Raw genomic sequence first — 52,453 nt, 5'->3', positions numbered from 1 at the left:
CAACACGACACTCCCATCGGGTCGAGTACGCCGGACAGCACGGCGACCGCGACGCTGCCCGCGAAGACGTACGCGTCCACCGCCGCCGCGGCGGTGCCGGGGATGGCGGCGTGTAACAGCGGGGGCGCGCGCGCCGGGGGCGCGGGGGGGGCTTCGGCGCTGGGGGGGCGGGGTGTGGTCCCTCTGGTGCGGCCCGGCCCCCCCGGGCCCGTCACCGTGGTGCTCGAAGGCGGCGAGACGCTGGAGGGCGACGAGCTGCTGATGGCGACCGGCCGCTCGCCGCGCACCGAGGACATCGGCCTGGACACCGTCGGCCTCACGCCGGGCGGGTGGATCGAGGTGGACGACAGCTGCCGGGTCCCGGGAATCGACTGGCTGTACGCGGTCGGCGACGTCAACCACCGGGCGCTCCTCACCCATCAGGGGAAGTACCAGGCCCGGATCGCGGGGGCCGCCATCGCCGCCCGGGCGGCGGGCAACGGGCAGCTGGACACCGGTCGTTGGGGCGCGCACGCGGCGACCGCCGATACCGAAGCCCTTCCGCAGGCCGTCTTCACCGACCCGGAGGCCGCGTCGGTCGGGCTGACCTTCGCCGAGGCGGAACGGGCGGGCCACCGGGTCCGGGCGGTCGACTACGACCTCGGCAAGGTCTCCGGGGCCGGCCTGTACGCCGACGGGTACCGGGGCCGGGCCCGCATGGTGGTGGACCTGGACCGCGAGATCCTGCTCGGGGCGACCTTCGTGGGGCCGGGCGCGGCCGAGCTGCTGCACGCGGCGACGATCGCGGTCGCGGCGCAGGTGCCGATCGACCGGCTGTGGCACGCGGTCCCGGCGTTTCCGACGATCAGCGAGATCTGGCTCCGGCTGCTGGAGACGTACCGCGGGTAGGGCCAAGGGCAAGGAGAAGGGCAAGGCCAAGGCCAAGGACAAGCCTCGGCCGGCCGAGGCGTCGCGGTCCGGCCGGGTCAGGGCTGCCGGATCGCGGAGACCTCGAACTCCAGCACCACCTTGTCGCCCACCAGGACGCCGCCGCCCTCCAGCGCGGCGTTCCAGGTGATGCCGTACTCCTTGCGGCTGATGGGCACCGAACCCTCGAACCCGACGCGCAGATTGCCGTACGGGTCGACGGCGCTTCCCTGGAACTCGAAGTCGATGCTGAGCGGCTGGGTGACGTCCTTGATGGTGAGGTCGCCGGACACCCGGAAATTGCTGCTGTCGAGCTGCTGCACCCCGGTGGAGACGAAGGTGATGTCCGGGAAGTTCGGTGCGTCCAGGAAGTCGTTGGTGCGCAGGTGTCCGTCGCGCTGCTCGTTGCGGGTGTCGATGCTCGCGGCCTTGATGGTGACCGACAGGGTGGACTTGGCGGGGTCCTCGCCGTCGAGGTGCCCGGTGCCTTCGAACTCCTTGAACGCGCCGCGGACCTTGGTGACCATGGCGTGACGGGCCACGAACCCGATCTGGGTGTGAGCCGGGTCGACGACGTAGTTCCCGGTCAGCGAGGTGAAGGGGGTGGTGGTCATGAGACCTGCTCCATGGTGGCTCGGGGGCGGGAAGGGGAGGCGCTCGCCCACGCTAGCCAGGCCCGCCGTGGCGGAGGTCCGAGCGCGCCCGTACGTCACCCGATCGGCCAGGTCGGGCCCGCGGAGATGGTCCGAACAGGCCTACGCGCGGGCGTACCTTCCCTCGCGGACGGGACCGGCTACCGGCAGCCCGCGAGGGAGCCTTGACAGCGAAAGTGATTAGCCGCCATATTACTTACATGACGAGGGACGGTATCGACGGCGAGGCGCCCACGCTGGACCAGGCCAGGCGGCAGGTCGAGCACTACGGCCTGGAGGTCGATCCGCAGGCCGTGCTGGTCGCGGTGCGGCTGATCTCGGCGGGCGCGAGGGTCGGCCGGGCGGCCGAGGCGCACTTCGCCAGGTTCGGACTGTCGACGGGGCGCTACCGCCTGCTCGCCGACCTCGAAGACCACGGCGGGGAGAAATCCCCGTCGCACCTCGCCGCTGACCTCGACGTCTCCAGGGCCACGGTCACGGGCCTGCTCGACGGCCTCGAACGCGAAGGCCTGATCGCCCGGCGCCCGTCCACGGAGGACGGCCGGGGCACGGTGGCCATCCTGACCGCGCGCGGAGCGCAGCGCCTGCGTGACATGGCGCCCGAGCATTTCGGGCGGCTTGAGGCGATGGTGGGCGGGCTTTCCGTGGAGGAGCGTGCGGTGTTCCTCGACCTGCTCGCCCGCGTCGTGCGCGGCAGCGCGGCCCTGGCCGCCGACTGACCCGGCTCTCGGCCGGTTTGGCCCCGCCCTCGGGCAGGGCCCTTTTTTCGAGCCAATAGTTAGCTCCCTAATTAAAGCTCCCCAATTAAAGAGGTCGGCATGCCCGCAACGAAGGACAGAAGGACCAGCCGAAACCGGTCAGCCTCCCGGCCGTCCCGGCCATCCAAGCCGTCCAGGCCGTTCACCCTGTGGCGCGAGGTGCTGACCGCCTACGCCGCCCCCGCGCTGATGGCCGGTACCGCCGGCATCGTCACCGGGCAGCAGGATCTTGCCGTAGCCGCCTGCACCTCCATCGCCGGCACCTCCGCCGTGGTGGCGTTCCTGGTCGGGGCCTGGCTGCGGCACGGCGGGCAGCCCCGGCGGTGGACCACGACCACGCCGCGCGCCGCCCTGACCGGCGCACTCGTCATCACCGCCGCCGGGGCGGCGGCCCTGCTGGGATGGGTCGCCGCCCCATGGCTACCCGCCCACACCCCGGTCCCGGCCACCCCGTGGCTGGAGCGCCTGCGCATCGACCTGCCCGTCTCCGCGGCGCTCGCGACCACCATCGTCACCCTGCGCTGGCGGAGCGCCATCGCGGCGGCCCGGCCGTAACCGGCCGGGCCCACCCCGGCCCACCCCGACGGCGCCCGCCACCGGGGAAGTCACCAAGGAATGAGCGCACGATGATCGTTGTCATGGGAGCCACCGGAGCCACCGGGAACGCCCTGCTCCACAGCCTCCTCGCACTCGGCGCACCCGTCCGCGCGCTGACCCGTACCCCGGACCGGCCGATCCCCGGCACAACCGGCGCACATCGACCGCCCGTCGAGGTCCAGTACGCCGACGCCACCGACCCCCACTCCCTGCGCACCGCCTTCAAGGGCGCCGGCCGGCTCTTCCTCGCCATGGCCAACAGCCCCGTACAGGTCGAACTCGAAACCCGCGTCATCGACATCGCCGCCGAAGCCGGCATCGGACACATCGTCAAGATCTCCGCACCCGCCGCCGAAGCCGACTCCCCGGTCGCCGTCTCCCGCGGACACCACGCCGTCGAGGAACACCTACGCGCCTCCCGCCTCACCCACACCATCCTGCGCCCCTACGCGTTCATGCAGAACCTCCTGCGCCTGGCCCCCGCCGTCGCCCAGGGCGTCATCCTCGGCACGATGGGCGAAGCGCCCTGCAACTACATCGACTGCCGCGACATCGGCGATGTCGCCGCCGCCGCTCTCACCAGGCCGGACATCGCCGGCGGCACTTACACGCTGACCGGCCCCGAAGCCGTCTCCCACCCCGAACTCGCCTCACGGCTGACCGCCCTGACCGGCCATCGGATCCGCTACGTCGACCTCACTCCGGACGAACTGCGTGAGAGCCTCATCCGCAACGCCCACATGCCCGCCTGGCTCGCCGACCACGTGACGGAGATCCAGCGACTCGCCGTCGCCCGACCCGAAACCCCCACCGCCGCCGTCACCGACATCCTCGGCCGCCCGCCCCGCACCCTCGACGCCTTCCTGCGCGAACACCAAGGCCACTTCCGCCGTTAGGCGCACCGGCCCGTCCGGCCCGCGCAGGGGCGCTGTCCGCAATCCGTTCGGCGCAGTCCTGCGCGACCGGCAGGTCCGTGACGTCTTGACTGACGGGATGGACGCCACGTCGACGTCGCGGCCCTCGGGCGCCGCGTACCGCAATCTGGTTCTGGCGACGCTCGGGTTCACGCTCACCTTCTGGGCGTGGGACCTGATCGCGCCGCTGGCCGGTGACTACAAGGACCGGCTCCACCTCTCCTCCTTCCAGCAGTCGCTGCTCGTCGCGGTGCCGGTGCTGGTCGGGTCGCTGGGGCGGATTCCGGTGGGTGCGCTGACCGACCGCTACGGGGCGAGGCTGATGTTCCCGGTGGTGTCCGCGCTCACCATCGTGCCCGTGCTGCTGCTGATCCCCGCGCGCGGAAGCTACGGTCCGACCCTCGCGGTCGGCTTCCTGCTGGGTCTGGGCGGCACCACGTTCGCGATCGGCATCCCGCTGGTCAACTCCTGGTTCCCGCCCGACCGGCGGGGCTTCGCGCTGGGGGTCTTCGGCATGGGCATGGGCGGTGTCGCGCTGTCCGGGTACGTCACGCCGCGCATCGCCAAGCACGACCCCGACCTGCCCTTCCTCGTGGTGGCACTGGCACTCGCCGCCTACGCCGTCCTCGCCGCCCTGCTGCTCAGGGACCGGCCCGACCGGCCCGTGCCGACGGCCTCGCTCGCCTCCCGACTGCGCGGGGCGGGGCGTCTGCGGGTGACGTGGGAGCTGGCCGCGCTGTACGCGATCGGGTTCGGCGGGATCGTCGCGTTCGGGGTGTACCTGCCGACGTACCTGAAGACCTGGTACGGGCTGTCGGCGACCGACGCCGGCACCAAGGCGGCGGGCTTCGCCCTGGTCACGGTGGTCTTCCGGCCGATCGGCGGCTGGCTGTCGGACCGGATCCACCCGGCGCGGGTCACGTCCGGGGCCCTCGGCCTGGTGGCCCTCCTCGCGATCGTGCAGGCCTTCGACCCGGCGATGAACCCCGTCGGCACCCTCGCCCTGCTGCTGATGGCGGCCGGACTCGGGACCGCCAGCGGCAGCGTCTTCGCCCTGGTCTCACAGGTCACCCCGCAGCCGCAGGTGGGCAGCGTGACGGGCATCGTCGGAGCGATGGGCGGCCTCGGCGGCTTCGTGCCCCCGCTGGTGATGGGTGCGATCTACAGCGCGAAGGACTCGTACTCGATCGGATTCATGCTGCTGTCGGACCTCGCGCTCGCCGGATGCGTCTACGCCTTCGGTCGGATGCGGACCGATCGCGGCGGCGGCACGGCCGCTAGTCCGGGCGACGAACTCGCCGCCGATCCGCGGCGCCAGTAGGTAGGTTCGTACCCTCTGGACCGAAGGAGCCACTGCCCGTGATCGTCATAGCCCACCTGAGCGACGTCCACCTCGACGGCGGCGGGGGCAGGGCCGCCGAGCGGACCCGCGCCGTCGTGGAGTACCTGGAGGAACTCCCCTACGCGCTCGACGCGGTGCTGGTCAGCGGGGACATCGCCGATCACGCGACCGCTGCGGAGTACAAGGAGGCGCGCGAGGTGCTCGGCTCCCGGCACCCACTGGTCATCTGCCCCGGCAACCACGACGACCGCGCCGCCTTCCGGCGCGGTCTCCTCGGCGAGGAGCGGCCGACCGCGGCCCCGGTCGACCAAGTGCTGCGCGGCGAGGGCTTCGTCCTCGCGGTGTGCGATTCCTCCGTCCCCGGTGAACACCGGGGATACCTGGAGGACCGGACGATCGACTGGCTGGACGGGGTGCTCGCCGCCACCCCGCGCGAGGTGCCCGTACTCGTGGCCTTCCACCACCCGCCCGTACCGCTGCACATCCCGTACGTGGACGGGATCCGGCAGTTCGGCGAGGAACGGCTGGCGGCGCTCGCCGAACGGCATCCGCACCTGACCGCTTTCCTGTGCGGGCACGCGCACACGGGCGCGGCCACCACCTTCGCGGGGCGGCCGCTGCTGGTGGCGCCCGGGGTGGTGTCCACGACCAGGCTCCCGTGGGAGGCGGCGTCCGGGGAGAACGAGTACGTCCACCTCGACGAGCCGCCCGCCCTCGCCTTCCACGTCATCGGCGAGGACGGACGGCTGACCACCCACTACCGGGTGGTCGTGGCCCGCCGGTAGCCGGAGCCGTCGCGGGTCCGGGTGAGGTGCCCGGCGATGACCAGGTACCGCCGCAGTGCCGCGCAGTCCTCGTGGACGGTGCGCAGCGCCCCGTTCACCTCGGACTCCGTGTAGTCGCGGTCCGTCGCGAACAGGGTCTCGGTGAGGTGGACGAGCAGCTGCTCGCGGCGGGCCGGCTTGCGCGGGATGACCGCGAGGCGGCCGGCGGCGGTGAAGAGGTCGGTGACGCCCCGCTGGGTGCGCGCGGCGGGTTCCTCCGTGTTCTGGGACATATGGCCGAGCATCACCCGTCGGCCCGCCGCGCGGCAACGGATTTTCCGCCGCCGCCGCACTCATCGCCCACCGGCGGAAGCCGGCGGGCCTTCGTACGGTGGTGGCCCGGTCAGGGGCCGACGGTGATCTGCTGCGCCGGGTCGGTGGTGTCGGCCACCTTGTACACGGCGTTGAAGGTGGACGAGGTCGCGCTCGTCGGGCAGCCGAAGCCGCCGGTGACGGTGACCGGCACCGAGGCGTTGGTGAAGGTCAGGCTCGGCGGGGCGCCGTTCGTCCAGGTTCCGGCGACGCCGGCGGGACCGGAGGGCGCGGCGGTGACCGTACAGACCGCCAGTCCCGTGGTGTGCACGACGAGCCCGCCCGTCGGCACGGTCATGGTGGCGGTGACGGGGGAGCCGTTCTGCATCGACACCGACCAGGCGCCGCTCGTGGTGACCGTGGGGGTCACACCCGGGATGCTGGAGGTGCAGGAGCTGTACGTGGGCGGCGAGATCGGGGAGGAGACGGGACCCGAGGCGTTCTGGTTGCCGGGGGCGGCCGGCACCGCGCCGGTGGAGACGGAGACCGTGCAAGTCACCGTGACCGAACCGGCTTTGAGGGTGGCCTTGCCGCTGAGCGTGGCCTTGAAAGCGTGTCCGGCCGGAGTGACGGTGGTCGACCCGGCCAGGGGTAACGGCGCGGCGGTGGCGGAGATCGGGGCCAGGGACAGCGCTCCGGCCGCGGCGGCCGCGGCGAGCGTGAGGGTGGTGCGCGTACGGCTCATGGCTGTGCTCCTTGGGGATCGTGGTGCTGTGGAGGAGCGGGGGCGGGGGCGGGTGCGGGGGTGGCGGCGGGCGTCGGGCGCTTGGCGGCGTACGGCTGCCAGGCGAACATCAGGCCGCCGGCGATGATGCCGAGCACGGTGCCGATCAGGAACCCGCCGAGGTTCGACAGGACCAGCGCGGCGGTGGCGATGAGGGTGGTCAGGACACCGGCCAGGCTGCGCTGCGCCGGTGAGAACCAGGCGGTGAGACCGAGCACGATCATGACGATGCCCATCAGGACGGACGGGATCCCCGCCACTCCCTGCTGGAGCATGATCTTCAACGGTGCGAGCGGGAGGGCGCAGATCTCGGCGCCGGCGATGATGGCGAAGACTCCGCCCCAGAACGGCCGGCCGCGCCGCCACCGCCGCCAGCGCTTCAGAAGCATTCCTTCTTGCCCTTGCTGATGTTCATGTTCAGCCCGGAGAGCTTGAAGGTGCCCGCGTTGGTGGCCCAGGCGGTCTGGTGGAGATCGGAGATGGTGACGCTGTCCGCCTGCTGGGCGAACAGGTCCTGCATGCCGACCGCCTCCGTCGGGCCCTTGTCGAGGGTGGAGGCGTCCCGGCCGATCTCGATGTTGGTGAAGACCGCGTCGCCGGAGAGCTGGGTGGCGTCCACGAAGAGGTTGCTCGCCTCGACGGGGGCCTTCTGGCCGGCGGTGAGGTTGAGCGAGATGTCACCGATGAGCGGCAGGGTGGTGACCACCGACTGGCAGAGGCTGTGGAGCTTGGCCTCCTTGATGGCGGTGATCGCCACCGGGATGAGCTCCTGGCGGGCGTTGACGTCCACACTGCCGTACTGCGCGAAGCCCTCGCCCTCCAGGCTCGTCGCCGAGACCTTGAACTGCTGTCCCGATACGGCGAAGGAGGCGGCGAGCGCGCCCTGTGCGAGGGCGATGCCGAGGCCCGCGGTCACGGCGATGGCGGGGACGGTCAGTACGGCGAACCGGTGCCAGCGGACCCGGCCCTCGTCACCGGGCATGCCGTCGGTCTCGTCGCCGGGGGGATCGGATAAGTTCGGGGAATCTGCCATGAGATCGACCCTTATCTTCGGCTGTGCACCGTTGTTACCGACGAGTTGAATGTAAGAGTGCCAATGGGGGTTGGCAAGGTTGCTCGGGCATACCTTTTCGGCCGAGTCTTGCCCTCCGGCCGAGCCGGTTACGGCTCCGTGCGCAGCAGCTCGGAGACCTCTGCGTCCACCCGCCGGGCCATCGCCCGCGCGAACTCGGCGGCCACGACCTCGCCCGCCAGCGGACGCAGGGCCGCGACCGCCTCCGTGATCTGCCGCAGCCGCGTGGCCGAAAGCTGCTCCAGCCCCTCCGTGCCGATCACGTGCGTCCGGAACAGGGCGACGAACCGGTCTGCCACGGCGGCCGCCTGCGTCTGTACGAAGCCCCCCGCGTCCAGGACTTCCCCGAGCGGCACCCCCGCCCGCACCAGCGTCAGCGTCGCGTGCAGCAGCCGCGCGCTGCGGTGCGTGACCAGGTCCCCGGCGATCGTCACGTAGCCCAGCTCGGCCGCCCGCCGGGTGTCCTCGGCGGAGGCGGTCGGGCCGAACAGCTCGCGCAGTTCGGCCCGGGACATGACCACCGGCTCCTCCTGCTCCCAGTTGCGGGTCATCTCCCGCTCCAGGCCCAGCAGTTGGGAGATCCCGCCGCCCTGCTCCCAGGCGGCCAGCAGCTCCGCGATGCCGTTGACGGTGTAGCCGCGCCCCAACAGGTCGCTGATCAGCCGCAGTCGGGTGAGGTGGTCGTCGGAGTACCAGGCGATCCGGCCCTCGCGGCGCGGCGGCGGGAGCAGCCCGCGCTCCTGGTAGTAGCGCAGGTTGCGCACCTTGACGCCGGCCGCGCGGGCCACGTCCTCCCGGCGGTAGCGCCCGCCGGAGCTCCGGTCCTGATCCACCTGACTGCTCACGCGGCCGAGTGTAGGACGAAGCGGCGGGCCTACCGGCGGGTTACCGAAGGGGCGTTCCGGCGGTGTTCCGAGAGGCCTTCCGCGAGGCGCTCCCGGAGGTGTTCCGGCAGGTCACGCCGGGCGGGGCTGCTCGCGCCGCTTGACCGCCCGCAGGACCACGAACTTCGGCTCGCTCGCGGTGACTTCGCTGTTGCCGAAAAGGCGGCGCAGGTGGGTGTGGTAGCCCATGTGGCGGTTGGCGACCACCCACAGCTCGCCGCCCGGCCGCAGCGCCTTGCGCGACTGCGCGAACATGCGCAGCGCCGTCGCGTCCGTCGTCGCCTGGTGGGAGTGGAACGGCGGGTTGCAGAGGATCAGGTCCACGGACCCGGGCGGCAGCATCGAGACGCCGTCGCCGACGAGGAACTCGGCCCGGTCCAGGCGGCCTTGGATGTTGGCGCGGTACGTCGCCTTCGCCGAGGCGATCGCCTGGTACGACTCGTCGGTGAAGACCACCTCGGCGTCGGGATCGGCCACCGCGACCGCCGTGCCGACGATGCCGTTACCGCAGCCCAGGTCGACGACCCGGGCCCCGTCCGTGTTGGTCGGGATGTTCTGGAGGAAGAACCGGGTGCCGACGTCGAGGCGGTCGGCGCAGAAGATCCCCGCGTGGTTGACGACGGTCAGGCCGGAGCCGGACCCCGCCTCCTGGTCCACGGTGTACGTCACCGGCCACGGCCCGGCAGTCGTGGGGTGCGTCGCTCCGGGGTTGCCGGGCGTGCAGAAGATCAGGCGGGCCTTCTTCTCGGCCAGCGAGGTCTTGGTCGGGCCCAGGATCTTCTCGAAGAGCCGCAGGGTGGAGGTGTGGATCTCCTTCACCATGCCGGTGCCCACGACGATCGTGCCGGCGTGCACGTGCGGGGCCACCCGGTACAGCTGGTCCTCCAGCAGCGCCAGGCTCTTGGGGACCCGGACCAGCAGTACGTCGATCCGCTCGGGCGGCGGGTCCTGGGCCGTCAGCAGCGTCACCGTGCCCTTGGCGGTGCCGATGCCGTTGCGGTCCAGGTTCGCCGCGGTGGCGGAGCGGGTCAGGGAGGAGTCGGTGATCTGGGTGGGGTGATACGCGGCCAGTGCCGTCGTCAGCGCCCCCCAACGGTCCCCGATCACGGTGATCTGCCCGGCGCCGGCCAGATCCACCGGGCCGCGTTCGCCCGTACCGGATTCGAGGTGGCGGAGCAGGTACTCGTCGGCGGCGTCCCATGCGAAGAGCCGGTCGCGCGGGTCCTCGGGGAAGCGGGCGAGCTCGTAGGAGCCGAAGGGCGTGGTCAGACGGTTCATATTGCCCCCAGGCTAACCGAGGGGCCGCCCCGGTCCCGCATGGGCGGGGCCGGGGGAGTGCCGGGCGGATGGCGGGGGAGCGCCTGGTGGGTGCCGGGCGGGTGGCGCTACTCCGGGAACTCGCCGGCCATCGCCGCCGCGATCCGCAGGTACGGGGCCGCCTCGGCGGCCCGGCCCTGGCGCTCCAGCGTCCGCCCCAGCATCAGCTGGGCGTAGTCCTCCACGGGCCAGCGGTCCAGGATGGCCCGCAGCTCGCGCTCGGCCGGGGAGAGCTGGGCGGAGTGGTAGTAGGCGCGGGCCAGCAGCAGCCGGGGCGCCAGCTGCTCGGGAGCCTCGGCGGTGACGGTGCCCAGGACCCGCGCGGCCGTCGCGTACTCCTTCGCCTCGAAGAAGAGTCCGGCCCGCTCCCAGCGCTCTGCCGTGGTCCCGTGCTCCAGGTAGCCGGTCGACTCGTTCATTCGGATCCCTTCCGCCGTTCGGGTGGTGCGTTCCCCGCGTGGTCCGCCCCTTCCGGCGGGGCTGAGGCCGTCCCTTTCGGCTCTCGCCGGTCAGGCCCGGACGCGGGCTCCGGCACCCCCTCCAACACGGGCGTCCGGTTCGACATTCCAAGGGCCGCGGCGACCGCGCCGGTACTAAGTTGTGCGGCATGAGCAATCTCGATCGCCAGCCCGCTCTCTCCACCTGCGGCGGCCGCGGTTTCGTCGTGGCCGAGCCCGTGCGCGAGCTCCTGAGCCCGCGCACCGTCAAGCTCGGTGAATCCACCGAGGTCCGCCGGCTCCTGCCGAACCTGGGACGCCGCATGGTGGGCGCCTGGTGCTTCGTCGACCACTACGGCCCGGACGACATCGCCGAAGAGCCCGGCATGGCGGTGGCCCCGCACCCGCACTCGGGCCTCCAGACCGTCAGCTGGCTCCACGAGGGCGAGGTGCTGCACCGCGACAGCATCGGCAGCCTGGCGACGATCCGCCCCCGCGAACTCGGCCTGATGACCTCCGGCCACGGCATTAGCCACTCCGAGGAGAGCCCGCGCCGGCACGCCCGCTTCCTGCACGGCGCGCAGCTGTGGGTGGCCCTCCCGGACGCCCACCGCGACGTGGCTCCGCACTTCCAGCACCACGCGGACCTCCCGCAGGTCACCGCCCCCGGCCTGACGGCGACCGTGATCCTGGGCACCCTGGACACGGCCACCTCGCCCGGATCCACGTACTCCCCGATCGTCGGCGCGGACCTGGCCCTGGCGGCGGACACCGAAACCCGCCTCCCGCTGGACCCGGACTTCGAGTACGCGGTCCTGTCGATGTCGGGCGAAGCCGAGGTCGACGGGGTCCGGCTCCTCCCGGGCTCGATGCTCTACCTCGGCTGCGGCCGCACGGACCTCCCCCTGCGCGCGGTCTCCGACGCCGGCCTGATGCTGCTGGGCGGCGAGCCGTTCGAGGAGGAGCTGGTCATGTTCTGGAACTGGATCGGGCGCTCCCAGGCGGACATCGAGCAGTTCCGCGCGGACTGGATGGAGGGCACCCGCTACGGCGAGGTCAAGGGCTACGACGGCCCTCCGATCCCGGCTCCGAACCTCCCGCCGGTACCCCTGAAGCCCCGCGGCCGGGTGCGCTGACCTGCGCTTCTCGGGGTGCGGTGCGCCGAAACGCCAGCCCGGGAGCGGTAGTTGGACGAGCCCGGTGCCGGGGCTGGTTTCGCTGACGGACCCCATCCCGGTCAGGGGCGAATCGCTCCAAGGCCTTCCTCGCGCGCCCGCCGGCGTGAGACTGATCACCAGGATCCGGAGCAACCTCGCCGGAGGTCCGCCGCCCTCCGGCGCGGCCGGAGCGTACCGCCTGTGATGGCACAGGTGTCCGGGTGCCGGCGGACGTGTGCGTTCCGGTGACCTTCGAGCCGGCACCGCTCGGCTGCGAGCGCGGCCCCGACCTGGTCGGATTCCTGGTGGAACGCGCTGCGCCGCTCGGAGACGCCGGTGTTGCGCGGGTGACCCGAGGGCTTTGCCGGACGTGGCCGGAGCCGCCGTTCGGGCCCGGGCGACCTTGGCCCCAAAAGCGACAAAAGGTGTAGATGGCGCATAACACGCAATCAACTCTCTTTGTTAGATTGCTCACTTGAGGGTGTGTCATCGGCAAGCGGGCGAGGCATAATTGGGACCGGTCGTTTCCGGGACCATCGGACCAATCGGGCACCGGCGGACCTTCCAGGCGGAATTCCACACCGGACCGATACCCCGAGGTGTTCTAGATGTCCTTGGTCAGCCGCACCCGCCTCGCGGCCCTGGTCGCCGCGGTCTGCGTCGGCGCGGCCGGTGTGACGGCATGGGCCTACGAGGACGGCGGACACGGGAGCGGCCTGCGGGACGAGTCGGCCCCCGAGGCGGTCGACCAGGCCAGCGTGACCGAGGGCTCCGTCCTCCAGGTCGTCGCGCACCCCGACGACGACCTGTTCTTCATGAACCCCGACCTGAGCCGTTCCATATCCGCCGGCGTCAAGGTCACGACCGTCTACCTGACCTCCGGCGAGTCCGACGGCAAGAACGAGGCGCACAGCCCGCACCTCCAGGACCCCGCGAAGCCCGCCGACCACGCCGCCTACGCGGAGGCCCGGCAGAACGGCATACGCGGCGCCTACGCGCAGATGGCCACCGGCGACCGGACCAGCGCCTGGGAACGGAAGTCCATACGCACCGCCGGCGGGGGCAGTGCCGAGGTGGACGTCCTCACGGCCCGCCCCGAGGTCAACCTGGTGTGGATGGAGCTCCGCGAGGCCCGCAGCATCTCCGGGGAGAACCCGGACAGCCTCCGCGGGCTGTGGGACGGCAAGGTCCCCGCCCTCGGTGCCCAGCTGACCTCCGGAACCCCGGTCAAGCAGTCGTTCTCGTACACCAAGGACCAGGCGATAGCCGCCATCGCGGACGTGCTGGCGCTGTACAAGCCGACCACGATACGGACGCAGGACCCGACGCCCGGAAGGATCGAGGCCACCGGGGTCTTCCTCGACCACCAGGACCACATGTACGGCGCCCGCTTCGTCCAGGCCGCCACCGAACGCTACGCGCAGTCCACGGACCGGCCGCACTTCTCCATCCAGAACTACGTCAGCTACCCCAACACCGGGCAGCCCCCGACGCTCGACCCGCGCACGGCCGAGGAGAAGCTCAGCTACCTCAAGACCTACGCCTGGATGGACCGCGACGACTGGTGCCGCAGCCCCGCCGGCTGCGGAGACCGCAAGAGCGCGACCCGGCCCACCGGCGCCGGCTGGAACCAGACCATCCGCTACAGCCGGGGTGACGGCACCTCCTGGATGACCGAGGGCGCCTCCGGACGGCTGTGGGCCTTCTCCGTGCTGGACGGCCGCATGGCGTACTGGACGCGCGGCGGCGCGAAGGCCCTCTGGCAGGGCCCCCGGTTCCTGGCCGCCACCGGCCCCGGTACCGGACTCGACACCGGGGCGACCGCGGTCCGGCTCTCCGACGGCAGGATCGCGGTGTTCGCCACCCGCACCACCCTGGGTGCGAAGCACGAGGATTACGCCCGTGACCTCGTGTACGCCGTCCAGGGCGCGGCCGAAGGCGCATTCGGCCCGTGGCAGTCACTGGGCTCCCCGGACACCGTGGACCGGTCCGGCACCTCGGCGACCAGCGGGCCGGCCGTGGCCGTGGATCCGCAGGGGCGGATGACGGTGTACGTCCGCGATTCCCGGCGCACGCTGCGCGCCTCGGCGCAGGCGGACCCGAACGGGCCGTTCGGCGCGTGGCAGGCCCTGGGCGGCGCCGGTCTCCAGGGCGATCCGGTCGCCGCGACCGACGCGGCGGGACGGCGCCACGTGTGCGTGGCCACGACCGGGTCCGTACTCGCCTGGGTGCAACCGACGCCGGACGCCCCGCTCGGCGGTCCCTTCCCGACCTACCTGCCGCAGACCACGGGTGTGCTTTCGGCCAGCCCGGAGGGCGACGGCGTCCGCCTGTTCTTCCGCAGGCCCGGTCAGGGCACCGTCCTCACGAGCCTGGCCACCGGGGGCGGGCAGCCCGCGCCGAAGTTCTCCCCGGTCACCGAGACCGGCGGTCCGGGCGGCTACGGCGCGGTGGGCGTCGTCGGCCGGCTGCTCGTGGGCCGCGCGGGCACGGGCACGGTCGGCCTGCTGGGCATACCGGGCGCGGGCGGTCCGCAGGACTGGCAGGAGTCCCGGATGCTGTACACGGGCGCCCCGGCGGGCTTCGCCCAGGGGTCCGGCAGGGCCGTCGCGGCGGCCCTCGGCCTGGACGCCGATCTGCACGTCGTCACGCCGGCTCCGCCGGCCGGAGCCGCACCGGCCGGGGGCCCGTCTCCCGCCCCGTGGCGCCGCGCGGTCCAGCCCTAGGCCGTCTCTTTCGGATCTTGCCGGAACCGCGGAGGTCAGTACTGCGGAGGTGAGGGTCGCAGCGGCGGCGTCGGGAGCGCCTCGCCGTCGAGTGCCACCAGGGTGAGGACGGTGATCGCGCCCGTCCAGGCCAGCGGCGCGACCGACGAGGGCCTGCCTGCCCTGTCGACCTTCTCGGGCAGCTCCCCGAGCGGGTTCCGCTTGGAGAGGACCCAGTCCAGGACCTGCCCGGCCTTCGCAGGCTTCCCCGTACCGGCCCAGGCGAGGGCGAAGAGCGAGGTGCTCGGCGTCCAGGCGTTCCCGCCCCAGGGTGCCTTCGGGTCGTTCCCCGGGGTGAGGCCCCCGTTGGGCAGGAGCAGGGCCGTGTACGTGGCGTCGAGCGCTCGGGGCAGGCCGGCCGGGGCCGTGTTGAACGGGGGTGCCATGAAGGTCACCGCGCTGTCGTGCCCGTGCCGTCCGTCCGCCGTGCGCCCGTAGCCCAGGGGAGCGAACCTCTTGGCCGTAGCGGAGGAGAGCCGCCCGGCGGCGGCGGACCAACGGGCCGCGTCCTGGGGCCTGTTCAGCTCCCGGGCGAGGTCCGCGGAGGCGTTGAGCCCGGCGAGCAGGGGTGCGGCCGTGCCGATGTTCGGCGTGTCCGTCATCAGCTCCCAGTAGTCCGGGGAGGCCGGGGGCAGTCCGTCCGCCCCCAGGGAGGCCGCCGCGTGGTCGGCCGCCTTGCGGATCATCGGGTACAGGGCGGCCAGCCGGGCCTGCCGGGTGGCGCGGGGCGCCGTCCGGTACCACTGCCAGGCGGACCAGGGGACCCAGCCGTTGGCGTCGAGCTGCCACCGCCTGGCGTCCGGCGGGCCGGAGCCGTCGAGCTTCGTCCGCGCCTCCCAAGTACCGTCCTCGCGCTGGGTCGCGGCGCTGTAGCGGAGGATCCGGTAGGCCTCCGCCTCGTGGCCGGTGTGTGCGAACGCGGCGGCGGCGAAGCTGGAGTCGCGCGGCCAGGAGTACATCCAGCCGGGGGTCCATCCCGCCGCCACGGCCCCGTCCGGCCGGAGCAGGGCGCGCATCGCCAGCAGGGCCCGCTCGCCCGCCGCCCGCTGCGCCGGCGACCGGCCCGGGACCCGGCCGGAGGCCAGCCAGGCGCGGCTCCGCTCGATCTGCCGCCGGGCCGCCGGATCGTCGGCGGCCACCACGGCGGACGCGGTCCGGCCGTCGGGGAGGTACTTCCACCGGCCGGACGCCAGCCGCAGCACGTTGCTCCGCTCGACGTACCGCGCACCCGCGGCGACGGACGGGGTGATGCCCTCGACGGCGGTCGCGTTGGACAGGATCCCGACGGCGGGGGTGAGGGCGGCGGGCATCGGCAGGAACGCGTAGCTACCGCCCAAGGCGTCGCCGTGACCCTGGTGTCCCGTGGGCCTGACGAGGAACAGCGGCCGTTCTCCGCCGACGGGCCGGCCGGCCGGGCCCGCAGCGACGCACACGGGAAGGGCGACGCACGCGAGGGACGCCGTCACGACCGCCCAGCGGACGAGAGGGACAGCGGGCATCGCCAGTCCTTCCGTAGGGCCCGCGCGGGGCGGTCAGGCCGTTGACCTCCCATCGTGGACGGGGTCCGCGGAGCCCGCCACGACAGGCCCGCCGGCCGGGTGAGCGCAGGATCCGATCCCCGGTGAGCGCGGGGTGGAACAAGGTCTCGCTCACCTGTATGGAGTAACGTCCGGAGTGTGGACGGAGGATCAAGGTCCCGTGCGACCTCCGGATGCCGGCGGACGCGGCACCGTGCACATTGATGTGACCGGGCCCGCCCTGCGCTGACCACGACGGCAGGCGCGATCGGCCTCTGGCCCGGCCGGCGCCGCTGTGAAGGATCGGTGAATGAGGACTGACGTGCCCCACGGGATAGAGGAGGGCGAGGCCCGGCGCGGGTTCGACGGGGAGGACGGCCTCCGGGCGGATTCCCCGGGCGATTCCCCCGGAACGGGCCGGGGCGGTGACCGGCGCGCATTCGCCCGCGGGCTCATGCTCGGCACCTCCGGGATCCTCGTGGCCGTGTCCGGGGCCCTGGTCGCCGTCGGGTGTTTCCTCGGGCTCTACGTGCGGCCCACCTCGGACGACTGGTGCGCTGCCTGGAAGGCCCGCGATCTGGGAGTCTTCGGCATCACGTCCGACTTCTACATGACCCAGAACGGCCGGGTCGCCAATGCCTTCCTGAGCGGCGTCATCTACGGCGACGGCCTCCTCGGCACCGAGATCCTGCCGACCGTCATCGCCGTCACCTTCACGATCGGCCTGGTCCTGCTCGGGTCCCAGTTCATGAGGTTCCTCGGCGCCAGGCCCCGGCTGCTGCTCCTCACCGCCGGCGCGCTGGTCCTCCAGGCCCTCATCTACTTCGCCGGAACCCGCAGTTACCAGGCGCTGCTGTGGGCCCCCGCCACGATCTCCCACACCGTTCCCAGCGTCATCGGCGTGTGGGCGCTCCTGCTGGGAATCCGGACCGTCCGCCGGACCGGCGGCCGCGCCCGGACGTTGGGGTTCGCGGCGACGTTCCTCATCGCGTGCGCGCTGGGCACCCTGAGCGAGCCGTTCACGCTCGTCACCGGTCTCCTCGGGGCCGGCGCCGGACTGCTGGCGGTGCCCCGGTTCGGGCTCGCGCGGACCTGGCGTCCGTTCACCTGGTGCCTGGTCTGGTGCTTCGGACTCCTCACCGGTCTGATCCTGCTCTACACCTCTCCCGGCGCCCGGTGGCGCCGCGCCCAGCAGCCGGCCAGGGACTCCCTGCTCTCCTCGCGCGAACTCCGGGCCACCGCCCACGACTGGCTGCGGATGTGGGAATCCGTGACCGGCCAGTGGGCCTACCTCGGAGCCGCCGCCGTCGGCATCCTGATCGGCCTGGCGGTCGGTCTGCGCGCCTCCGGCTCCGGCCGGCGGGCCCTGCGCGCCTCCGCCGCCGACGAGGGGGGACTGCCCCGCGAGATCCCGCGGCCGACGCTGATCGCGCTGTGGGCGCTCCCGGTGCTCGTGGTGGTGCTGGGGTCGTTCGCGGTGGTCGTGGGCCTGCGCAGCGGCTACGGCCCGACCGGGTGGACGTACGCCCGGACCTGGACGAACTACCTGGTCCCGATGGAGCTGGGGCTGTGCGCCTACGGTGCCCTGTTCGGGCGGTGGGCCGGCCGGTCCCTGACGAGCCGGCGGACCTCGGCCGAGACCACATCAGAGACCGCGGTCACGGCCACGGCCAAGACCGCGTACGTGCCGGCCGCTGTCGCCGTCGTCGCCGCGGGCGCCGTGGTGCTGGCTTCCATGGCCGCGCTCATCCCGAGCGTCCAGAAGCTCACCACCACCACGGTCTCGCGCGCGGTGGCCTGGGACGCCCAGAACGCCCGGATCGAGAAGGAGGCCCGGCAGGGCGCCACCGACGTCGGGTACCACCCCTTGTACATCGGGAGCCTGGCCGAGCCCTTCTACACCTCGAACTACACGTCCGACTGGGCCGCCGCCTGTGTCTCGAAGTGGTACGGCGTCGACCGGATCCACCGACGCTGAGGCATTTGCCAGGTTTTCGCACTATGCGCCGCTAGGTTGATCCGGTGAGCGACCTAGCGAAGCCCCCCGTGCCGTCTCCGGCCACCCCGGCCAGGGCACTGCTGCCCCTGGTCCTGCCCGCCCTGGCGATCGGGGTGGGTTCGAGCCTGCTCCTCACCGGCGTGAGCGACGCGGCCGAGCTGCTGAAGGACGTGCTGTGGGAGACCCTCCCCGACGCCCTCGGGATCGGCCGCTGGTCCGTGGCGTGGACCCTGGTCGTCCTGACCACGACCGGCATCGCCGTCGGCCTCGTGGTGTGGAAGGTCCACGGGCACGCCGGGCCGGATCCCGCGACAACCGGACTCGTGGACGCCCCGCTGCCGCCCGGGGTGGTCCCGGGCCTGCTGCTGGCCACCGGGCTGGCCCTGGCCGGCGGGGTGAGCCTGGGTCCGGAGAACCCCATCACCGCCGTGAACATCGCCCTCGCCTACTGGCTGGGCCGGCGCATGCTGCCCGGCAGCCCGGTACAGGTGTGGGTGGCCCTCGGCGCGGCGGGTACGGTCGGAGCGCTCTTCGGCACACCCGTCGCGGCCGCGCTGATCCTCACCGAGACGATGGTCTCGGCGCCCCGGCCGCAGACCCCGGGCGGACACCCGCCCAGCCTCTGGGACCAGCTCTTCGCCCCGCTGGTCGCGGCGGGTGCGGGCGGAGTGACGGCCAAACTGCTCGGCGCCCCCTCCTTCGGGATCCCCCTGCCGCGGTTCGAGGGCCCGCACTGGGGCGACCTGCTCGCCGCGCTCCTGATCGCCCCGGCCGCAGCCCTCCTGGGCCTGGCCGCCGTCTACGCCTTCCCCCACGTCCACCGGGTCTTCCATCTGCTGCCGCATCCGATGCTGGCACTGACCCTGGGCGGAGTGGTACTGGGCCTGCTCGGGGCGCTGGGCGGCAGGCTCACCCTCTTCAAGGGGCTGGAGGAGGTCGGTGAACTGGCCGCCGATCCCACGGGGCACTCCGCGGGCGCCCTCGTCCTGATGAGCGTGGTGAAGCTGGTCGCCGTCCTGGTGGCCTGCGGGTCCGGATTCCGGGGCGGGCGGATCTTCCCCTCCGTCTTCGCCGGGGTGGCGTTCGGCCTGGCCGCATGCGCCCTGGTACCGGCGGTGCAGCTGCCGGTCGGGGTGACCTGCGGGGTCCTCGGCGTCCTGCTGGCCGTCACCCGGCAGGGCTGGGTGAGCCTGTTCACCGCGGCGGTCCTGGCCCCGGCCGCGGGCCTGCTGCCGCTGCTGTGCATCGCCTTGCTGCCGGCCTGGCTCCTGGTCACCGGCCGCCCCCAGATGCAACTGGACGACTCCGGCGCTCCCCTGCGCTGATGACGGCCGGGGGCGCCCACCCGGGCGGAGGGACGGCCTACGCGCGCCTAGGCGCAGGCCGGGCACAGTCCGCGGTACGTGACCTCGACCCCGGTCACCGTGAAACCGAACCGCTCCTCGGCCGGAAGGCCGGCCAACGGGCTGCCCTGCGGGTGGACATCGCGGATCAGGCCGCAGCCGGAGCAGACCAGGTGCTGGTGCGGGTGGTGCGCGTTGGGGTCGTAGCGCTTCGCCCGGCCGTCGGTGGTGATCTCCACGACCTCACCGAGGGAGACCAGTTCGCCGAGGGCGTTGTAGACGGTGGCCCGGGAGATCTCGGGCAACAGCCGCACCGCGCGGGCGTGCACCTCGTCGGCGGTGAGGTGCACGTGGTCGCCGTCGAGGACCTCCGCGACCACGCGCCGCTGGGAGGTCATCCGCCAGGCGCGCCCTCGTAGCCGTTCCAGCAGGTCACTCATATCGGCTCACCTTTTCAGGTTCGACGGGGTACCCCGCAACTTACCGGCGGTCGTCCGGGAACCGACGGGATATGGGCTTGGTGTCTTTCTTGACTTGGATTCCGTCGATCGTAGGATCGGTTCCGTCGATAGCCAAGGGACAGACAGACTCCGAAAGACAGCGGGAGACTGGACGTGAGCGACCACCTCGGCGTCAGGACGATCCACGGAGCCGGGCCCGCTACCGGGTCCTGAGCCGCCAATGTTCCACCGCATGCAGTTCCTGATCACCGTGACCGCCTGGTCCGGTCCGGAAGGATTCCCATGTCTGAGAACCACGACGCAATCGGCGCCGACGCGAAGGCGGAGGGCGCGACGGGATGTCCGGTCGCGCACGAGCGCGCCCCGCACCCGACCCAGGGCGGCGGAAACCGCCAGTGGTGGCCGGATCGCCTCAACCTGAAGATCCTCGCCAAGAACCCCGCCGTGGCCAACCCGCTGGGCGAGGGGTTCGACTACGCGGCGGCGTTCAACTCGCTCGACCTCCCGGCGGTGAAGCGGGACATCGCCGAGGTCCTGACGAACTCGCAGGACTGGTGGCCCGCCGACTTCGGCCACTACGGCCCGCTCATCATCCGCATGGCATGGCACAGCGCGGGCACCTACCGCGTCAGCGACGGCCGGGGCGGTGCCGGGTCCGGCCAGCAGCGCTTCGCCCCCCTCAACAGCTGGCCGGACAATGCCAACCTGGACAAGGCCCGCCGTCTGCTGTGGCCGGTCAAGAAGAAGTACGGCCAGAGCCTCTCGTGGGCCGACCTGCTGATCCTCTCCGGCAACGTGGCCCTGGAGTCGATGGGCTTCGACACCTTCGGCTTCGGCGGCGGCCGCCCCGACGTCTGGGAGGCCGACGAGGACGTCTACTGGGGTCCCGAGACCACCTGGCTCGACGACGAGCGCTACACCGGGGACCGCGAGCTGGAGGACCCCTTCGGCGCGGTCCAGATGGGCCTCATCTACGTCAACCCGCAGGGCCCGAACGGCAACCCGGACCCCCTCGCCGCGGCGCGCGACATCCGTGAGACGTTCCGCCGGATGGCGATGAACGACGAGGAGACCGTCGCCCTGATCGCGGGCGGCCACACCTTCGGCAAGACCCACGGCGCCGGCCCGGAGATCAGCGTCGGCGCGGACCCCGAGGCCGCCCCGCTGGAGGCGCAGGGCCTCGGCTGGAGCAACTCCTTCGGCACCGGCAAGGGCGGCGACACGATCACCAGCGGCCTTGAGGGGACGTGGACGAACACCCCGGTCACCTGGGACAACAGCTTCTTCGAGATCCTGTTCGGAAACGAGTGGGAGCTGTTCAAGAGCCCCGCCGGGGCGTACCAGTACCGGCCGAAGGGCGGCGCGGGGGCGGGTACCGTTCCCGACGCCCATGACCCGTCCAAGAGCCACGCCCCGACGATGTTGACGACCGACCTCTCGCTCCGGGTCGACCCGGCCTACGAGCAGATCTCGCGGCGCTTCCTCGAAAACCCCGCCGAACTCGCCGACGCGTTCGCGCGCGCGTGGTTCAAGCTGACCCACCGCGACATGGGCCCGATCGTGCGCTACCTCGGCCCGGAGGTCCCGACCGAGCAGCTGCTGTGGCAGGACCCGCTCCCCGCCGTGACGCACCCGCTCGTCGACGCCGCCGACATCGCCTCGCTCAAGAGCCGGGTACTCGACTCGGACCTGTCCGTGTCCCAGCTCGTCTCCACCGCCTGGGCGTCGGCCTCGTCCTTCCGCGGCAGCGACAAGCGCGGCGGCGCCAACGGCGCGCGCATCCGCCTCCAGCCCCAGAGCGGGTGGGAGGTCAACAACCCCGACGAGCTGGCTACGGTGCTGCGCACGCTGGAGGGCATCCGCGAGTCCTTCAACTCGGCGCAGAGCGGCGGCAAGCAGATCTCGCTGGCCGACCTGATCGTCCTCGCCGGCGGCGCGGCCGTCGAACAGGCCGCGAAGGACGCCGGCGTCGAGGTCCAGGTCCCCTTCGCTCCGGGACGCGCGGACGCCTCGCAGGAGCAGACGGACGTGGAGTCGTTCGCGGCGCTCGAACCGGCCGCCGACGGGTTCCGCAACTACCTCGGCAAGGGCAACCGCCTGCCGGCCGAGTACCTGCTGCTCGACAAGGCGAACCTGCTGAACCTGAGCGCCCCCGAGATGACGGTCCTCGTCGGCGGTCTGCGCGTCCTCGGCGCGAACCACCAGCAGTCGAAGCTCGGCGTCCTCACCACGGCCCCCGGGACGCTGACCAACGACTTCTTCGTCAACCTGCTCGACCTGGGCACGACGTGGAAGGGCATGGCCGGGGACGAGAACACCTTCGAGGGCCGCGACGCCACGGGCGCGGTCAAGTGGACCGGCACCCGCGTCGACCTCGTCTTCGGCTCGAACTCCGAGCTGCGCGCGCTCGCCGAGGTCTACGCGAGCGACGACGCGAAGGCGAAGTTCGTCAAGGACTTCGTCGCGGCCTGGGACAAGGTGATGCGGCTCGACCGCTTCGACCTGGTCTGATCCCGAGGCAGGGGCCGGCCGTCATCTGCCGATGGCGGCCGGCCGCCGCGATGCCCGGGCCACGAAGAAGAGGAACAGCCCGCAGGCCGTGACCAGGATCCAGCCCGGCCGCGATGCCCGCGCCAGCTCCGCCGGGTCCGCACCGGCGACCAGTCCGCCGGCGACGGCGATGCCGATCGCGGCGCCGAACTGCCGTGCCGTGGACGTGATCGCTCCGGCCACGCCGGCCCTGGCCGGCGGCAGTCCGCTCACCGCGGTGTTGGTGATCGGGGCGTTGGCGAACCCGAACCCGGTGCCGATGAGCAGATAGGCGAGCAGCAGCAGCGGCACGCTCGTGTCCGCGTCGAGCCGGACCAGGCAGAGCCCGCCCGCCGTCATGAAGCCGCCGGCCAGGAGCAGCGGCAGCCGGGGTCCGCCGCGGCCGGTCATCCGGCCGGACAGCGGCGCGCAGAAGATCGCTCCGACCGCCATGGGCAAGGTGGCCGTACCGGAGGCCAGCGGGGTCCAGCCACGGGTGTGCTGGAGATAGAGGGTGTTGAGCAGCAGGGTCACGTTCAGGGCGACGAAGACGGCCACGGCGCCCAGGAACGCGCTGCGGAAGGCCGGAGCGCGAAAGAGCCGCGGATCCATCAGCGGCTCGCTCCGACGGGACTCGACCCGGACGAACCCGGCCGTCGCCACGGCGGTGAATCCGTAGGCGCACAGGGCCCCGGGCGAGGTCCAGCCGATGTGCGGACCCTCGATGAGGACGGCGACCGAGATCCCGATGACCGCCGTCAGCAGGAGCTGGCCCGGCAGGTCTAGGCGCTGCGCCCGCTGTGCCCGGGACTCGGCGACGAACAGCGAGCTGAGCACCAGGGCGATGACGATGACCGGTGCGTTGATCCAGAACACCGACCGCCAGCCGAAGGCCGCGATGAGGGCGCCGCCCGTGACCGGGCCGACGGCCATGCTGAGCCCGAAGACCGCCGCCCACACCCCGATCGCCTGCGCCCGCTCCTTCGGGTCGGGCATCGCGTTCACCACGATCGCCAGCGCCACGGGGCTGAGCATCGAAGCCCCGATCCCCTGGACCGCCCGGGCCGCGATGAGCACGTCCACCGAGGGGGCGACCGCGCAGAGCAGCGAGGCGATCCCGAACACGCTCAGCCCGAGCCGGAACACCCTGCGCCGCCCGAACCGGTCGGCCAGCGCGCCGGAGGTGATCAGGAGGCTGGCCAGGACCAGGGTGTAGGCGTCCACGGTCCATTCGAGCGGGCGGGTCCCGGCGTGGAGGCCGCGCCCGATGGCGGGCAGGCCCACGTTGACGATGGTGGTGTCCAGGCCCACCAGGAACATGCTCAGACAGCAGACGGCCAGCACCGTCCAGCGTCTGCGGGCGCTCAGAACGGGGGGAACTGCGTGCATCGTGGCGGTCACGGCCTACCTCGCAATGTCGGAATCTGTCCGGCCATGCTCGGGCCGCACGGCCACGACCGCCCAGAAGATTTGCGAGGACTGCAAAATAGAGGCCATGGACAAGCCTCAGGACCAGGACCAGGAGCAGGACCAGGGCGGCGAAGTGGAGCGGATCCTCGACGCCATCGGGCCCCGGCTGCGCGCACTGCGCCGGGACCGCGGGCTCACGCTGGAGGCGCTCGCCGCCACGACCGGGTTCTCGGTGAGCACGCTGTCCCGCCTCGAATCGGGCAAACGGCGCCCGACGCTGGAGCTGCTGATCCCGCTGGCGCGTGCGCACCGCATCGCCCTCGACCAACTGGTGGCCGCGCCGGCCAGCGGTGACCCCCGGGTGCACCTGAGGCCCCTGCGCAAGGGGCACGGCAGCACCCTCGTACCCCTGACGCAGTATCCGGGCCGGGTGCAGGTGTTCAAGCAGGTACTGGCTCCGCGGGAGCCGAAGCTGGTCACCCACGAGGGCTACGAGTGGCTGTACGTCCTCGCGGGCGAGCTGCGCCTGGTCATCGGGGAGCACGAATCCACCCTCGGCCCGGGCGAAGCGGCCGAGTTCGACACCAGGGAACCGCACTGGTTCGGTCCGGCGGGCACGACCGCCGTGGAGATCCTGCACCTGTTCGGGCCGCGGGGGGACCGGGCGGTGGTGCACCCGCGACCGGCCGACTGAGGGCCGGCCGGGGAGCGGGGGAGCCGGAGGGATCAGTGGCGCGTGCCGTGGCCCGGCGTATCGGCCCGGCTCACCGCCAGGTAGCCGACGAGGGCGGCGATCGGGACCAGCAGTGCGAGGCTGACCGGGCCGGTTCCCCATCCCAGGCCGCCGCGCGCGGTGGGAACACCCATCCAGTCCGCGAACGAGGCGCCGAGCGGCCGGGTGAGGATGTACGCGGCCCAGAAGGCGGCCACGGCGTTCAGCCCGAGGAGGCGGCGGCCCAGCACAGGCAGCACGATGAGGGCGGCGAAGAGGAACCCGGACGGCAGGTAGCCCAGCTTCAGGGTCCCGGCGGTGAGGTCGCCCACCGCGGTGCCCAGGGCGAAGGTGGTGAGCACCGTAGCCCAGTAGAAGACCTCGCGGCGCGTGGTGTGGATGCTGTGGATGGACAGGGTCCGCTCCGACGCGTACCAGAGGGCCAGAACGGCGGCCAGGGCGAGGGTGAAGCCCACGGCCGACACCGTGTACGGGATGCCGACGATGACGTGCACCACGTCCGCGGCCATCGTGCCGAACACGCTGACCATGACGATCGCCGACCAGTACGTCCAGGGCCGGTACCGCGCGGACCGGAACTGCAGGACCAGCAGGGCCGTCAGGCCCGCGAGCCCGAGGCAGCCGGCCGGCACCGGGCCCAGGGTCCTCGCCAGGAAGTCGGAAGCCGTTTCCCCCATGCCGGTGGTGAGCACCTTGACCGTCCAGAACCAGGCGGTGACCTCGGGCACCTTGGAGAGGACGGTCTCCGTCCGGTCCGCGCGGGGAGCCCCGCGGTCCGGCGCCGCGGCTATCCGCGTCCACTGCTCCGTCGCCGTCCTGCTGTCGGTTTCCGACATCCCCGCTCCACCCCTTCCGGTGCGGCCCGCGCCGCATAGCCGATGCCGGCCGGGCAGCCGCCGGCTCCCGGACCAATGTCTACAGGAGTGTAGACGAGGGCGGACGCCGGCCGACGCGCGGTCTGTTGCACGAGTGCTGCGGGGGCATGAACATGCTGTGCGGTGTACCCCCGGGGACGGCCGACGGCCGTGATCACCGGCTAGCGTCTTCGTCAGAGCCGTGTCGGTGCGCCACCGCGATCGAAGCACGGCCCGGGGTCACCACAACCGGACCTCGCCGTACGCGGCTCGCTGCCGACTTCGCCGTTTCCGTGACGTCTCCCTGCCGTCTCTTCCTGTCCGAGGACACCCCCATGCCCTTTTCCCTGCCCGCGGGCGGGCGCTTCGCCGCGCTCTCCCTCGCCCTGGCCGTCACCCTGGGCGCCTTCGGCGCCTCCGCCACCGCCTCCGCCTCCGCCGACACCACGGCGTACGGTCCGCTGCCGCCGCGGAATCCGGCCAGTGCCCCCAACGGCACCGCCGGAATGCACGGCGACAGCGCCTCCAGCGACACCACGCCCTACCCGGGCCCCGGAACCGGGAAGATCGCGTACTCCCGTACCGCGCTGGCCTCCGCCTGCCCGACCGTGGTCATCGGAACCGACGGCTACGTGGTCACCCTGTGCACCACCATCTTCGGCCGGACCCCGACGGTGCACCTGCTGGATCCCGTCAGCGGAGCCGACCTCGCCTCCCTCGCCCTGCCCAAGGGCAGCCTGTTCGGGGGCGTTTACTCCTACCTCGACAACAACGACCGCCTGGTCGCCGTCGACGGCGGCAACAACCTCCTGCGCATCGGCCACCACCGCGCCGGCTCCGGCTGGACGCTGACGGTCGATCAGTCCACACCGCTCGCCGACGCCGTCCCCGCCGGCGACAACATCGTCGGTCTGGCCCCCGCCTGGAACGGCAAGGTCTGGTTCGCCACCACCGGCGGCGTGATCGGAACCGTGGACACCGGTACCGGAGCGGTACGCGCCATCGGCACCGGCGAGGGCGTGCAGAACAGCATCTCCACCGCTCCGGGCCACACGGCGGTCGCCACCGACCACGCCCTCTACCTGCTGTCCGAGTCGCCCGACGGCACCCCCGTCATCGACTGGAGGGCCCCGTACGACCGCGGTCCCGGCCGCAAGCCCGGCCAGCTCAGCTGGGGCACCGGCGCCACCCCGAGCTTCTTCGGGCCGGTCAGCGGGACGGAGTACGTCACCATCACCGACAACGCCGCCCCGCACGAGAACCTGCTCGTCTACCGGGTGGACGGGGGACCGGCGCCGATCTGCTCCACCCCGGTGCTCACCCAGTACGCCAACAGCGGGACCGAGGACGCCGTCATCGCCTCCGGACGCAGCGTCTTCGTCACCAACACCTACGGATACCCCTACCCGGCCCTGCCCGCGGGGGCCCCGGAGAGCAAGCCGTCCTCCGCGAACTTCGACGGCGGCCTCAGCCGGGTAGACGTCAACGCCGAGGGAACGGGGTGCCGTCTGGTGTGGAACAGCTCCGTGAAGTCGGCCGCCCTGCCCAGGCTCTCGGTGGCCGACGGCAAGATCTACACCGTCTCCGTCACCGGACCGACGGGCAGCGCGGGCCTCAACACCTTCGCCTCGTACCACCACTCCGTGCTCGACCCGGCCACCGGGGCGCAGCTCAGCAGCTCGTTCCTCGGCATCGGCCTGGTGTACAACCCGCTCCAGATGACCGGAACCACCGGCCCCGACGGCACCCTCTACCAGGGCACGGAAACCGGCGTGGTCAGGATCACCAAGGGCTGACCAGGGGGCAGGAGCCGGGCCGGCGATGACGGGGCCCTAGGGTCGGGGCCATGACCACCGTGAGGATCACCGCGCGAGGACTCAACCGTGCAACGCTCGCCCGGCAGTTGCTGCTGGCGCGGGCGCCGCTCGGCGTCGAGGACGGACTCCGTCGGGTGGTCGCCCTCCAGGCGCAGCAGGCGGCCTCGCCCTATCTCGCGCTGTGGAACCGGCTCAGCGGCTTCGATCCGGCCGGTCTCGACGCCGCCTTCGCCCGCCAGCGGGTGGTCAAGGCGACCCTGATGCGGATCACGCTGCACGCCGTCCACCACGAGGACTTCGCCGCCTTCCGCGAGGCCGTGCAGCCGGGGGTACGGGCATCCCGGCTGGGGAGCCGTTTCACGGCGTCGGGGCTGACCGCCGAGGACGCCGACGCGCTGGTTCCGGAACTGCTGGCCTTCGCCGACCGGCCCCGGACCAACGCCGAGTGCGAGGCCTGGCTCGGGGAGCGGCTCGGTGCGCCGGCGCGGCCGGGCGCGTGGTGGGGGCTGCGCAAGTACGCGCCGCTGCTGCACGCACCGACCGCGCGGCCGTGGTCCTTCGGGGACCGCCCGTCGTACATCGCGCCCCCGGCCGTCCCGAGGGCGGTGCCGGCGGACCCGGAGGCCTCCGAGGAGTCCCTGCGCAAGCTGGTGCTGCGCTACCTCGAAGGGTTCGGGCCGGCGTCGGTGGCGGACGTCGCGCAGTTCGCGCTGGTCCAGCGGGCCAGGGTCAGGAAGGCGCTACAGGCCCTGACGGCCCGGACGCCCCGGATGGCCCGGACGGCGCTCGAAGGCGACGGGCCGCTCGTGGAACGCCTGGAAGGGCCGAAGGGCGAAGAGCTGTTCGACGTTCCGGGCGCCCCGCGACCGGACGGGGACACGCCGGCACCGCCCCGGCTGATGGCCATGTGGGACAGCACCCTGCTGGCCTACTCCGAACGCGACCGTGTCATCCCGCCGCAGTACCGGGGGCTCGTCATCCGCGTGAACGGCGACACCCTGCCGACCCTGCTGGTCGACGGGTACGTGGCCGGAGTGTGGCGCCCGGCCGGGGGAGGGATCGAGGCGACCGCCTTCCACCCGCTGCCGGACGGGGTCTGGGAGGCGCTCGCCGGCGAGGCCCGGTCGCTGACGGCCTTCCTCGCGGCCCGGGACCCGGCGGTCTACAGCCGGTACGGCCACTGGTGGAGCAAGCTGCCGAGCGCGGAGACCCGGCTGCTCCCGGGGAGTTGAGGGGAAGGGCCCTTCGGGATGCTGTGCGCGGTGGGCCTGGTTACGCTGCGCAAGGCGCGGGGCGACGGGTTCCGCCGGGCGGACGGGAGGACACGATGAGCACCCCCACCGACACGGTGACCCTGGAGCGGCACATCGAGGCCCTCCCCGAGACCGTCTTCGCCTTCTTCACCGACCGCGAGATGTGGCTCTCCTGGATGGGCGTCGAGGGCGTCTTCGCCTTCGAGCCCGGGGGCCCGTACCGGACCAGGGTCACCGGTGAGAACACCGCCTCCGGCCGCTTCCTCGCCGTCGACCCGCCCCGGCGGCTCGCCTTCACCTGGGGCTGGGAGGCCGGCCCGATCCCGGTGGCGCCCGGCACCACCACCGTGGAGATCACCCTCGTGCCCGGCCCCGAGGGCACCGTGCTGCACCTGATCCACAGCGGCCTGCCCTCGGAGGACACCTGCCTCGCCCACGCCGAGGTCTGGCAGCACTACGTGGACCGGCTCGCGGCCCGCGCCGAAGGCGGCGACCCCGGCCCGGACGCCTGGACGCGGCGACCCGCGATCTGAGCCCGGTCTCCGAGCCCGGTCTCAGTCCGGGAGGAGCAGGTGGGTGCCGTGGCCGGCCGCGTCGACGTGGACGACGTGGCTGCCCACCCGGACGGTCTGCGCACCCGCCGCGGTCCAGGAGCCCTCGGGGCCCTCGCCGTGGGGCAGCGGTGTCCAGACCTCCAGGAAGGTGCTGCCGTCGAGGTTGGTGCCGGTTTCGATCATGAGGGTGCCCTCGGAGCGCAGGGTCCCGATGTCGTGGCCCGGGGCGCCGACCTCGTGGTGGAAGGTGACCCGGCCGTCCTCGTACGAGGTGGTCCCGGCGAAGCCGCGGCTGTCCGCGTAGAAGGTGCCGGTCTGGAGCCACACGACGTGCCCGGTCTCCCGCAGCGGCCCGTCGTCACGGCTGATTCCGGCGCGCAGCCAGGCGCCGCGCAGAGGTGCGTCCATGGCACCAGGGTGGCAGAGCCGCCCCGGTGCGCAGGACGTCTTCAGCCGGTGCCGAGTCCGCCACGGGCTGCGAACGCGTCGAGCAGCTCGTCTTCGCGCCGCGCGCTGAGGCCGGCCCGGCGGTCCCGGGTCAGGCCCTGCTCGCGCTCCCAGCGCAGGGTGTCGGCCAGCAGCTCCGCGCGGGGGCGGTGGCGCAGGCCCGCGTGGTGTGCGGCGGAGCCGTTGCGGGCGGACCATCCTTCCCAGCCCGGCTCGACCATCCACATCGGGAGGGACTCGGGCCCCATGTACTGGCCCACGCCGTGGGCGAGCAGCCATGCCGAGTCGGCGCTGACCACCGGACCGGTGTGGCCGGCGACGGTGCGGGACAGCTCGATCCACTCGGCGAACGGGACGACCGGGCCGACGGCGTCGTACGTACCGGTGGTGCCCTTCTCCGAGGAGTCGAGGAGCCAGGCGGCGAGGTCCCGTGCGTCGACGGCCTGCGTGGGCATGCCCGGTTCGTCGGGGACCAGCATCGGGCCGCGCGGATCGAGTGCGGCGCGGGCGGCCCAGTAGCCGGAGCGGCCGCTGTGATCGCCCGGACCGCCGATCAGCCCGGCGCGGGCGATGAGGAGGCGCTCGCCGACGGCGGCCGTGGACGCGTGCTCGCAGGCGACCTTCGCCTCGCCGAAGGGCCGCGCCGGTCGGCGGCCACCAGGGTCGCCCCCTCGGCGACCTCTCCGCTTTCGCCGCGCGCCAGGCACGTCACCCGGTGACCGCGCTCGATCGCCTGCCGGGACACTTCCCGGCCCAGCCATGCCGTTCCGCCCAGAACCAAGATCTCCATCCGGACAGCCAAACACGCGCGGCCCGGCAGGGCGGGGCGAGTTCGCGGACAGCGGACCCGGGGCGCCAGGGCACCAGGGCGCCACCGAGGAGGTGCACGGGGCGGCGAGCGGGAGCCGCGGGGGCACCCGTACTGTCGGCTCGGACCGCGGGACCACCTGGGACCAGCACTTATACCGTACGGAGGACGACCGGCATGGACGACGCATTCAAGGATGTTCCCCCCACCACCCTCGCCGACCTGCTGGGCCGCGAGCAGGTCATGGACATCGGGATCCGCCCGCTGTGGGACTCGCCGCGCGTCGCGGGACCCGCGTACACCGTGCGGTGCGAGCCCGGCGACAACCTGATGCTGCACGCGGCCATCTACCGGGCGGAGCCGGGCTCCGTCATCGTCGTGGAGTCGGGGGACGTGGAGTACGCGCTGGCCGGCGGCAACGTGTGCGCCGTCGCGCAGCGGCGGGGCGTCGCCGCCTTCGTGGTCGACGGGGTCATCCGCGACCTCGGCGAGGTGCGCGAGGCAGGCTTCCCCGTGTTCTCCCGGGGGGTCGTCCCGATCCCCGGCAGCAAGAAGAAGCTCGGCGAGCTCGGCGTACCGGCCCGGGTCGGCGGGGTGCTCGTGCACCCCGGGGACATCGTGGTCGCCGACGAGGAGGGCGTCGTGGTCACCCCGGCCGCCCGTCAGGAGGAGATCCTGCGGGCCGCGCGGGCGAAGCTGGCCAAGGAGGCCGGGGAGTCCCTCGACGCCTGGGAGGAGCAGCACCGCTCGCGGATCGAGCAGGCGCTGCGCGAGGTGGGTTTCACCGGCTGAGCGGCGTCACCCGTAGGCCGTCGCCCTCGGAACGCTCCCGGCCCGCAAGGGCCTGTTAGGGGCCCGTCAGGGTTTGTGGTTCCGGCGTCATGAGGCCGTCAGGAAGTCTGCCCCGGCCTCCGCGGCCGCCGTTCCATGGAGGTGACGAAGGCGACGGAAAGGGCGGGCGGCACGGTGCGAGGACGAGTCGTGGTGGGGGCGCGGGAATCCCTGGGGAGCGTGACGGCACTGCACGTGGCGTACGCCGAGGCACGGGCGCGGGACGCGGAGCTGTGGGTCGTCCTGGCCTGGCAGCCGCCGCTCGGCGGCCCCGGCGCCCGGCGCGGCGGGGGCGGCACGCCGCTCCTCGCCGCATCCCGGGACACGGCGGCGGAGCGGCTGCGCGAGGTCCTGCGGACCGCGTTCGGCACTGCCCCGTTCGGCACCGCCCCGCCCGGTGTGGACCTGGCCGGGCTGACGGTCCGGGGCACACCGGGCGCCGCGCTGGTCGACTCCGTACGCGGCCCGGACGACCTGCTGGTCGTCGGTACGGGCCCGCGCGGCCCGCTGCTGCGCGCGCTACGGCCCTCGGTCTCCCGGTACTGCCTGGCGCACGCCCCCTGCCCGGTGCTGGCCGTGCCGCCCGGTCCGCTGCGGGCCGACCTGGACGCCCTGCACCGCCGCATCGTGTGGCGGCGGCCGCTGGACGCCGGGGACCTGGTCCGGTGACCACGCCGACCAGGGGCCTGTCAGGCCATCCAGAAGAACACCGCCGTCATCCGCTTGTCCTCCAGGGTGTGGCCCCAGTAGGCGGAGGCGGTGTGGATCAGGTTGGCGGAGTAGAGCAGCAGCCGGTTGGCCTTGTGGGGGACCCGTAGGTCCTCGACGAAGGAGTCGGGGGCGACGAAGCGGGTGCCCAGCGCGTCGACCAAGTTGTTGTGCGGGGCGGCCACTTGATTGCCGCCGAGGGCGCCGCCCGGCAGGCTCTGGCGGTAGAAGCTGGTGCCGCAGTGCTTGGGGACCTTGGGGTTGAGGTAGAGCACCGCCGCGTACCGGCACAGCGTGCGCGAATCGGTGTGGGGACGCGGCTCGCACTCGCCCTCGCCGACGACCTGTACGCAGTTGTGGTTGAACGTGCCGCCGCCGGCGGGCTCTTGCGCCCAGATCCGCTGTGCTCCGGTCGCCTTGCGCACCAGCCGTTCCACGTGCGCGAGTTCGTCCGGTTCGAGCGCGGGCATGGAACGCAGGCCCGGCCAGGCCTCGGGCTTGTGGGGGTAGCCCTCGGTCCAGTCGTCCCGGGCGAGCAAGCGCTCCCGTACGGCGGCCGGATCGGGCAGTACGTTGTCCAACTCCCAGTAGTCGCGCCCGCGGGTCGGCTTGCGGTAAGGGAGGACCGGCAGGGGTGGGGGGTGTAGAGGCATGCCAGGGAAAGTAGTTGACCTTGGCCGCGCGCTCTCCTCCGAAGCGGTCAACCTTCCGTCAAGTGTTCGCCATGCGGGAGGAGCCAGCTCAGCGGGTTTGCGTCCCGCTCTGCGGAGCCTCGCCCTGCGCCGCCTCGATACCGGCGTGCAGATCGTCGGCGGCCTCGACCGTCGCCGCTGCCGACAGGGCGAGGCAGGCCAGCAGGGTGGCGGCGATCAGGTGCCCGGCCAGGCGCGGGTGCGGGCGACGGTTCCCGGGCCGCCCGGGAGCGGCTCCGGCGGGCTGGTCGAGCAGGGCGGCGACGCGGCGCGGGACCGGTCCGGCCGTCGCGGCCAGGGCGAGTCCGGGCCGGTCCGCCGTACGGGTGGCGGCGGCCCGGGAGGCCAGGGCGGCCTTGCCGATCGCGCGGGCCGTGAGCCGGCGGTCGCCCACCGCGCCGGCGGCGGCCTCGTCGGCGCTGCGCTCCAGCGCGTACGTGAGCGGCTCGCGCAGGGTGCGCAGCGCGGGGTGGCAGAGCGCTGCCAGCTCGACCGCGGCCACGTAGAGGTGGTGGCGCTCCCTCAGGTGGGCCCGCTCGTGGGCGAACAGGGCCTCGCGCTCTTCGGCCGACAGGGTCCGGAGCATTCCGGTGGTCACCACGATCCGGCCCGGACGGCCGGGCAGCGCGTAGGCGTCGGGGCAGTCGTCGCGCAGCACGAGGAGCTCGCCGTCGGCGCGTGCCGCCAGCCGCCGGGCACGGCGCAGCTGGGCGAGGCGGCGGTGGAGGGCGCGGCCCAGGGAGACGGCGCACCAGGCCAGGAGTCCGGCGGCGGTGACGGCCACCGCGATCACCGAGTCGGGGGAGCCGGTGGCGAGGGGGGTCAGGAGCTTGCCGAGTACGGCGACGGCGTGCAGGTGCGTGGCGCCCGGGATGACGAGCAGGGCGAGCGCGGTGGTGCTGGCGGCCGCGAGACCGACGGCGGTGCCGGCCAGCAGCCAGGCCGCCCGGCGCGGGGGGAGCGAGTGGGCGAGCCGGCCGGCCGCGGGGCCGGCCAGGAAGGGGAGGAGCAGTGGCAGCCACACCATGTAGATCATGGGGCGTCCCCTTCCAGCAGTGCGCGCAGCAGCTGTTCGTCCTCGTCGCTGAGCCGGGAGACGAAGCGGGTCAGTACGGCGCTGCGGTCCTCCGTCTTCTCCAGCTCCGCGTGCATCCGCCGGGCGGTCAGGCCTGAGGCGTCCTCGATCGGCAGGTAGGCGAAGCCGCGGCCGGAGCGTATCCGGTCGACCGTGCCCTTGTCGTGGAGGCGGGACAGGATCGTGGTGACGGTCGTCCGCGCGAGGGTCCCGCCCAGGGCGTCCTGCGTCTGGAGCGGGGTCAGCGGGGTTCCGGCGGCCCACAGGGCGGCCAGTACGGCCGCTTCGAGCTCGCCGGCCGGCCGGCGTTCCGCGTTCGTGTCGCTCATCGGGAACGCTCCTCCGCGCTTCTTCGTCCGCAGTGTGTGGACCGTCTACAGCATCGTAGTCGGCCGGGTGCGGACCGGCCCGTAAGGACCGCACCCCGCCCACTCAGATTAGGCGAGCCGTGGACCGCGGCCTCAGCCGCCCTCCCGTCAGCCCCGCGGGCGGGTCAGCCGGCGTGGACGTGGGGGCGGCGGGCGCGGTCCGGTTCGGCCTCGCGGATGACCTCGCGGGTGACGGGGGCGACTTCGCCCTGCCCGAAGAGGAAGAAGCGCAGGAAGTTGGCCATCGGGTTGCCCTCGGTCCACTCGAAGTAGATGTGGGGGCGCTGGCCGGTCTCGTCGCGTACGTAGAGGAGGAGGGCGGCCAGGGCGTTGGGGATGCTGGAGCTCTCCAGGGTCAGGACCCGGTAGCGGTCGTGCAGGACCTCGCCGCGCACCCGCATGCCGGACTCGAACTCGGACGCGTCCAGGACCGTGACCTCGACGAACATCACGTCGTCGCCGGGCGGGATGTCGTTGTCCCGGAGGATCTGCTCCATCTTCTCGCGGTACTCCGCCTTGTCCCGCTTGTCGGGCTCGTTCGCGATGAACCGGATCGTGCGGTTGGCGGTGTCGCGGACGAACCGCTGCGCCATGTCGTCCAGCTCCACGTGGGTGACGCGCAGCTCGAAGACCCGGGCGAGGCGGGACAGCAGGGACAGGGCCATGATGCCCGCGATGAAGCAGGCGCCGATCTTGACGCCGTCCGGCCGCTCCACGACATTGACCGCCGTCGTGTAGAGCAGCACCACGGAGATCACGCCGAAGCCGATGGTCCAGCCGCGCTGCCCCGCACGGCGGGCGGCGATGGTCACGGCCACACCGGCGGAGGTGAAGAGGACGAGGACGCCGGTGGCGTACGCGCCGCCCTGGGCGTCGACGTCGGCGTCGAAGATCCAGGTGACGAGGAAGGCGATCAGGGTGAAGACGATGACCATCGGGCGCAGGGCGCGGGCCCAGTGCGGGGCCATGCCGTAGCGGGGCAGGTAGCGCGGCATCAGGTTGAGCAGGCCGGCCATCGCGGAGGACCCCGCGAACCAGAGGATGAGGATGGTGGAGACGTCGTAGACCGTGCCGAAGGCCGAGCCCAGGTGCTCGTGGGCGAGGTAGGCCAGGGCGCGGCCGTTGGCCTCGCCGCCTGGCTTGAACTGATCGGCCGGGATCAGCAGGGTGGTGACGAAGCTGCTGGTGATCAGGAAGACGCTCATGATCACGGCGGCGGTGGTCAGCATGCGCTTCGTGTCGCGGATCCGCCCGGCGGGCTTGGCGGGGGTGTCGCCTGGGTCGCCCTGGACGTGCGGCATGACGGCCACACCGGTCTCGAATCCGGACATGCCCAGCGCGAGCTTGGGGAAGACGAGGAGCGCGATGGCGACCATCATGACCGGGTTGCCGTGCTGGGCGGTGAGCGCCTCGGTCCAGTCCCCGATGACGTGCGGCTCGCTGAGCACCTTCCACAGGCCGACCCCGATGACCACGACGTTCAGCGAGAGGTAGGCGATGACCAGGACCACGGCCACGCCGATGGCCTCGCTGAACCCCTTGAGGAACACGGCGCCCAGCAGGGCGATCATGATGAGGGTGATGACCATCTGGTGACCGCTGAGCACGCTGGTCAGGTGCGGGTTCTCCACCAGATGCGCGGTGGCGTCGGCCGCCGAGAGCGTGATGGTGATGAGGAAGTCGGTCGCCGCGAACCCGAGCAGGGTCAGCACGAACAGCTTGCCCTTCCAGAACGACAGCAGCCGCTCCAGCATGGCGATCGAGCCCTCGCCGTGCGGGCTCTCCTCCGCCACCCGCCGGTACACCGGCAGCGCGCCGAACAGGGTCAGGACGACGAGCACGATGGTCGCCAGGGGCGACAGCAGACCGGCGGCCAGCGCCGCGATGCCCGGCTGGTAGCCGAGGGTGGAGAAGTAGTCGAGGCCCGTCAGGCACATCACCCGCCACCACGGCCGGCCCTCGGGCTCGGTCCCCGTCGCCTGCGGGCCGTCCCCGCCGGTGTGGTGCTTCGGGCGGTCGGTGAGACCGTCCAGCAGCCAGGCACGCAGTCGCGTGGTCGGGGTGGCGGTGGCGGATGCCATCGTGGTGCTCCTGTCGTACAACTCGATTTTCGGCCATCAGTACGACCGAGCACTGAGCGTACGGAACCTTAAAAGATTTTCACGCGCGGGTCCCGATCCTGACGCGCTCTTAACGCCCCGGGTCCGGCCCCCGGATCAACCCCGGTCCGTGCCGTTCTCCCGCGCCGTCAGCAGCACCTCGCGCAACCGGGCCACCAGGGCGGAGGCGCTCTCCGGCTCCTCGCCCCTCCCGGCCGCGCGGCTGTCGTCGGCCGAGAGCTGCTTGAGGTGGTCGGAGAGGACCTCGGCGTAGGCCTGTTCCTTCTCGACGAGTCCGCCGGGCTGGCGCAGGCCGATGGTGGCCTCGATGACCTTGCCGACGAGCGCGGTCATCGCGAACGAGAACAGGCCCAGCACCACGGTGGCGGTGAGCTGCTTGCCGAGCAGGTCCCAGGAGCCCCCGTAGAACAGGCCCTTGTGACCGGTGAGGGTCCCCGTCGCGCACAGCCCCGCCATCACCATGCCGACGATGCCGCCCCAGCCGTGGATGCCGACGACGTCCAGGGTGTCGTCCACTCCGAGCCGGTACTTCCAGCTGATCGCGAACGCGCAGGTCAGGCCGGCGAGGAAGCCGATGACGGTGGCCCACACCGGGCTCACCCCGCCCGCCAGCGGGGTCGTGGCGACCAGGCCCGTGACCGCGCCCATGCACATGTCGAGCAGGCCGACCCGCCGGGTGCGCCACCAGCTGGTGACCGCCCAGCCGGCCATCGCCGCGCCGGCAGCGAGCTGGCTGTTGAGGAAGGCCATCGCGGCCCCGCCCGGGGTCCCCAGCGAGGAGCCGGTGTTGAAGCCGAACCAGCCGAACCACATCAGCGACAGCCCGATGACGACGAGCGGCAGGTTGTGCGGCCGGATGCCCTGGCGCTCGAAGTCCGCCCGCCTGCCCGCGACGATCGCCAGGGCGAGCCCGGCCGCTCCCGAGCCGATCTCCACGACCGTGCCGCCCGAGAAGTCCACGGCGCCGAGCTGCTTGGCCACCCAGCCGTCCGGGTCGAAGACCCAGTGCGCCATGGGGATGTAGACCAGCAGGGTCCACGCGATCACGAAGGCGATCCAGCCGCCCATGCTCGCGCGGCCCGCGATGGAACCGGCGATCAGGGCCACGGTGACGATCGCGAAGGACATGTGGAAGACCACGAAGGTGACGGTGGGCACGGTGCCGGTCACCGAGGAGGCGTCGATCCCGCGCAGGAAGGCCTGGTCGAGGGTGCCGATGACGCCCAGCCCGCCGGCGTCGGGGCCGAAGGCCAGCGAGTAGCCGATCGCGTACCAGAGCACGGTGACGATCACGACGCAGAAGAAGATCATCTTCAGCATGGCGATGATCTGGCCGGTGCGGACCATCCCGCCGTAGAAGAAGGCCACGCCCGGGGCCATCAGCAGCACCAGGGCCGAGGCCATCATCAGCCAGGAGGCGTTGCCGGAGTCCGCGGCCGCGGCAGCTGTCAGGGTGTTCACTTGTCGCGCTCCCGTCGGTCCAGCACGGAGACGATCTCGGCCAGCAGCGCGGCGTCCTGACGCTCGTCGGCGCCCACCGTCGCGTGCTCCTTGGACGGGCCGCCGGACTCGTCCATCCGGTCGCGGATCTGCTCCAGGGTCTCGTTGTCGTAGGCGACCTCCTCCTCGCGGCCGGGTACGTTCTCGTACTCCTCGGAGGTGCGGAAGCCGACGGCCCGGTCGATCGCCTGCGCGATGAGCCAGGTCATGGCGAAGGCGAAGGTGCCGACCGCCAGGATGCCGACCGCCTGGCGCCACAGCTGGTCGAGCCCACCCCCGTAGAAGAGGCCCTTCTTGCCGCTCATCGCGGCCGTCGCGAAGAAGCCGATGGACAGGACGCCGACGATGCCGCCCCAGCCGTGTACGCCGACCACGTCCAGGGTGTCGTCGACGCCCATCTTGTACTTCAGGTTGATGGCGAAGCAGCAGACCACACCGGCGGTGAAACCGATGATCAGCGCGCCCAGCGGGGAGACCTCGCCACAGGCCGGGGTGATCGCCACCATGCCCGCGACCGCCGCCGATGCCACGCCCAGCATCTCCACGTGCCCCAGGCGCCACTTCTCGATGATCGGCCAGCCGATCATCGCGCCCGCCGCCGCGAGTTGGGTGTTGAAGAAGGTGGTCGGGGCGCTGCCCGCGACCTGGAGCGCGGAGCCCGCGTTGAAGCCGAACCAGCCGAACCACAGCAGCGCCAGGCCGATGACGACCAGCGGCAGGTTGTGCGGGCGGATCGGCTCGCGCTCGAAGTCCCGGCGCTTGCGCAGCACGATGGCGACCGCGAGCCCCGAGGCTCCCGAGCTGAGCTCGACGGGCAGACCGCCGGCGTAGTCGAGCGCGCCCAAGGACCGCTGGATCCAGCCGTCGGGGGCGAACACCCAGTGCGCGGTGGGCACGTAGACCAACATCGTCCAGGCGATGACGAAGACCAGCCAGCCCCTCATGGTGGCCCGGCCCGCGATCGAGCCGCTGATCAGCGCCACCGTGATGATCGCGAACGACATCTGGAAGCAGGCGAAGATCACGGTCGGGATGGAGCCGTGCAGCGAGTCCATCCCGATGCCCTGGAAGAAGGCGTGGTCGAGACCGCCGATGAGGCCGCCCCCGGCGTCCTTGCCGAACGCGAGGGTGTAACCGACCGCGAGCCACAGGATCGTCACCAGCGACAGGCAGGCGAAGCTCATCTTGAGCATCACCAGCACGTGCTTGGTCTTGACCATGCCCCCGTAGAAGAAGGCGAGGCCGGGAGTCATCAGCAGCACCATCGCGGTGCTCGCCATCATCCAGGCGGTATTACCCGTGTCGTAGCCACTGGGCATGGGCGGAGCTCTCTCTGGTCGTGAACGCGCGGGGAGCGGGGCGGGGTTCGGATCTCGCGGCGGGGTCAGGTCTTGCGTATGGCCGGAGCCGGTACGCCGATCAGCCGCCGCCGCAGCGCGTCCCAGACGGCGGTGAGGGCCCGGGTCACCGCCTCGGTGTGCTCGCCGAGCAGCCGCACCCAGGCCCCGCACTCCTGCGGCAACACGCTGACCCCGTAAGGGAGTCCGTGGTCCGCCAGCGTCGCGTGCAGCAGGTCGGCGAGCTCCCGGGCGGGGGCGAGCGGGCTGACGGCGAAGAAGCAGGCCATCACGGAGTGCCCGGCCAGCACGGCGGGGCCGTCCACCCCGGACCCGCCGGGCTCCAGGCGTACGGTGTCCACCGCGACCAACTCTCCGCCCGGCCGCCGCAGTTCGAAGTCCGAGGCGAAGACCTCGTAGGCGTTGCGCTCGCCGCGCGCGAGCCGGCCGGACAGCACCGTCTCGCTCGCCAGCACGGTGGCCGTGGGATGGGCGGTGACGATCGTGCGCTGGTAGAAGCGCGAGTCGACGTAGGGGATGACCGGGTCCGGCAGGTACTCGACGTACGCGTCCGGCCCGGCCGTCAGGAACGTCTGCGCGGCGGCGTAGTCGTGCTCCATCCGGTAGACCTTGGTGGCCGCCTGGGTGGTGACGTGCCCCGAGGTCCCGGGGCCGAAGACCAGGTCGGTACGGAGCCGGTCGGCCTGGATGACCCCGCCGCCGGTGGACATCAGGAAGGTGATCGGCAGGTCGGGGCGGTGCGGGTCGAAGTAGAGCGGCCGCATGATCTGCAGCGGGGACTTCTGGTAGTGCCGCACCAGCTCGGTCCGCCCGCCGGCCCGCTCGAAGCCGAGCTCCAGCAGGCCGACCTTGCCCGGCCGTCCGACGCCCAGGGTGTCCGGCACCGAAGCGTGCCGGAGCACCTCCAGGGGGACGCGCGGAGGCTCGTAGTGCGTCGGGTCCAGCCGCGCGGGCGGGACGAGCGAGCCGGGCGGGGCCTCCACGACGCTCACGCCGGTACCCGGCGGAAGGTCTCGATGAAGTTCGCGATCTCCTCCAGGCCCTGGCCGGTGAGGCAGTTGGTCAGGACGACGGGGCGCCCGTCGCGCACGTGGTGCGCGTCGCGCTCCATCACGCCGAGGTCGGCGCGCACGTACTGGGCGATGTCGATCTTGTTGATCACCAGCATGTCGGACTCGGTGATGCCCGGCCCGCGCTTGCGGGGCATCTTCTCGCCCTCGGCGGTGTCCAGGACGAAGAGGAACATGTCGACGAGGACCGGGCTGAAGGTCAGGGTGAGGTTGTCGCCGCCGGACTCGTAGAGCAGGGTGTCGACGTCGGGAAAGCGCTCCAGCATCTCGGCCCCGGCGGCGAGGTTCATCGTCGGGTCGTCGCGCACGGCGGTGTGCGGGCAGGCGCCCGTCTCCACGCCCACGACCCGCTCGGGGTCGAGCACCCCGGCGAGGGTGCGCCGGACGTGGTGGGCGTCCTCCTGCGTGTAGATGTCGTTCGTGATCACGGCGGGCCGGTGGCCGCGCTCGATGAGCACCGGCACCAGGGCCTCGATCAGCGCCGTCTTCCCGGAGCCGACGGGGCCGCCGACGCCGACGCGCAGGACGTTGTCCACGTTCATCAGAAATCACACACCTTGGGTAAAAGACGGTCTGCCGGAACGGAGCGGATGGAGCGGCGGATCAAGTGGCGAACAGCCTTGCCTCGGCCCGCTCGTGACGGCCCGACATCACATCGGCCATCGGAACGCACCCGCCGAGATCAGCGAGTTCGCGCCGCAGGGCGGCGCCCGCCACCTCCTCGATGACGGGCGCGATGCCCCGCAGGATCACCTGGGCCTTGCGGTGGTCCGTGAGCCGCAGCCGCAGCGCGGCCCCGGTGAAACTGGCCGCGTACGCGAACAGGTCGCTCACCACCGCCTGTTGGGCCGGTACGCCGGCGGCCGCGTAGGCGACCCCGGCGGCCACGGCCTGCGAGCCGGGGGCCCGCTTGGCGGCGACGAGCGATGCGTACCGCTCCAGCGGCTCGCCGCCGATGCACTCGCGCGCCAGGTCCAGCAGCTGGCGGCCGGTACGGGTGGCGGCGCGGCGCAGCCCCTCGTTCAGCTTGGTCGCGTTCAGCCGCTGGTCCGTCTCGGCGAGGGCCTCCCAGTCACCGGCCAGCGCGGCCCGGTGGGCCAGCGCCAGCGCCGTGGCGTCGGAGGGGCCCACCGAGTGGCGCAGCAGGTCGGCCAGCAGCTCCGGCACGCCCTCGGGGGTCACGGCCTTGGCCTGGGCGTAGCCCTCCAGGCCGTGCGAGAGGGTGTAGAAGCCGCTGGGGAAGGCCGAGTCGGTCAGCTGGAGGCTGACCAGCAGGGCCCGTACCGGCGTGGTGCCCGAGGAGTCCGCGGTGCTGCTCATGCCAGGTAGAACAGGTGGTTCAGCGGCAGTTCGCGGGCCGGCTCGATGGTGGCCGGCACCCCGTCCAGGCTGACCTTGTACGTCTCGGGGTCCACCGTGATCACGGGCAGCGCGTCGTTGCGGACCATGTGCTGCTTGCCGACCGTCCGGCAGTGCCTGACCGGCAGGACCCTGCTCTCCAGGCCCAGCTTCTGCGGTACGCCCAGGTCGATCGCGGCCTGGGACATGAAGGAGACGCGGGTGGCCTGCCGGGCCCTGCCGTACGCGCCGAACATCGGCCGGTAGTACACGGGCTGCGGGGTCGGCAGCGAGGCGTTCGGGTCGCCCATCAGCGCCCAGTTGATCAGGCCGCCCTTGATGACCATCTTCGGCTTGGCGGCGAAGGAGTTGATCGGCCACAGCACGACGTCGGCGAGCTTGCCCGCCTCCAGGGAGCCGATGTGGTCGGCCGTGCCCGAGGCGATCGCCGGGTTGATCGTCATCTTGGCCAGGTAGCGCAGCACCCGGAAGTTGTCGTTGCGCTCGGTGTCCCCGTCGAGCTTGCCGCGCTGGTCCTTGCAGTGGTGCGCGGTCTGGAAGGCGCGGGTCCAGGACTCCCCGATGCGGCCCATGGCCTGCGAGTCGGAGGAGAAGATCGAGATGACGCCCTCGTCGTGCAGCACCGTCTCGGCGGCGATCGTCTCGACGCGCACCCGGGAGTCCGCGAAGGAGACGTCCTCCGGGATGTCGTGCGACAGGTGGTGACAGACCATCACCATGTCCAGGAGCTCGTCCACCGAGTTCACGGTGTACGGCAGCGTCGGATTGGTGGAGGACGGCAGGACGTTGGGCTCTCCGGCCACCCGCATGATGTCGGGGGCGTGGCCGCCGCCCGCGCCCTCGGTGTGGAAGGTGTGGATGGTGCGCCCGTCGATGGCCGAGCGGGTGTCCTCGAAGAAGCCGGACTCGTTCAGGGTGTCGGTGTGCACCGCGACCTGGACGTCGTAGTCGTCGGCGACGTCCAGGGCCTTGCTCAGCGCGGCCGGGGTCGTGCCCCAGTCCTCGTGCACCTTCAGACCGCAGACGCCGGCCTCGATCTGCTCGATGAGGGCGTCCGGCAGCGAGCCGTTGCCCTTGCCCAGCAGACCGACGTTGACCGGCATGTCCTCGACCGCCTGGTACATGCGGCCGATGTTCCACGGACCCGGGGTGCAGGTCGTGCCGTTGGTGCCGTCGGAGGGGCCGGTGCCGCCGCCGATGAGCGTGGTGATGCCGTTGGACAGGCCGTGCTCGGCCTGCTGCGGGGCGATGAAGTGGATGTGGGTGTCGATGCCCCCGGCCGTGGCGATCAGGTGCTCTCCCGAGATCACCTCGGTGCCGGGGCCGATGACCAGCTTGGGGTGGACCCCGGACTGGGTGTGCGGGTTCCCGGCCTTGCCCAGGCCCGCGATGAACCCGTCCTTGATGCCGAGGTCTCCCTTGACCACGCCCAGGATGGCGTCCATGACGACCACGTTGGTGATGACCAGGTCGAGGGCGCCCTGTGCGTTGGTGGCCTGCGGGTCCTGGGCCATGCCGTCGCGGATGCCCTTGCCGCCGCCGTAGACGGCCTCGTCGCCGTAGTGGCCCTCGTTGTGGTCCTTCTCGACCTCGACGACCAGATTGGTGTCCGCCAGGTGGAAGCGGTCGCCGACGGTCGGCCCGAACAGGTCGGTGTACTGCTTGCGGCTCAGGACGGCCATCAGTTCTCGCCCTTCTTGTGGGTCTTGCTCTTCTTCTTGCCGTCCTCACCCTTGGCCGCCCGGCCCTGGCCCTCGCCGGAGTCGCCGGCGCCGGCGGCGCGGGGGGCCGTCTCGGTGTGGACCTCCTCGATCCGGGCTCCCTTGAAGCCGAGTTCGACCGCCCGGCGCAGGGCGCGGACGCGGGTGTCGGCGGAGCCGAGGCCGCCGTCGACGAGGGAGCTGAACCCGATCAGCCGGCCGTGTCCGCTGTACTCGGTGAGCTCGACCTCGCGGGTGTCGCCCGGCTCGAAGCGCACGGCGGTGCCGGCGGGGAGGTTGAGGTGCATGCCGTAGGCGGCGTTGCGGTCGAAGTCGAGGGCCCGGTTGGCCTCGAAGAAGTGGTAGTGCGAGCCGACCTGGACCGCGCGGTCGCCCGTGTTGGACACGGTGACCCTGGCCTTGCGGCGGCCGGCGTTGATCTCTACGGAGCCTTCGCCGTAGAGGTATGTGGCGCCACCGGACATGGTGGTACTTCCCTTCCTTCGGATCAGTGGGGGGAATGGCCGTGCGAGTGACCCTTGTCGTGCCCGTGCCCGTGCCCGTGGCCCGCGCCGTGGCCTTCGCCGTGCGTGTGGCCGTGGTCGCCGCCGGGGCCGTGCGCGTGCGCGTACCCGTGGCCGTGCTCCGCGTCCAGCCCCTCGGCGGTGCCGTCCTGCCCGTGCGCCAGCCGGTGCAGGGCCTCCTGCACGCGGGCCCGTACGACCTCGGCGATCGCCGCTTCCGACAGCAGGGGACCGGTGTCCAGGACCCCGGCCGGCAGCTCGGCGGGAGCGTCGAACGCGGCACGGATCAGGGCGACTTGGACGGCCCCGAGCCGGCGGCACCGCTCCACGCCCTCCGCGAGGTCCGGGTCGCCGCCGTCGAAGGCGACCTCGACCCAGCGGTGGTGCCCGTACTGGCGCACGAGCCGGGCCACCCGGAAGAGGTCGGCGTCTTCGAAGGGTCCGGCGGCGGGCGCGGTGACCAGGACGGCCGAGGTGTCGGGCGCCTCGCGCACCGCCTTGAGGGCGGCGGTACGGAGCCACGCGGTCAGGTGGTCCACCGTGGCGAACGGCGGTGTCAGCGCGAGCCGCCCGAGGCCCTCGTCGCGGCCCAGCCAGCGCAGCGCGCGGGCGCAGTCGGCGATCAGCGCGGGGTCGCGCCCCAGCGTCATCGGCACCACGCAGACCGGCGCGGGCGAGGCGGCGAGCGCCCGGCGCACGGCTTCGGCCAGCGGCCGGCCCGCGCTCAGCGCCCCGGCCGCGGCTCCGCCCTCGTGTCCGCCGGCCAGGATGACCGTGGACGCCGATTCCGGTGCCCTGCCCGGCCGTTCGGGTGCGACTGCGGCGGCCATGGCTCAGGCGCCCACGGGGTCGTGGCAGGAGACGAGCTTGGTTCCGTCGACGAAGGCGGCCTCGACCTGGAGCAGCGGCAGCATCTCCCGTACGCCGGGCATGACATCGGCGCCGGAGACGATCTGCTTGCCGAGCTCCATGCATTCGGCGACGGTCTTGCCGTCGCGGGCGCCTTCGAGGATGCCCTCGCTGATCAGGGCGCAGGCCTCGCTGTAGTTGAGCTTGACGCCCCGGTCGCGCCGCTTGCGGGCCAGGTCGGCCACGACGTAGATCCAGAGCTTGTCCATCTCACGAGGGGCGAGATTCATCGGTCACTCACTTTCGGCTCTCAAGCTGGTTAGGACGCACGCGACTTGGGGTCGGGGCAGGGCGGGGCGAGGGTGAGGCAGAGGCAGGGTGTTCCGGGAGTTCCGGGCTTCTCAGGTCCGTCGCAGTCGGGGGATCTGCGGGACGGCCGAGACGAAGACGAACGTGGTCAGGACGAACGGCCAGGTGAAGGTGTGGCCGCCGAACGGGGCGAAGAACGCGGTCATCGCCGCGGTCAGCCCGGTCGCCGCCGCGGCGCCGAGGACGGCGTAGGCGACGCTCCAGTTCGAGCGGACGACGAAGACCCCGCACAGGGCCATCGCGACGAGCACGCTGCTGTAGCCCATCAGGCCTTCGGACACGCCTTCGGCGGGCGAACCCATCGCCCAGGCAACGAAGATGGCCGTGGCGCTGCCGACGCAGGCCATGACCCCGGCGAGCCGGCCGGCCACGAAGATGCCGGCCAGGAAGATCAGGCCCACGTACCACTGCGGCATGAAGAAGATCTGGCCGACGTTGGCGAAGAAGGCGTGCCAGAGCTGGTCCCAGCCCAGCTTGCTGGCCCCGCCGGCGGACTTGGGCAGCGCCGCCAGGCCGGGGCCCGTGTGCCAGACCCGGGAGAAGCTGGGCGCCGCGATGGTCATCACGCTCGCGATGATGCAGAACGGCGCGGTGAACGTGGGGATGTTCCAGGTGCCGAGGAGCGTGGCGAGCGCCGAGGTGACGACCACGACGGTGACGCTGCCGCCGATCGCGAGCAGCAGGGTGGACAGGTGGTCCCACCCGAGGAATACGGCGAGGCTCAGCGAGACGAGGGTGCCGTTGAAGCCGCGCAGTCCGGCCGAGACGACCTCGCGGTCGATGCCGAAGGCGTAGGCGGTGCCGGTGCCGACGACGGCGCCGAGGAGTCCGTAGAGGGCGTACTGCCAGCCGGCGGCGGCGAGGGCGGCGAGGAAGAAGATGCCCGTGACCGCGTTCGGCATGAAATCGACCTGGGCGACGCCCCGCAGGACTTCCTGGATGAAGCTCGCGGGTTGAGCGGGAGCTTGTCGTGCGGGCTCCGTTGCCACGGCCTGCATGTCCTTCTCCAATGTGCAAAAAGAGAGGGCCCGGAGGGGCCCGAGAACCGGCGTGCGCCGCGAGTGGACAGCCGCAACCACATGGGGCAGATGTGACCGACCACACATCGACAGTACCGGTAAATCGTGACAATCCCACCCGGAACTGGGGGTGTCGGGGCCCAATCGGGGCCGCGCGCGCGGACCGGGTCCCGCGGCCCGCAGATCCGTGTTCCGCGAGGCGGGGAATGCGATCTGCCTATCGGAATATCGAAGTGCCGGAGCGCTGGAGTACCGGAGCGCCGTGGTGCCGCCCGGAGGCTCGGACCGGGGCCCGGAAGGGTCATCGCCGGGGTCCCGATGGCGCGCCTGACGGGCGGAGCGCGGCCGGGCGGTGTCCGCTGGGAAGGTGCGAGTTTCCGTGGGCGGCCGCTGGTGGGCCGAGCTGTCACCGGCCGCCGGGGCCGCCGTCATGGCCGCCGGGATCATTTCGGCCGGTCTGCGCCTCATCGGCCAGGGCGTGCTGTCGCTCGCCGCGCTGGCCGTCTCCGCGGCGCTGTGGCTCGTACTCGCGGCCGACTTCACCGCCCGGCTGCTGGGGGACCGGCGGCGTTTCCGCGCCGAGGCCGACACCCCCGCGGCCCTCACCGCCGTCGCCGCCACGACCGTACTCGGGGCCCGGCTCTCCGTCCTCGGATGGCAGCCCGTGGCCGTCGCGATGCTGGCGCTGGCGGCGGCGCTCTGGCCGGGGCTGCTGCTCGCCGTACTGCGGCACTGGGGGCGGCGGATGCCCGGGGCGGCGTTCCTCGTCTGCGTGGCCACCCAAGGGCTCGCCGTCCTCGCGGGCACCCTGGCCGGCGCCACCGGCCGGGACTGGCTCGGCCGGGCGGCGCTGGCCGCCTTCTGCCTGGGGCTGCTGCTCTACGCGGAGGCGCTCGTACGCTTCGACTTCCGCGAGGTGGTGTCGGGCGCGGGCGACCACTGGGTGGCCGGCGGGGCCCTCTCCATCACCGCCCTCGCCGGGGCCGGGCTCGCCGCGTCACCCTTGTGGACGGGCCGGGTGCACACGGGGCTGCGCACCGCGACCCTGGTGGCCCTCGGCCTCTCCCTCGCCTGGTACGCCGTGCTCCTCGCCGCCGAGGTGCTCCGGCCGCGCCCGCGCTACGACGTCCGGCGCTGGTCGAGCGTCTTCCCGCTCGGCATGACCGCGACCGCCTGCCTCTCCGCGGCCGGCCCGACCGGCGTGGAGTGGCTGCGCCCCCTCGGTACGGTGCTGCTCTGGGTCGCGGTCGGAGCGTGGGTGCTGACCTTCGCGGCCTTCGTCGCGGCTCGCGCCGACTCCTGACCGTCCGGGCGACGACGGCAATGTGACGACAGGCCCTCCGTCAGGGCCGCCACCCGTGGCCGTCCAGCCGTGGTGCGAGGACCACGCAGACCAGCAGGGCCACGGCCAAAGCCAAGGCCCACATCGGTCCGTGACGCAGCGTCAGCAGACCCCCGGCGAGGGCGCCGAGCAGCAGGGCCACCACCGTGACGAGGCGACGCAGCGGCGCGGGCCCCCACGGATCGGCCGCGAGCCCGGTCAGGGCCCTGGTGACGACGGTGGTGGTCAGATCGGGGACGGCGAGCCGGTGCACCACGGCGTTCTGCAGGCCCATGCCGAGCGCGAGCAGGGCGATGACCCCCGGCGGCCCGCCGCCGGCCGCGGTCAGCGCCAGGGCCCCGCCCACCAGGACGGTCTGCACCGCGACCAGCGGGACGAACATCCGGGCGGCCCCCGTACCCCGCCGCAGCCGGCCGACGGCCGCGGCCCCGGCCAGGAAGGCGCCCAGGGCCAGCAGGGAGTCCGGAGCGGACAGGGACCGGTCCCCGGCCATCGCGAAGCCGAGGAAGACCACGTTGCCGGTCATGTTGGCCACGAAGACATGGCCGAGCCCCAGGTAGCTCACCGCGTCGACCACACCGCTGACGAAGGTCAGGACGATCAGCAGCGGCGGCAGCACCCCGTGCGGCGACGGCGCGCCGCCCGGATCCGGCGGGAACAGCAGCGCGGCCAGCGGCCGCAGGATCCCGCGTCGCCGTGGGGTGGAGGTCATGGGGTCCCTCTGGATCATGGCGCGGCCGGCCCGTGGCGGACGGAAACGGGACTTCGGTCGGAAGGGAAAGGGTCCCGCACATCCCGAAAGAGGATGGGGCAAAAGGGGCTTTGTTCCCCGGAAATGGTAGCGATCCCGGACGCACGATCGAAGGAGCGACCCGCAGCGGCCCATCGGGCCCAGTCACCGAATCGAGTGCCCAGATAAGGAACTTCCATGTCAGACTCCGACGACGGTGCCCCGGCGGGCACGACGCGATTCCAGGACGTCTACGCGGGCGAATTCGCCCGGCGGGCCCTGCCCGAGAACCGGATTCCCGACGAACCGTCGGACCCGGACGCCGTCTACACCCTCATCCACGACGAACTCGAACTCGACGGCAACGCCGAGCACCCGCAGACCGCCGCCATCGAGGAGCGGTGCGTGACGATGCTCGCCGACCCGTGGCACGCACCCGACGCGGAAACCGCGCCCGGCTGCTCCACCACCGGCTCCAGCGAGGCCTGCATGCTCGGCGGACTCGCCCTCAAGACCCGCTGGCGCAAGGCCCGCAGGGCCGCCGAACTCGACGCCATCCAGCGCGACACCGGGCTGGACGTCCCCATCCACGTGGACGCCGCCAGCGGCGGCTTCGTCGCCCCCTTCATCCAGCCGGACCTGGTCTGGGACTTCGAGGTCGCGCGGGTCGGCTCGATCTCGCCGGCACCGTCGTCCCCGGAGTCGTCCTCATCGCCCCGTACCTGACCGGCCTGTCCAGCCTGTCGTTCCTCGCCGGGATCCTGCTGAACTTCGCCGGCGTGGAGTCCCAAGAAGCGCCAGGCGGCGGGAGAGGAGGGAGAGGGCTGATCGCCTGTCGCGGTGGCGGACTGTCAGTGGTGATCAGTAGGGTCCCGGCATGGCCTACACGTTTCAGGTGACCGTGGATTCCGCTGCTCCGCACGCCCTCGCCGACTGGTGGGCCGAGGCGCTGGGCTGGGAAGTCGAGCCCAGTGACGAGGAGTTCATCCGGGGTCTGATCGCCGCCGGGCACGCGAGCGAGGAAGACACCACCACCCACCGGGGCGTCCTCGTCTGGAAGGCGGGCCAGGGGATCCGCCACCCCGAGGGCCTCGAACGGGCGCCCCGCGTCCTCTTCCAGCTGATCGAGGAGCCCAAGACCGTCAAGAACCGGGTCCACCTCGACGTCCGCACGGGCGAGGACGAACCGGGAGCCGTGGTCGAACGGCTCATCGCCAAGGGGGCCAAGCACCTGCACGACGGCCGCCAGGGCCCCTTCGCCTGGACCACCCTCGCCGACCCCGAGGGCAACGAGCTCTGCGTCTCCCACTGACCGGGGGTGCCCGCGCATAGGGTGGGGCCGTGAACGTCATCCTCTTCGGCGCGACCGGAATGATCGGTCGCGGCGTACTGCGCGAATGCCTGCGCGACGACTCCGTCGAAAGCGTCCTCGCCGTCGGCCGCACCCCCCTCGCCGTCACCCACCCCAAGCTGCGCGAGCTGGTCCAGGCCGATCCGACCGACCTCACCGCGTCCGGCCTGGACCTGGCCTCGTACGACGCGTGCTTCTTCTGCCTCGGCGTCTCCTCCTTCCGCATGGAGGAGGACGAGTACCGGCGGATCACCCACGACCTGACGCTCGCGGCCGCCCGCCCCCTCGCCGCCGCCAACCCCCGGCTGACCTTCGCCTACGTCTCCGGCGAGGGCACCGACAGCACGGAGAGCGGCCGCTCCATGTGGGCCCGGGTCAAGGGGAAGACCGAGAACGACCTGTTGAAGCTTCCCTTCGAGGCCTACATGTTCCGGCCGGGAATCGTGCAGCCCGACCGCGGCATGCCCTCCAAGACCCCGGTCTACCGCGCCGCGTACGCCGTCACCGCGCCCCTCTTCCCGGTACTGCGCCGCTTCGCGCCCAACCTGGTCACCACCACCCGGGCGCTGGGCCGCGCCATGATCGCCGTGGCGGCGGCCGGACCTGGGGACGCGGGCACGCGGCGCGTGCTACGGCCCCAGGACATCAACCGGTTCGGCGGCTAGGGACGACCGGCCCTGGACCGCGGACCCCGGACCCCGGACCAGCGCTAATTCGGTGTCGGTCGACCCCTCCCGCCCCTGAGAATGAGGCATCTCGAACCGGGAGGAACCCATGAGCCAGGACCGCCTGACTCTGCACGACCTGATGCCCGCGCAGGCGCTGACCGAGGCCATCGACGCCGGATACGTGCTGCGCAAATCGCACCCCGAGCTGCCTCTGTCCCTCTACACCTACACCCGGACCGCCCAGTACGAGCGGGTCTGGAACCAGGTCACCACGCGCTGCCGCGGTCTCGTCGCCGACGACGTCACCGGCGCGGTCGTCGCGCTGCCGCTGCCCAAGTTCTTCAACGTGGGCGAGCACGAGGCCGGGCAGCCGTACGCGCCCGCCCTGCCGGACGAGCCGTTCGAGGTGTACGACAAGGTCGACGGCAGTCTCGGCGTGGTCTTCCACTACGCGGGGCAGTGGCGGGTCGCGTCCAGGGGTTCCTTCACCAGCACCCAGGCCGTCTGGGCACAGCGCCGCCTCGACCGTCGGGACACCTCCGGCCTGGTCCCCGGGACCACGTACCTCGCGGAGATCCTGTACCCGCAGAACCGGATCGTCGTGGACTACGGCGACCGCCGCGACCTGGTCCTGCTCGCCGCCTACGGAGCGGCCGGCGCCGAGGTGCCGCTCGCCGAGGCCGCCGCGCACTGGGAGGGGATCGGTTCCGTCGTCACCGTGTGGCCGGCCATGCCGCTCGACGAGCTGCTCGCGCTGACCGCCTCCAACACCCTGCCGGGCGGCGGGAACGCGACCGGCACCGACGCCGAGGGCTTCGTGCTGCGCTTCGCCTCGGGCGTCCGCGCCAAGGCCAAGATCGCCGAGTACGTACGGCTCCACAAGGTGCTCACCGGTGTGACCGAACGGGACATCTGGCGGAGCCACGGCATCCAGCGGTTCGCCGGACTGCCCGTCAAGCAGGTGGCCCAGGGGCTGAACTGCACCGTCGCCGACATCGAGGCGTCGGGCGGCAAGCCGCTCGACGCCCTGCTGGAGCAGGTGCCGGACGAATTCGACCACTGGGTGCGCTCGGTGATCGAACGCCTGGAGGACGAGGCGCGGGCGCGCGAGCGCGCCATCGACGAGGCGTACGCGTCGCTCGCCCATCTCGCCGACGACCGGGGCGCGTTCGCGCGCGCCGCCAAGGCGATCCGCGACAGCGGGATCCGCGGCGCGCTGTTCCAGCGCCTGGACGGCAGGACCACCGAGCTCGTCACCTGGCGGCAGGTCCGGCCAGAGACGTCCGACCCCTTCACGAACGACGAGGAGAGCTGACCCCCGTGTCCGCAGTACCCGAGACCGAGACCGACACCGAGAACGCGACCGAGGCCGTAACCGTGTCCGAAACCGACGCCCCGATCCCCGCGCTGCCCGTGGTCCACGTCATGACCGGGCTGCCGGCCTCCGGCAAGACCACCGCCGCGCGCGCTCTCCAGGCGCGGTCCGGCGGCCGGATGCGCCGCGTCAACCTCGACGACCTGCGGAGCATGCTCGACGTGCCGGACCCGGGGCGCGAGCGCTCGTACAAGCACGAGCAGACCGTGCTGGACATCCAGGACGCGGCCGTCGGCGCGGCCGTCGAGGGTGGCTTCGACGTGGTCGTCGACAACACCCACCTGACCTCGTACATCCCCAAGCGGCTGAAGGCGGCCGTGGCGGGGCGGGCCACCTTCGTCGTGCACGACTTCACCGACGTGCCCGTGGAGGAGTGCCTGCGCCGCGACGCCGCGCGGGAGCGCCAGGTGGGCGAGGAGATCATCCGGATACTCGCCGACAAGCACGCGAAGGCGCGCAGGGGCGGCTGGCGGCTCACCGCGGAGTGGCTGAACGACCAGCCGGACGTGTCCCCGTACGTGGCCGACCCGGCACTGCCCTCGGCGGTGATGTGCGACATCGACGGCACGCTCGCGCTGACCGGCGACCGCAATCCGTACGATTTCTCGCGCTGCGGCGTCGACACGCTGAACGCGTCGGTGCGCGACGCCCTCGACTCCTTCCGGCGCGCCGACGGCGATGTCATCGTGCTGCTGTCCGGGCGCGGCGAGGAGCACCGGGAGCCGACCGAGGCCTGGCTCCGGGAGCACGAAGTCCCGTACGACGAGCTGTGGATGCGCCCGGCGGGAGACACGCGCCGCGACGACATCGTGAAGGCGGAACTGTTCAACGCCCACGTACGCGGCCGGTACGCGGTCAGGGTCTCCCTGGACGACCGCGACCGGGTGGTGGCGATCTGGCGCCGGATGGGGCTGCCGACCTGGCAGGTCAACTACGGCGACTTCTAGCCGGGGCCCGGGGGGGGGGGGGCCCCGGGGGGGGGGGGGGCGCGGGGGGGGGGGGGGGGGGGGGCGGCGCGGGCGCCCCCCGGGGGGGGGGGTGTGTGGTGGCGCGGGGAG

At 72.4% G+C, this 52,453-nt stretch carries 50 protein-coding genes and 2 pseudogenes; 23 read left to right on the top strand and 29 right to left on the bottom strand.

The window, feature by feature from the left end; translation table 11 throughout:
* Positions 1–888, top strand: an 888-nt coding sequence (locus tag ACFXDJ_RS25205; protein ID WP_384850347.1) for an FAD-dependent oxidoreductase, incomplete at its 5' end; no start/stop codon positions are given.
* A 77-nt stretch (positions 889–965) separates the two neighbouring features.
* Here the strand turns inward: ACFXDJ_RS25205 and ACFXDJ_RS25200 are convergent.
* Positions 966–1,520, bottom strand: coding sequence for a YceI family protein (locus tag ACFXDJ_RS25200; protein WP_384663421.1), 555 nt, complete (start codon positions 1,518–1,520; stop codon positions 966–968).
* A gap of 239 nt (positions 1,521–1,759) precedes the next feature.
* On the opposite strand from ACFXDJ_RS25200, the gene ACFXDJ_RS25195 reads away from it, so the two are divergent.
* From ACFXDJ_RS25195 to ACFXDJ_RS25175, 5 genes are all read left to right on the top strand, one after another.
* Positions 1,760–2,278 carry a MarR family winged helix-turn-helix transcriptional regulator gene (locus ACFXDJ_RS25195; protein ID WP_384663419.1) on the top strand — a complete coding sequence of 173 codons (519 nt, stop codon included), beginning with the start codon at positions 1,760–1,762 and terminating at the stop codon, positions 2,276–2,278.
* 99 nt (positions 2,279–2,377) lie between these two features.
* Positions 2,378–2,872 (top strand): hypothetical protein, encoded by a 495-nt coding sequence (locus ACFXDJ_RS25190; protein WP_384850344.1) that lies wholly within the window; start codon positions 2,378–2,380, stop codon positions 2,870–2,872.
* A gap of 71 nt (positions 2,873–2,943) precedes the next feature.
* Positions 2,944–3,810 carry an SDR family oxidoreductase gene (locus ACFXDJ_RS25185; protein WP_384663901.1) on the top strand — a complete coding sequence of 289 codons (867 nt, stop codon included), beginning with the start codon at positions 2,944–2,946 and terminating at the stop codon, positions 3,808–3,810.
* 97 nt (positions 3,811–3,907) lie between these two features.
* On the top strand, positions 3,908–5,149 hold the full coding sequence (locus ACFXDJ_RS25180) for a nitrate/nitrite transporter (RefSeq protein WP_384663899.1): 1,242 nt from the start codon (positions 3,908–3,910) through the stop codon (positions 5,147–5,149).
* Between the two features lie 38 nt (positions 5,150–5,187).
* The gene (locus ACFXDJ_RS25175; RefSeq protein WP_384850341.1) at positions 5,188–5,955 is read left to right on the top strand and encodes a phosphodiesterase; all 768 of its coding nucleotides are present in this window, start codon (positions 5,188–5,190) and stop codon (positions 5,953–5,955) included.
* On the opposite strand, the gene ACFXDJ_RS25170 is transcribed toward ACFXDJ_RS25175, so the two are convergent.
* The 7 genes from ACFXDJ_RS25170 to ACFXDJ_RS25140 all read right to left on the bottom strand — a co-directional run bounded on the left by ACFXDJ_RS25170 (position 5,928) and on the right by ACFXDJ_RS25140 (position 10,722).
* Entirely contained in the window at positions 5,928–6,227 is a 300-nt protein-coding gene (locus ACFXDJ_RS25170; RefSeq protein ID WP_384850338.1) for a DUF2087 domain-containing protein, read from the bottom strand. The genes ACFXDJ_RS25175 and ACFXDJ_RS25170 overlap by 28 nt on opposite strands.
* A gap of 110 nt (positions 6,228–6,337) precedes the next feature.
* Positions 6,338–6,991: a hypothetical protein gene (locus ACFXDJ_RS25165; protein WP_384650877.1), complete on the bottom strand. Its 654-nt coding sequence runs from the start codon at positions 6,989–6,991 to the stop codon at positions 6,338–6,340.
* Entirely contained in the window at positions 6,988–7,419 is a 432-nt protein-coding gene (locus tag ACFXDJ_RS25160) for a DUF6114 domain-containing protein (RefSeq protein ID WP_384650875.1), read from the bottom strand. Before ACFXDJ_RS25160 ends, ACFXDJ_RS25165 begins: the two co-directional genes overlap by 4 nt.
* The gene (locus ACFXDJ_RS25155; protein ID WP_384650881.1) at positions 7,410–8,012 is read right to left on the bottom strand and encodes a DUF6230 family protein; all 603 of its coding nucleotides are present in this window, start codon (positions 8,010–8,012) and stop codon (positions 7,410–7,412) included. Before ACFXDJ_RS25155 ends, ACFXDJ_RS25160 begins: the two co-directional genes overlap by 10 nt.
* Positions 8,013–8,191: 179 nt before the next feature.
* Positions 8,192–8,947, bottom strand: coding sequence for a MerR family transcriptional regulator (locus ACFXDJ_RS25150; RefSeq protein WP_384650873.1), 756 nt, complete (start codon positions 8,945–8,947; stop codon positions 8,192–8,194).
* Positions 8,948–9,058: 111 nt separating this feature from the next.
* Complete coding sequence (locus ACFXDJ_RS25145; protein WP_384650879.1) at positions 9,059–10,255, bottom strand: methyltransferase; 1,197 nt, start codon at positions 10,253–10,255, stop codon at positions 9,059–9,061.
* A 116-nt stretch (positions 10,256–10,371) separates the two neighbouring features.
* Complete coding sequence (locus tag ACFXDJ_RS25140) at positions 10,372–10,722, bottom strand: tetratricopeptide repeat protein (protein ID WP_384650871.1); 351 nt, start codon at positions 10,720–10,722, stop codon at positions 10,372–10,374.
* Positions 10,723–10,910: 188 nt separating this feature from the next.
* On the opposite strand from ACFXDJ_RS25140, the gene ACFXDJ_RS25135 reads away from it, so the two are divergent.
* Positions 10,911–11,876 (top strand): pirin family protein, encoded by a 966-nt coding sequence (locus tag ACFXDJ_RS25135; protein WP_384650869.1) that lies wholly within the window; start codon positions 10,911–10,913, stop codon positions 11,874–11,876.
* A 629-nt stretch (positions 11,877–12,505) separates the two neighbouring features.
* Positions 12,506–14,623 carry a PIG-L family deacetylase gene (locus ACFXDJ_RS25130; protein ID WP_384650867.1) on the top strand — a complete coding sequence of 706 codons (2,118 nt, stop codon included), beginning with the start codon at positions 12,506–12,508 and terminating at the stop codon, positions 14,621–14,623.
* Between the two features lie 35 nt (positions 14,624–14,658).
* Here ACFXDJ_RS25130 and ACFXDJ_RS25125 read toward each other — a convergent pair whose 3' ends face one another.
* Entirely contained in the window at positions 14,659–16,161 is a 1,503-nt protein-coding gene (locus tag ACFXDJ_RS25125; RefSeq protein ID WP_384650865.1) for a hypothetical protein, read from the bottom strand.
* A gap of 328 nt (positions 16,162–16,489) precedes the next feature.
* On the opposite strand from ACFXDJ_RS25125, the gene ACFXDJ_RS25120 reads away from it, so the two are divergent.
* Together ACFXDJ_RS25120 and ACFXDJ_RS25115 are read left to right on the top strand one after the other, a co-directional pair.
* On the top strand, positions 16,490–18,157 hold the full coding sequence (locus ACFXDJ_RS25120) for a hypothetical protein (RefSeq protein WP_384650863.1): 1,668 nt from the start codon (positions 16,490–16,492) through the stop codon (positions 18,155–18,157).
* A gap of 44 nt (positions 18,158–18,201) precedes the next feature.
* Positions 18,202–19,503: an ion channel protein gene (locus tag ACFXDJ_RS25115; protein WP_384650861.1), complete on the top strand. Its 1,302-nt coding sequence runs from the start codon at positions 18,202–18,204 to the stop codon at positions 19,501–19,503.
* Positions 19,504–19,550: 47 nt separating this feature from the next.
* Here the strand turns inward: ACFXDJ_RS25115 and ACFXDJ_RS25110 are convergent, their stop codons facing one another.
* Positions 19,551–19,961 (bottom strand): Fur family transcriptional regulator, encoded by a 411-nt coding sequence (locus tag ACFXDJ_RS25110; protein WP_384650859.1) that lies wholly within the window; start codon positions 19,959–19,961, stop codon positions 19,551–19,553.
* A 303-nt stretch (positions 19,962–20,264) separates the two neighbouring features.
* Here ACFXDJ_RS25110 and katG point away from each other — a divergent pair, with 303 nt between their 5' ends.
* Complete coding sequence (katG, locus tag ACFXDJ_RS25105) at positions 20,265–22,493, top strand: catalase/peroxidase HPI (protein WP_384650857.1); 2,229 nt, start codon at positions 20,265–20,267, stop codon at positions 22,491–22,493.
* A gap of 21 nt (positions 22,494–22,514) precedes the next feature.
* Here katG and ACFXDJ_RS25100 read toward each other — a convergent pair whose 3' ends face one another.
* Positions 22,515–23,912, bottom strand: coding sequence for an MFS transporter (locus ACFXDJ_RS25100; protein ID WP_384650855.1), 1,398 nt, complete (start codon positions 23,910–23,912; stop codon positions 22,515–22,517).
* 94 nt (positions 23,913–24,006) lie between these two features.
* On the opposite strand from ACFXDJ_RS25100, the gene ACFXDJ_RS25095 reads away from it, so the two are divergent.
* A complete protein-coding gene (locus ACFXDJ_RS25095; RefSeq protein WP_384650853.1) occupies positions 24,007–24,615 on the top strand; it encodes a helix-turn-helix domain-containing protein in 609 nt (202 codons plus the stop codon).
* 32 nt (positions 24,616–24,647) lie between these two features.
* Here ACFXDJ_RS25095 and ACFXDJ_RS25090 read toward each other — a convergent pair whose 3' ends face one another.
* Positions 24,648–25,490, bottom strand: a complete 843-nt coding sequence (locus ACFXDJ_RS25090) for a hypothetical protein (RefSeq protein WP_384650851.1) — start codon at positions 25,488–25,490, stop codon at positions 24,648–24,650.
* A gap of 353 nt (positions 25,491–25,843) precedes the next feature.
* Between ACFXDJ_RS25090 and ACFXDJ_RS25085 the strand changes: the two genes are divergently transcribed.
* From ACFXDJ_RS25085 to ACFXDJ_RS25075, 3 genes are all read left to right on the top strand, one after another.
* Positions 25,844–27,304, top strand: coding sequence for a hypothetical protein (locus ACFXDJ_RS25085; RefSeq protein WP_384650849.1), 1,461 nt, complete (start codon positions 25,844–25,846; stop codon positions 27,302–27,304).
* 50 nt (positions 27,305–27,354) lie between these two features.
* Complete coding sequence (locus ACFXDJ_RS25080) at positions 27,355–28,557, top strand: winged helix DNA-binding domain-containing protein (RefSeq protein WP_384650848.1); 1,203 nt, start codon at positions 27,355–27,357, stop codon at positions 28,555–28,557.
* A gap of 95 nt (positions 28,558–28,652) precedes the next feature.
* Positions 28,653–29,111: an SRPBCC domain-containing protein gene (locus ACFXDJ_RS25075; RefSeq protein WP_384650846.1), complete on the top strand. Its 459-nt coding sequence runs from the start codon at positions 28,653–28,655 to the stop codon at positions 29,109–29,111.
* 21 nt (positions 29,112–29,132) lie between these two features.
* Here the strand turns inward: ACFXDJ_RS25075 and ACFXDJ_RS25070 are convergent, their stop codons facing one another.
* Positions 29,133–29,540 carry a hypothetical protein gene (locus ACFXDJ_RS25070; protein WP_384650844.1) on the bottom strand — a complete coding sequence of 136 codons (408 nt, stop codon included), beginning with the start codon at positions 29,538–29,540 and terminating at the stop codon, positions 29,133–29,135.
* A 41-nt stretch (positions 29,541–29,581) separates the two neighbouring features.
* Positions 29,582–30,369: pseudogene (locus tag ACFXDJ_RS25065) on the bottom strand (oxidoreductase).
* Positions 30,370–30,564: 195 nt separating this feature from the next.
* On the opposite strand from ACFXDJ_RS25065, the gene ACFXDJ_RS25060 reads away from it, so the two are divergent.
* A complete protein-coding gene (locus tag ACFXDJ_RS25060) occupies positions 30,565–31,179 on the top strand; it encodes an RraA family protein (protein WP_384650842.1) in 615 nt (204 codons plus the stop codon).
* 135 nt (positions 31,180–31,314) lie between these two features.
* Complete coding sequence (locus tag ACFXDJ_RS25055) at positions 31,315–31,887, top strand: universal stress protein (RefSeq protein ID WP_384650840.1); 573 nt, start codon at positions 31,315–31,317, stop codon at positions 31,885–31,887.
* 20 nt (positions 31,888–31,907) lie between these two features.
* On the opposite strand, the gene ACFXDJ_RS25050 is transcribed toward ACFXDJ_RS25055, so the two are convergent.
* From ACFXDJ_RS25050 to ACFXDJ_RS24985, 14 genes are all read right to left on the bottom strand, one after another.
* A complete protein-coding gene (locus ACFXDJ_RS25050) occupies positions 31,908–32,579 on the bottom strand; it encodes a DUF6445 family protein (protein WP_384650838.1) in 672 nt (223 codons plus the stop codon).
* Positions 32,580–32,667: 88 nt separating this feature from the next.
* A complete protein-coding gene (locus tag ACFXDJ_RS25045; protein ID WP_384850335.1) occupies positions 32,668–33,654 on the bottom strand; it encodes a M56 family metallopeptidase in 987 nt (328 codons plus the stop codon).
* On the bottom strand, positions 33,651–34,022 hold the full coding sequence (locus ACFXDJ_RS25040) for a BlaI/MecI/CopY family transcriptional regulator (RefSeq protein WP_384650834.1): 372 nt from the start codon (positions 34,020–34,022) through the stop codon (positions 33,651–33,653). The genes ACFXDJ_RS25045 and ACFXDJ_RS25040 overlap by 4 nt, the downstream gene beginning before the upstream one ends.
* Positions 34,023–34,186: 164 nt before the next feature.
* Complete coding sequence (locus ACFXDJ_RS25035) at positions 34,187–36,142, bottom strand: APC family permease (RefSeq protein ID WP_384650832.1); 1,956 nt, start codon at positions 36,140–36,142, stop codon at positions 34,187–34,189.
* 135 nt (positions 36,143–36,277) lie between these two features.
* Positions 36,278–37,642 (bottom strand): ammonium transporter, encoded by a 1,365-nt coding sequence (locus ACFXDJ_RS25030; protein ID WP_384650830.1) that lies wholly within the window; start codon positions 37,640–37,642, stop codon positions 36,278–36,280.
* Positions 37,639–39,000, bottom strand: coding sequence for an ammonium transporter (locus ACFXDJ_RS25025; protein WP_384650828.1), 1,362 nt, complete (start codon positions 38,998–39,000; stop codon positions 37,639–37,641). The genes ACFXDJ_RS25030 and ACFXDJ_RS25025 overlap by 4 nt, the downstream gene beginning before the upstream one ends.
* 65 nt (positions 39,001–39,065) lie before the next feature.
* Positions 39,066–40,031 carry an urease accessory protein UreD gene (locus ACFXDJ_RS25020; protein ID WP_384650826.1) on the bottom strand — a complete coding sequence of 322 codons (966 nt, stop codon included), beginning with the start codon at positions 40,029–40,031 and terminating at the stop codon, positions 39,066–39,068.
* The gene (ureG, locus tag ACFXDJ_RS25015; protein WP_384650824.1) at positions 40,028–40,651 is read right to left on the bottom strand and encodes an urease accessory protein UreG; all 624 of its coding nucleotides are present in this window, start codon (positions 40,649–40,651) and stop codon (positions 40,028–40,030) included. Before ureG ends, ACFXDJ_RS25020 begins: the two co-directional genes overlap by 4 nt.
* A 61-nt stretch (positions 40,652–40,712) precedes the next feature.
* Complete coding sequence (locus ACFXDJ_RS25010) at positions 40,713–41,429, bottom strand: urease accessory protein UreF (protein WP_384650822.1); 717 nt, start codon at positions 41,427–41,429, stop codon at positions 40,713–40,715.
* Positions 41,426–43,150 carry an urease subunit alpha gene (gene ureC / locus ACFXDJ_RS25005; protein ID WP_384650820.1) on the bottom strand — a complete coding sequence of 575 codons (1,725 nt, stop codon included), beginning with the start codon at positions 43,148–43,150 and terminating at the stop codon, positions 41,426–41,428. The genes ACFXDJ_RS25010 and ureC overlap by 4 nt, the downstream gene beginning before the upstream one ends.
* Complete coding sequence (locus ACFXDJ_RS25000) at positions 43,150–43,653, bottom strand: urease subunit beta (protein ID WP_384650818.1); 504 nt, start codon at positions 43,651–43,653, stop codon at positions 43,150–43,152. Before ACFXDJ_RS25000 ends, ureC begins: the two co-directional genes overlap by 1 nt.
* Before the next feature lie 23 nt (positions 43,654–43,676).
* Positions 43,677–44,522 (bottom strand): sirohydrochlorin chelatase, encoded by an 846-nt coding sequence (locus ACFXDJ_RS24995; protein WP_384650816.1) that lies wholly within the window; start codon positions 44,520–44,522, stop codon positions 43,677–43,679.
* A gap of 3 nt (positions 44,523–44,525) precedes the next feature.
* Positions 44,526–44,831, bottom strand: a complete 306-nt coding sequence (locus ACFXDJ_RS24990) for an urease subunit gamma (RefSeq protein ID WP_384650814.1) — start codon at positions 44,829–44,831, stop codon at positions 44,526–44,528.
* A 111-nt stretch (positions 44,832–44,942) separates the two neighbouring features.
* A complete protein-coding gene (locus ACFXDJ_RS24985) occupies positions 44,943–45,908 on the bottom strand; it encodes an urea transporter (RefSeq protein ID WP_384650813.1) in 966 nt (321 codons plus the stop codon).
* 388 nt (positions 45,909–46,296) lie between these two features.
* On the opposite strand from ACFXDJ_RS24985, the gene ACFXDJ_RS24980 reads away from it, so the two are divergent.
* Positions 46,297–47,232, top strand: a complete 936-nt coding sequence (locus tag ACFXDJ_RS24980; RefSeq protein ID WP_384650811.1) for a hypothetical protein — start codon at positions 46,297–46,299, stop codon at positions 47,230–47,232.
* A 40-nt stretch (positions 47,233–47,272) separates the two neighbouring features.
* Here ACFXDJ_RS24980 and ACFXDJ_RS24975 read toward each other — a convergent pair whose 3' ends face one another.
* Positions 47,273–47,983, bottom strand: coding sequence for a YoaK family protein (locus ACFXDJ_RS24975; RefSeq protein ID WP_384650809.1), 711 nt, complete (start codon positions 47,981–47,983; stop codon positions 47,273–47,275).
* 216 nt (positions 47,984–48,199) lie between these two features.
* Here ACFXDJ_RS24975 and ACFXDJ_RS24970 point away from each other — a divergent pair.
* The 5 genes and pseudogenes from ACFXDJ_RS24970 to ACFXDJ_RS24950 all read left to right on the top strand — a co-directional run.
* Positions 48,200–48,682, top strand: a pseudogene (locus ACFXDJ_RS24970) (pyridoxal-dependent decarboxylase); the annotation flags it as partial.
* A gap of 196 nt (positions 48,683–48,878) precedes the next feature.
* Positions 48,879–49,313, top strand: coding sequence for a VOC family protein (locus tag ACFXDJ_RS24965; protein WP_384650807.1), 435 nt, complete (start codon positions 48,879–48,881; stop codon positions 49,311–49,313).
* A 29-nt stretch (positions 49,314–49,342) separates the two neighbouring features.
* Positions 49,343–50,017 (top strand): epimerase, encoded by a 675-nt coding sequence (locus ACFXDJ_RS24960; RefSeq protein WP_384650805.1) that lies wholly within the window; start codon positions 49,343–49,345, stop codon positions 50,015–50,017.
* Positions 50,018–50,126: 109 nt separating this feature from the next.
* On the top strand, positions 50,127–51,335 hold the full coding sequence (locus tag ACFXDJ_RS24955; RefSeq protein ID WP_384850332.1) for an RNA ligase: 1,209 nt from the start codon (positions 50,127–50,129) through the stop codon (positions 51,333–51,335).
* Positions 51,336–51,340: 5 nt separating this feature from the next.
* Positions 51,341–52,342 carry an AAA family ATPase gene (locus ACFXDJ_RS24950; protein ID WP_384664246.1) on the top strand — a complete coding sequence of 334 codons (1,002 nt, stop codon included), beginning with the start codon at positions 51,341–51,343 and terminating at the stop codon, positions 52,340–52,342.
* Positions 52,343–52,453: the final 111 nt, after the last annotated feature.

Source organism: Streptomyces sp. NPDC059443 (genome assembly GCF_042750105.1).
GTDB lineage: Bacteria > Actinomycetota > Actinomycetes > Streptomycetales > Streptomycetaceae > Streptomyces.
Note: the sequence above shows the minus strand (reverse complement) of the source record. Positions and strands in the feature narration are given on the sequence as shown.

Bases quoted from the DNA above. Each gene is read 5' to 3' on its own strand.
- ACFXDJ_RS24995 (WP_384650816.1), bottom strand. From the start codon at position 44,522: ATGGCCGCCGCAGTCGCACCCGAACGGCCGGGCAGGGCACCGGAATCG.
- ACFXDJ_RS25110 (WP_384650859.1), bottom strand. From the start codon at position 19,961: ATGAGTGACCTGCTGGAACGGCTACGAGGGCGCGCCTGGCGGATGACC.
- ACFXDJ_RS25125 (WP_384650865.1), bottom strand. From the start codon at position 16,161: ATGCCCGCTGTCCCTCTCGTCCGCTGGGCGGTCGTGACGGCGTCCCTC.
- ACFXDJ_RS25195 (WP_384663419.1), top strand. From the start codon at position 1,760: ATGACGAGGGACGGTATCGACGGCGAGGCGCCCACGCTGGACCAGGCC.
- ACFXDJ_RS25070 (WP_384650844.1), bottom strand. From the start codon at position 29,540: ATGGACGCACCTCTGCGCGGCGCCTGGCTGCGCGCCGGAATCAGCCGT.
- ACFXDJ_RS25040 (WP_384650834.1), bottom strand. From the start codon at position 34,022: ATGAGCGACACGAACGCGGAACGCCGGCCGGCCGGCGAGCTCGAAGCG.
- ACFXDJ_RS25055 (WP_384650840.1), top strand. From the start codon at position 31,315: ATGGAGGTGACGAAGGCGACGGAAAGGGCGGGCGGCACGGTGCGAGGA.
- ACFXDJ_RS25035 (WP_384650832.1), bottom strand. From the start codon at position 36,142: ATGGCATCCGCCACCGCCACCCCGACCACGCGACTGCGTGCCTGGCTG.
- ureG (WP_384650824.1), bottom strand. From the start codon at position 40,651: ATGAACGTGGACAACGTCCTGCGCGTCGGCGTCGGCGGCCCCGTCGGC.
- ACFXDJ_RS25085 (WP_384650849.1), top strand. From the start codon at position 25,844: ATGCCCTTTTCCCTGCCCGCGGGCGGGCGCTTCGCCGCGCTCTCCCTC.
- ACFXDJ_RS25095 (WP_384650853.1), top strand. From the start codon at position 24,007: ATGGACAAGCCTCAGGACCAGGACCAGGAGCAGGACCAGGGCGGCGAA.
- ACFXDJ_RS24990 (WP_384650814.1), bottom strand. From the start codon at position 44,831: ATGAATCTCGCCCCTCGTGAGATGGACAAGCTCTGGATCTACGTCGTG.
- ACFXDJ_RS25080 (WP_384650848.1), top strand. From the start codon at position 27,355: ATGACCACCGTGAGGATCACCGCGCGAGGACTCAACCGTGCAACGCTC.
- ACFXDJ_RS25140 (WP_384650871.1), bottom strand. From the start codon at position 10,722: ATGAACGAGTCGACCGGCTACCTGGAGCACGGGACCACGGCAGAGCGC.
- ACFXDJ_RS24965 (WP_384650807.1), top strand. From the start codon at position 48,879: ATGGCCTACACGTTTCAGGTGACCGTGGATTCCGCTGCTCCGCACGCC.
- katG (WP_384650857.1), top strand. From the start codon at position 20,265: ATGTCTGAGAACCACGACGCAATCGGCGCCGACGCGAAGGCGGAGGGC.
- ACFXDJ_RS25010 (WP_384650822.1), bottom strand. From the start codon at position 41,429: ATGAGCAGCACCGCGGACTCCTCGGGCACCACGCCGGTACGGGCCCTG.
- ACFXDJ_RS24955 (WP_384850332.1), top strand. From the start codon at position 50,127: ATGAGCCAGGACCGCCTGACTCTGCACGACCTGATGCCCGCGCAGGCG.
- ACFXDJ_RS25190 (WP_384850344.1), top strand. From the start codon at position 2,378: ATGCCCGCAACGAAGGACAGAAGGACCAGCCGAAACCGGTCAGCCTCC.
- ACFXDJ_RS25050 (WP_384650838.1), bottom strand. From the start codon at position 32,579: ATGCCTCTACACCCCCCACCCCTGCCGGTCCTCCCTTACCGCAAGCCG.
- ACFXDJ_RS25165 (WP_384650877.1), bottom strand. From the start codon at position 6,991: ATGAGCCGTACGCGCACCACCCTCACGCTCGCCGCGGCCGCCGCGGCC.
- ACFXDJ_RS25180 (WP_384663899.1), top strand. From the start codon at position 3,908: ATGGACGCCACGTCGACGTCGCGGCCCTCGGGCGCCGCGTACCGCAAT.
- ACFXDJ_RS25170 (WP_384850338.1), bottom strand. From the start codon at position 6,227: ATGTCCCAGAACACGGAGGAACCCGCCGCGCGCACCCAGCGGGGCGTC.
- ACFXDJ_RS25060 (WP_384650842.1), top strand. From the start codon at position 30,565: ATGGACGACGCATTCAAGGATGTTCCCCCCACCACCCTCGCCGACCTG.
- ACFXDJ_RS25075 (WP_384650846.1), top strand. From the start codon at position 28,653: ATGAGCACCCCCACCGACACGGTGACCCTGGAGCGGCACATCGAGGCC.
- ACFXDJ_RS25160 (WP_384650875.1), bottom strand. From the start codon at position 7,419: ATGCTTCTGAAGCGCTGGCGGCGGTGGCGGCGCGGCCGGCCGTTCTGG.
- ACFXDJ_RS24975 (WP_384650809.1), bottom strand. From the start codon at position 47,983: ATGACCTCCACCCCACGGCGACGCGGGATCCTGCGGCCGCTGGCCGCG.
- ACFXDJ_RS25155 (WP_384650881.1), bottom strand. From the start codon at position 8,012: ATGCCCGGTGACGAGGGCCGGGTCCGCTGGCACCGGTTCGCCGTACTG.
- ACFXDJ_RS25025 (WP_384650828.1), bottom strand. From the start codon at position 39,000: ATGCCCAGTGGCTACGACACGGGTAATACCGCCTGGATGATGGCGAGC.
- ACFXDJ_RS25130 (WP_384650867.1), top strand. From the start codon at position 12,506: ATGTCCTTGGTCAGCCGCACCCGCCTCGCGGCCCTGGTCGCCGCGGTC.
- ACFXDJ_RS24985 (WP_384650813.1), bottom strand. From the start codon at position 45,908: ATGCAGGCCGTGGCAACGGAGCCCGCACGACAAGCTCCCGCTCAACCC.
- ACFXDJ_RS25000 (WP_384650818.1), bottom strand. From the start codon at position 43,653: ATGTCCGGTGGCGCCACATACCTCTACGGCGAAGGCTCCGTAGAGATC.
- ACFXDJ_RS25120 (WP_384650863.1), top strand. From the start codon at position 16,490: ATGAGGACTGACGTGCCCCACGGGATAGAGGAGGGCGAGGCCCGGCGC.
- ACFXDJ_RS25200 (WP_384663421.1), bottom strand. From the start codon at position 1,520: ATGACCACCACCCCCTTCACCTCGCTGACCGGGAACTACGTCGTCGAC.
- ACFXDJ_RS25185 (WP_384663901.1), top strand. From the start codon at position 2,944: ATGATCGTTGTCATGGGAGCCACCGGAGCCACCGGGAACGCCCTGCTC.
- ACFXDJ_RS25045 (WP_384850335.1), bottom strand. From the start codon at position 33,654: ATGATCTACATGGTGTGGCTGCCACTGCTCCTCCCCTTCCTGGCCGGC.
- ACFXDJ_RS25135 (WP_384650869.1), top strand. From the start codon at position 10,911: ATGAGCAATCTCGATCGCCAGCCCGCTCTCTCCACCTGCGGCGGCCGC.
- ACFXDJ_RS25090 (WP_384650851.1), bottom strand. From the start codon at position 25,490: ATGTCGGAAACCGACAGCAGGACGGCGACGGAGCAGTGGACGCGGATA.
- ureC (WP_384650820.1), bottom strand. From the start codon at position 43,150: ATGGCCGTCCTGAGCCGCAAGCAGTACACCGACCTGTTCGGGCCGACC.